Source organism: Mycobacterium colombiense (assembly GCF_001665835.1).
GTDB lineage: Bacteria > Actinomycetota > Actinomycetes > Mycobacteriales > Mycobacteriaceae > Mycobacterium > Mycobacterium colombiense_A.
The window spans coordinates 115344-157093 of the sequence record NZ_LZSX01000063.1; the positions used below are offsets into that span (position 1 = coordinate 115344).

The following is a 41750-nucleotide window of genomic DNA, read 5'->3' on the forward strand; positions in this document are numbered from 1 at the left end:
CGGGGCGTGAAAGAGCCACGGCCGGCGAACAATTCGGCCTGCTCGGCGGCGAACTCGCGCACCGAGCTGTAGACCATGCGCGCGTTGCCGGCGGCGTCCTGGCGACGCGGGTCACCGAAGTGCGGCAGCCACTTCACCCAGTCCCATTCGTCCAGGTTCGAACTGACCACGATCATGCGCATGTGGTCGGGCCCGTGCGAGAACGCCAGCTGGCAGATGATCGCCCGCATCAGTCCCACCGCCTGCTCGCGATCTCCGGCCAGCGAGTACCAGGGCTCGACCAGCACCGAGATCATCTTGGGCAGGTTGTAGACGACGCTTTGGTAGCGCCCGAATTCCTGAAGCGCCTTACCGGTCACCGGCTCCAGCTCGATGTCGGTCGGCATGTTCTGGGGCTCACCCCAGGTCACCTCGGGGCGCGTCATACCGACGCCGACGCGGACCACGCCGAAGTTCAGGTCTTTGCCGTCGGGCTTGCGTTCCCACATCCGCGATGACCCGACCGCGGCGGCCAGCGTGGTGGGCGCCGGGTGGAACCACCGGTAGTTGGCGTCCATGCTGTCGGCCGACTCGTGGGCGGTCTCGCGCAGCATGTCCAGCATCAGCATGAACTGGGCACGCATCGAGTCCAGCTTGGGCCGGCTCATCTGCTGCTGGCCGCCGAACCGGCCGCCGAACATCATCATCGCGACCCCACCGATCATGAAGATCGGGAAGATCGAGCCGGCGCCGCCGAACACGTGCGAACCGCTGGCGAAGGTCATGGCGACCATACCGATCAGCAGGCCGACCACCACGACGCCGACCACGATCAGCCACCAGGGCTTGCCCTCCGGCGGCGGGATGCTCAACGGCGTCGGCAGGACGATGTTCTCCGGCTTGATTACCGGAGGCTTCTCCGGCGTAGGCCGCGCAAATCCACGTTTCACTTCGGTACCGCCAACTCTCCTGGTGACATATCCATCGGTAGCGTGTCGTGCTCCACCAGCGCATCCGCTCGCGACAACGTCGGCCCCTGCGGCAGCAGTCGCAGCGCCACCCACGGCGCCAGACCCGGTTTCGTCTTGAGGCCCAACGCTTCTCGTACCTCGCGGGTGTCGTCGACTCCGAATCGGGCACCCGCATCCGTGAGCCACCACAACGATTCGGTCGTCTTGGCTCCGGGGTCGTTTCCGGTGACGGCCACGAAGTTCGCGTAGTCGGGCCCGAAGAAGACCTGATCGGCTTCGCGGCCGGTGGTGTCGGCCTTGACCAGCGAAACCACCCTGCCGGCGTCCTTCTGCTCGACCGGAATCGTCGCGCCGGAGATGACCTGGACGCGAGCCCGGTTCTCACCCGAGGTCTTCTGCCACCACCAGCAGGTCGCCGGGTTCTCGCGAATGTCCATCACGTTCAGCGGCGCGTCCGGGTAGGACGACAGATCCAGCTTGTTGACCACCGGCATCTTCGCCAGCGCGGACGGCTCCACGGTCACCGGCTTGGTGTTGCCCGGCCCGGCGTTCTGCAGGATCTGGGCCACCAACGGCGGCAGCGTCTGCACGCCGTCGGCCAACACCAGCGAATACTGTTGCGGCCCACTGATTTGCGGGGTGACGATCACCGTGCCGATCGGGCCCGGCGCGTTCGGGAACGACGCCCCGGCACCGGCATTCTGGATCTGCGGCACGGTCAGTTCGGGGCCCACCGGCAACGCGTCATACAGGGCGCGGCTCATCGGCTTGGCCATGCTGACCTCCTCCGGGGTGAGACCCAACGGCAGCAGCACCGATCGGTTCGACCCGTCGATGCGGGAGCGACGTCCGTCCCGGATCACCCAGGCGTCCCCGCCGTAGTTCAGCACCACCGCGTCCGACCCCGTCAGTACCCGCCGGTGGTTGCCCAGATCGGGGTTGCCGTCGATCACCGTCACCGTCACACCGGACGGTGCGCCGGCCCCGGTCGAGTTCGCCACGGTGTCGCAGACCAACCAGGACGACGCGGCCGGGCTGGTCGGGTGGAAGCTGGACGGTGCGCCCGGGATGCCCACCATCGGACCGCGCGGCAGGCTGGCGATCTGGTTGGACTTGACCAGGTGCGGGTTGTCCGGGCGGCCGGTGATGAGGCGGGCCGACGCCAGGTTCAGCGCCGGGTACAACTTCTCGCCGACGCGGACGTACAGGGCACCCGAGTCGCGGTCGGCGATGATCGGCGACTCGTTGATCTGGCCGGCCGGGCTGATGAAGGAGTAGAGCAGCGCGCCGAGGCAGATCACCAGCGCGGCGGAGATCGATGCCACCACGGCCAGGTTCTGACGCCGTCCCGGCTCGACCTCCATGCGCACTCGCCACCGGGTCAGTGCCATCGCGGTCCGGCGCGCAAGGAACTGGTAGCCGGTCACCTGGGTCCGGGTCGACAACCCGAGGCCGTACCCCGACCCGCGCTGCCCGCGACTCTCTTCCGCCACTTAATTCACCATCCGGTCTACTGATGCGCCTGGATATTGTCCCGCTGAACTGATCCCAGCGCGAATTACATGACAACCGTAAGGCACCTGCGCGAACCTCGCCACGCGGCGCCGAAGCCATTCACTTCTACATCTCTTTATGCACCCGAAGCCGGCCACGTTCCCCGCGCCGGAGCCGCCGGCGAGGACGGCGGCGATACGCGCCATTGAGCTGGCAGTTTCGTCTCCCCCACGGATGAACCGACCGCATCCTTCTCGTCTCCTCGGAGCATCGTAGTGGGCGCGCGGCCTTTCGTCCTGTCGAGCGCACCACGCCGTTCCCGGAAGAAGTCGTAAATGAATGGCGGGCCACCACGCAGCAAAGAATCAGCCAACTCGCACCGGGTCCGAGTCGCAGGGCCGCGAATCCGGACAGCAAGATGGCGGTATGACTGAACTCGCGCCGTCGCTGATCGAACTCTCCCGGAGGTACGGCATCGCGACGGAGTACGAGGACTGGGCCGGCCGGCGGGTGCGGGTTTCCGACACCACACTGAAGGCCGTGCTGGGGGCCCTCGGCGTCGCGGCCGACAACGAGCAGGATCGCAACGTCGCGCTGACCGCGAAGCTGCGGGCGCACTGGGCGCGCCGGCTGCCGGCGACCATCGTCGGGCGTACCGGCGAGCCGATCCGGTTCTGGGCACATGTCACCCACGGCGATCCCGCCGAGGTGTGGTTGCAGCTCGAAGACGGCACGGTGCGCGGCGGTGTCGAACAGGTCGACAACTTCACCCCGCCGTTCGACCTGGACGGCCGCTGGGTGGGCGAGGCCAGCTTTCTGCTGCCCTCCAATTTGCCGCTGGGCTATCACCGCGTGCACCTGCGTTCCGGTGACTCCGAGACCAGCACCGCGCTGATCGTCACGCCGGACTGGCTCGGGCTGCCGGAGCGGCTCGGCGCCCGTCGCGCGTGGGGCATGGCCGTGCAGCTCTACAGCGTGCGGTCGCAGCAGTCGTGGGGCATCGGCGACCTGACCGATCTGACCGACCTGGCGGTGTGGTCGGCATCGCGCCACGGCGCCGACTACCTCCTGGTCAATCCCCTGCACGCGGCGGCCCCGACCAAGCCGATGGAGCCGTCGCCGTACCTGCCGACATCGCGGCGCTTCGTCAACCCGATTTATCTTCACGTCGAGGCAATCCCCGAATTCGCCGACCTGACCAAGCGCAGCCGGGTCCGCCGGCTGCGCTCCGAGGTGCAGCAGCGCGCCGCCCGCGTCGACGCCATCGACCGCGACAGCTCGTGGGCGGCCAAGCGCGCAGCTCTCAAGCTGCTGCACCAGGAACCGCGGTCGGCGGGACGGGAGCTGTCCTACACCGCATTCCGCGACCGGGAGGGCCGCGCACTGGACGACTTCGCCACCTGGTGCGCGCTGGCCGAGAAGTACGGAGCCGACTGGCACTCCTGGCCCGAGGCGCTACAACACCCGGCCGCGGCCGGGGTTGCGGACTTCGTCAAAAAGCATTCGGACACAGTCGATTTCCATCGCTGGCTGCAGTGGCAACTCGACGAGCAGCTGGCCGCGGCGCAGTCACAGGCGATCCGGGCCGGCATGTCGTTGGGCGTCATGCATGACCTGGCCGTCGGCGTGCACCCCGATGGCGCCGACGCTTGGGCGCTGCAGGACGTGATGGCGCTGGGCGTCACCGCGGGCGCGCCGCCGGACGAGTTCAATCAGCTCGGCCAGGACTGGTCCCAACCGCCGTGGCGGCCAGACCGATTGGACGAGCACGAATATCGGCCGTTTCGCGCGCTGATCCGCGCGGTGCTGCGGCATGCCGGCGGCGTGCGCATCGACCACATCATCGGGTTGTTCCGGCTCTGGTGGATCCCGCGGGGCACCTCGCCAACCGAGGGCACCTACGTGCGGTACGACCACGAAGCCATGATCGGCATCGTCGCGCTGGAAGCGCACCGCGCCGGCGCGGTCGTCGTCGGCGAGGACCTCGGCACGGTCGAGCCGTGGGTGCGCGACTACCTCTTGCTGCGGGGCCTGCTGGGCACCTCGATCCTCTGGTTCGAGCTGGACCGCGACGGTAACGGCGGCCCGCTGCCGGCCGAGCGCTGGCGCGAGTACTGCCTGTCCTCGGTCACCACGCACGACCTGCCGCCGACCGCCGGCTATCTGGCGGCTGACCATGTGCGGCTGCGCGATTCGCTGGGGCTGCTGACCCGCCCCGTCGAAGAGGAGCTGGAATCCGACCGGACGGAGCTGGCGGCGTGGATGGCCGAGCTGCGCCGGGTCGGGTTGCTCGAGGACGGCGAGGAGGCCCCCGAGCAGGTCGTCGTGGCGCTGTACCGCTACCTGGGCAGGACGCCGTCGCGGCTGCTGGGCGTGGCGCTCACCGACGCCGTCGGTGACCGCCGCACCCAGAATCAGCCCGGCACCACCGACGAGTACCCCAACTGGCGGGTGCCGCTGACGGGCCCGGACGGGAGCGCGGTGATGCTCGAGGACGTGTTCGCCGATCCGCGCACCGCCGCGCTCGCCGAAGCCGTGCGCACCGCGATCGCGCCCGTCGCCGCCGAAAGCGCGACCCGCTAGTCGCCCCGTCGGGTGCCTTGTTAGCTTCAACAGCCATGAAGGTCTCAGTGGTGGCCCCGGTCGCCGATGGTGTCACCGCGGACCCCGACTGGATGGTGGCCTTCGCGCGCCACCTCGAAGCCTGCGGGTTCGAATCGATCGTCGTCGTCGAGCACACCGTGTTGCTCACCCGCTACGACAGCGTCTACCCCTACGACGATTCGGGACGCGTCGGGCTGGCGCCGGACTGCCCCATCCCGGATCCACTTGACCTGCTTGCGTTTCTGGCCGGCCAGACCAACCGCCTGGGCCTGGCCACCGGCGTGCTGGTGCTGCCCAACCACCACCCGGTGGTGCTGGCCAAGCGGGCCGCCACCGTCGACGCCCTGTCCGGCGGCAGGCTGCGCCTGTGTGTGGGTGTGGGCTGGCTGAAGGAGGAACTGGCCGCCTGCGATGTGGATTTCGACAACCGGGGCCGACGCGCCGACGAGCAGCTGGCTGTCATGCGTGAGCTGTGGGCTCAGCGGTCCGGCGGGGCCTCCTTCGCGGGCGAATTCTTCAACTTCGAGAATGTCATGTGCTACCCGAAACCCGTTGCGGGGGAACGACTCCCGATTCACATCGGTGGGCACAGCCGGGCCGCCGCGCGCCGCGCCGGACGCCTCGGCGACGGGTTCCAGCCGCTCGGGGTGACCGGGCCGCGTCTCGCGTCGCTGATCGCGCTCATGCGCGACGAGGCGGAGTCGGCGGGCCGAGATCCGGCGGTACTGGAAGTGTCGCTGGGCCACGCCGTCACCAAGATCGATGCCGAGCGCGCGGCCGCCCTCGCCGATCAGGGCGCCGACCGTCTGGTGCTGGCCATGCCGCCGACCACCGATATCGAGCAGGCCAAGGACCTGTTGTCGGCGTGTGCGCAACGGCTGTCCCTGAAATCATGACGCTGTCAGCCGACCAGCGCGCGGCGCTGAGCGATCTGGTGCACCGCTACGCCGCCCACGTCGATGACCGTGAATTCAGTGCTGCTGCAAGCCTTTTCACCGCCGACGCCGAACTGGTGGTGCCGGCACCGCCGGCCGATCTGTTGCCGATCCATTCGCATCGCGGCCGCGACGCCGTCACGGCCGCCGTGGCGGTTGTCGCAGCCGTCGCCCGCACCGAGCACGCGATCATCGGCGAGGTGTACGACGCGGCCGCGCAATCCGGCGCCGCGCGCGGGCGGATCGCGTGCGTCGCGCACCACTGGAACGAACGCGACGCCGAGCTGGTGGACGTGGCGTGGCACCTGCGCTACGACGACGATTACGTGCTGACCGACGCGGGCTGGCGGATCAGCCGCCGGGCTTTGACGGTCCACGCCATCGAGACCCGCCCGGTGCGCCGGCTGCTGCCGCACGGCCCCGCCTAGCGTGTTGGCAGCAGATTATGCGCACACTCACAGCAAAACTCATCGGTTCGTATCTGCGGCACAAATCGACGTTTTCTTTGGGTAGGTGCGGCTAACGTCGTTGGGTCTCGGCGGGATTTTGCGCACTCGGCGCGCGTACCGCCCACCGAACCCCGTGCAGGCGCCGCGAGGCGGGCCGTCGATCCCGATTGACTCCAATTAATCCAGGTTCATTCGTGTAATTTCGGCCGCGTGACGAACACCGTTGATTCCGCGGGGACCGGTGGAGGGCGAGCAGCACAGCCCGGCTCGGTATCGACGCTGGCAGTGGGCACGCCGCTGACGTCCAATCCGGACTACCGCAACGAGATTCACACTGCCGAAGACATCATCGATGTGGACCACTACGGTGGCGGCTTCGACCTCACCAGGCGGGCCACCGCCCCGAAGCTGCGCATCGGCCGCGACCGATGGTTCAACCTGCTGTGGCTGATCCCTATCGGGTTTGCCGTGCTGATCGCCGGGATCGCGGTTGGCAAAGGCCTGCACAACATGCCGGCGGTGCAGTCGTTCATCCAGCGCTACCCCGGGTCGGACAGCGCCGGCGTACCCCCCGGCCTGCCGGCGTGGATCGGCTGGACGCATTTTTTCAACCTCTTCATGATGATGTTCATCATCAGGACGGGGATCCAGATTCTCTGCGACCATCCCCGGCTTTACTTCAGCCGCAACGCGACCCCGGGTAAGGACGAGTGGCTGCGGGTGGGGCCGCCGGTCCCGGACGACGAGCTGTGGACCGCCAACGCCGACACCGTCGCTCTGCCACCGCAATTGGGGCTGCCCGGCTTCCGGCACTCCATCGGCCTGGCCCGCTGGTGGCATCTGGGCATCGACGTGTTGTGGCTCGTCAACGGGGCCGTCTTCTACGTGCTGTTGTTCGCCACCGGTCAGTGGCGCCACATCGTGCCGCTGAGCTGGGACGTCTTCCCGAACGCGGCGTCGGTGGCCATTCAGTACCTGTCGCTGGACTGGCCGACCGACAACGGCTGGGTCGCCTACAACGGCCTGCAGCTGCTGTCCTACTTCACCACCGTCTTCATCGCCGCCCCGGCCGCGCTGATCACCGGTCTGGGCATGTCGCCCGCGCTGTCCCAGCGGGTGCACTGGCTCAGCAAGCGGCTCAGCATCCAGCACGCCCGGTCGCTGCACTTCGTGGTGCTGGTCTACTTCCTGTTCTTCATCCTGGTGCACGTCACCATGGTTCTGACGACCGAGGCGCTGCGAAACCTCAACCACATGTTCGCCTCCCGCGACGACAACAGCTGGATCGGTTTCGGCATCTTCGCCGCGGCCATGGTACTGACCGCGATCGCATGGGTTTGGGCCACTCCCTTCACCATTCGCCATCCCCGCGTGGTGCAGCGGGTCGGCTATGCCCTGGTGGGTCCCTTCCAGCGGATGCTCGAGCAGCTGGACCCCAAGCCCGGCGCCTTCACCGACAAGGACATCTCGCCCCACCACTGGCGCAACGGCCGCCTGCCGGAGACCGTCGAGTACAAAGAGCTGGAGCGCGACGACTTCAAGGACTGGCGGCTGCGGGTCTACGGTCTGGTCGAGCACCCGATGGAATTTTCGCTCGAGGACCTGATGGCGCTGCCCTACCACGAGCAGATCAGCCAGCACTTCTGCATCCAGGCGTGGTCGGGCGTCGCCAAATGGGGTGGCGTGCAGATGAAAACGATCATGGACATCGTCAAGCCGCTGCCCGAGGCGAAATGGGCGGTCTTCTATTCGATGGGGCTGGGTGCCACGGGCGGCATCTACTACAACGCCCACCACATCGGCCAGATGGACCACCATATGACGATGCTGGCCTACAACATGAACGACCAGCAGCTCCCCTACATGCACGGCAGACCGCTGCGGCTGCGCAACGAATTGCAGCACGGCTTCAAACTGGTGAAGTGGATCAAAGGCATCGAGTTCGTCGCCGACTACCACGACATCGGCAGCGGTTACGGCGGGTACAGCGAAGACCACAAGTACTTCGGGCGTCACCAAACACTCTGAGCCGCGGACGCGCGTCACCTCCGGCAAGTCGTTTGTCCGAACGGCCATACGGGTAGCACCAACACATCGGCCGAAACGGATGTGACAGCAGAGGAGACGCCATGAGGCACAATCCTGTCGGCGACCAGCGGACCACTGACCGGTATGCGCGCGGATCGGCGCCTGCCGCGGCGCAAAAACCCGGGCTCGTGGTGGTCGCGGCGGCCGCGCTGGCGTTCGTGGTGTGCGTGACGAATTTCGCGCTGGGTGAGGCCGGCGCCGGTGTTGCCGCCGCCATCATCTCGATGCTCGCGTTCGGGGCCGGCCTGTCCTGGCTTGCGATGGACCGCAGGCGAATTCGCGATGCCGAGCGGCAGTGGGTGATCAGGCACCCGGCGGCCCGGTAGACCGACTACCGCAGGGCCGCGAGGTTGTTCACGGACTTTTGCACGTCGGAGCGCAGCACCCGGGCGACCAATCCCCCGACCGGCCCGCTGAGCAAACCGCCACCGAGATCGGCGGTGAGGTGGAACGTCGACCCGGGGTGATCGTCGGTGACGCTCATCGCCACCGTGAGGCGGATGCCGCCGCGTCCGCGACCCCGCAGCTCAATCGCTTTCGGCTCGTCGTACCGGGTGACTTCCCAGTGGATGACGTTGCGGAAGCCCTTGACCTTGACGCACGACGAGACACAGGTGCCCTTCTCGATCGTGTCGGGCACCGGCCCCCGCCACCCGGCGAAAATCGTCATCCACTCGTCGAATCGATCCAGGTCGGACGCCAGCTTCCAAGCCGCCTCCGGCTCTACCTGCGACGACACCGAGACATCTACGCGAGCCAACGTCTTCCTCCCCTGGTCAATCAGAAACGCCGTCGCCGCACGTGCCGGCGACAAACACACAACCGTGGCTGAGTACCCCGACACCGTCACGCGTATTCGTCGGCCCGGACGCTCAGGGCCAGGCCTGGTCCAGCTGGTGAGCCACGTCGATGATCTGCGCCGCCTGCGACTGGGGCGCGTCGATCTCGGTGGCGACGTAATGCGCGATGAACCGCCGGATCTCACCGTCGACGCCGGCCAGGATCCGCAGCACCTCGCCGCGGATCGACTTCGACGAGACGTTGACGGTGATGTCGGAGGGCCGCGGCTTGGCGACGTCGACGATCAACAACAGCGGCTCGGCCGCGCGCGCGGTCGCGCGCAATTGGATGTCCCCGGAGACCACAAATCGCTGCTTATCAAGCCACAGGTCGACCAGCAGGTCGATCGACAGGGGAATGTGGATGACGAAGGTGATGCTGTCGCCGAGCCGGCGAGTGACCCGCGGGTCCTGAATCTTGACATTGGCGCTGACTTTGGCGATCCCGCCCGGCCCCTGCGCTATCGGCTCCATGGCGAACTCGCTGCCGGCGATGTCGGCGAACGCGGCAGCGACTCGCTCGGGGGTGACGGCGACCTCGAAGAACCTGCGGCCAAACTCTTCGTAGGTGACATAATCGTGATTCGTCATAGGCTTATACCGTCTCATGTCACCTGCCGGAACAGTCGCTGATCTGCTCGCGTCGCAGGATTTCCGCGACAGATCCTCCTCTCGTTTCCTCCTCTCGTTGAACCAGCAAACCCGATCGGTGCCCGGTGGCCGATCTGCGTCGATCCGACAGGTTTTGTGAAGCGCGCCACAGGCGGGGCGCTTCGATTCGATGTGTCGGGCGGTAGCCTGCAAGGCTTGATCGTGGAGGTGTTCGGAGTCTCATGCCCCAGGAAGTAACGGAGCAGCGCACGGGCCTGGCCCAGGTGTCGGGGGTGCTCATCTGGCTTGGCGGCGGACACCGGCGCGAACTGGGTGAGCGTCACGAACGGTCCGCCCACGCCGTCGCCGGCGCGGTCGCCTTGCTGGGCGCGGTGCTGGCCTGGCTTGTCGCGACCCTGGCGATCTGCGGGTCGGCCCGCTGGCCGCTGCCGGCCGTCGTCCCGTTCACCCTCGTCTTCGGCCTGCTGGTCGGCGCCATCACGCGCGGCACGATCCCGGGGCCGGACCGCAGCCACCCCGGCCTGGTCGGACGCGCCGCGGTGGCGGCCGCGGTGGGCGTCGTCGTCGGTGAGCTCGCGGCACTGGTCATTCTGTCCAGCTCCATCGACCATCGGCTCGACGAACGGGCGTTGGGCAACTCCGAATCCGCCCCCGCCGTCGCGCAGGCATCGGCGTCGCTACAGCAGACCAGGGATGCCCGCTCCGCACTCGACGCCGCCGTCGCGCAGGCCCGGGACCGCCAGGACAAGGCCTTGGTCATCGCCCGCTGCGAGTACCACCCGACTCCGGGCTGCCCGCAGACCCGGATCACCGGGGATCCCGGGGCTGGCCCCGAAACACATACGGCCAACGGCCTTCTCGCCGATGCCCAGCACGAACTCGACACCGCGCTGGCGGCCCGGGACAGCCGCGCACCGGACCTGGATGCCACGATTTCGCGACAGGAGGCGGCCCTGCGCGACGCGCGGGACGCCGTCGTGGCGGATGCGGGCCGGGGCCTGGGCGCGCGCTGGGTCGCGATGAATGACCTCACCTTCGCCGAGGCCGGCGCAATGAGCCTGCGGGTGCTGACGGTCGCGCTGTGCGTGCTGCTCTACCTGACGCCCCTGATCCTGGGGTTGTGGCGGGGCGAGACAACCCACGATCGCCGCGCCACCTCGCGCGCCGAGCGCGAACGCGCCGAACTCGACGCGGACACCGCCGTCGCGGTCAAGCGGGCCGAGGTGCGCCGCGAGGCCGAAATCCTCTGGGCCGAGCACCAACTCACGCAGGCACGGCTTGCCATCGAGGCGCAGACCGAGATCGACCGCGAGCAGCAACGCCGCCGGGTTTCCGAAGCCCTGGATGCTCCGGCGCACACGCCGTCGCAGCGGGCCTTCGAGCCGGCCGACGACGACGTGTACCTGCCGATCGCCGCCGAGGCCGAGGCGGCCAGCCGGGCGCTCACCCAACTGCCCGCGCCGGAGCCGGCCACCGACCTGGGTAGTGCCGAGACGCCGGACGTTCCGGAGAACCTGCCCGCTCCCCTGCCGCCCGGCGGCGAGATCGAGGCCCACGAGGAACGGAATGCCCCGTTGATCCCGTCGATTCCGGATGCCACCAAGGCCGCGGCCCGCTGGATTCGCCCGCTGGTGCCGCCATTCGTGGCCAAGGTGATCGACACCACCACCCAGCCACTGCGTTCCGCGCGCCAGGTGTTCGAAGGCGTCCTCGAAGAGACCGAAGAGATCACGTTCACGCTCAAGCGCAGCCGCAAGGTGACGGTCAACTCCGAGGCCTCGGACACCGAGCTGTCCGACCGGCCCGCGAGAACCGAAACTCCCTCGGCACGAACGGAGTTCGTCGCCTCGTCGCGGCAAGAACCCGGCAGCCGAGCGCACCGGCGGGTAACCGGTCGCCATTCTCAGTCGTCCTTGCCACAACGGGCCACAGACGACGCGGACCGCTTGTCGGTGGAGTCCGCGGAAGACGGCCCTCGGCGTGCGCTGACGAAGCGGGACGGGCCGCCCGAATTGGGTCCGCCGGACGGTCCGCGCCAGCTGCCGCCGGCCTAACTGCCCAAACCCTCGCGGCCGCGTTCGTAGAAATTTCGCACCCGCGCCCGATTGCCGCAGTCGGCCGTGCTGCACCACCGCCTGTTCTGGCGGCGGCTGGAATCGAGGAACAGCCAGCCGCATTCATCGTCGGCACAGCGCTTGATGCGCGAGCGTGGAACGGCGGTAAGCAGGTTCACAGCTTCGATGGCCAGCCGGTGTAGCGGCGACTGCAACAGCAGTGCTGAGTCCTGCCACTCGACGACATCCACACCGACGGCAAGACGCTTGACGCGCAGCGCGGACCGGAAAGCGGCGGCCACTGTGTCGGCATCGCGAGTCGATTCGCGCTCTGTCCAGATGCCATGCAGCGCCTCCCTGACGTGCCGCGTCCGACGCAATGTCTGCGCGGCCGCCTCCCTTGCTGACGCGGCGCGCTCGGCAAGGACATTCGCCTCGCGGCTGGACAACACCTCCGCGTGATGCGCCCACGCCACCAAGTCGAGATAGTCCGACAGATAGTCCGTACGACGACGTGGGTCACCCCGCCACGCCACCGTGTTGACCAAGTCGACCGCGGGATGACCCCCGCGCAGCTCGAGATTGGTCGCGTCTGACCGCGCCATGACCATCATCCTAATGGGTAACTGCTCGATTGCCCATTAGACAATCCGGGTACTTGCCGAGTCATGAGGAATCCATCGCGAGAACTTACCGACCGAATCGGATTGGCCTGCGGCGCCCTTTGCGTGTCGGCATCGGCAGTGCTGCTCAAGTTGGCCTCGACGGCACCTGCGACCGCGACAGCCGGGCGTTGCTTGATTGCGTTGCCGGTGGTTGCCGCACTCGCCATCCCGGAATGGCAACGCGGTCAGCGCTTGTCGCGTCGAGCGCTCCTATCAGCTGTCGTCGGCGGCGCCTTGTTCGCCGGTGACATGCTGCTGTGGACCCAGGCGATAACAGAGGTCGGCGCGGGCCTGTCGACGGTTTTAGTGAACACCCAGGTCGCCGTGGTGCCGTTGCTCAGTTGGCTAATCGACCGTGAACCGGTGTCCCGCCGATTCACGCTGGCACTGCCCGCGCTGCTCGTTGGCGTGCTGCTCGCGGGCGGACTACTCGAGCACGGGATAACGGGAACGGATCCCACCCGCGGAACCATTCACGCGGTCGGCGCGGCGCTCTGCTATTCCGGATTCCTCTTTCTCCTGAGACGCGGCGGCCAAGCCGGCCACCCCATGCAGACCTACGGTGTCGTGCTGGTTGCTTCCGCATTTGTGGCGGTCGCGGTCGGACCCTGGTGGCACGGCTTTGACGCGTGGCCGGGCTGGCGCGCGCTCAGATGGTTGACCCTGGTAGCGGTCACCGGTCAATTGCTCGGCTGGCTACTCGTCGCCTTCTGCTCGGCCCGCCTACCCAGCACCGTGAATTCGGCGCTGCTCCTGCTGACGCCCGTGGGCGCAGTGGCGCTCGGGACAGTCATGCTTGGGGAACGCCCATCGACCCTGCAACTGGCCGGGTGCGCTCTAATCCTCGTCGCCGGATACGTTGGGGGCGCAGGGGTTTCCACGCGAATGGCCAACGGACGACGTCGCGGCGCACCCGAGGAAAGCGGTGACCGGAGCGCCCGAGCGTCCGAGGCCCACGAGTAGCGAGTTCAGGCCCGGGCGGTTCATTTCCTGGGCGCCCTTGCGGCCGGCGTCGTCTCCATCCAACCGGCACAAAGATGCGCCCGCGGATGCCACCGGTTGGGGGGCGGCGGTCTCAGCGAAGCAGGTTGATCCCGTAGTCGGGCTCCGGGCCAGACCGAAGCGGCGCGCGGCTCATCCGCCAGCGCCGGACGCCTCGTCCCCGCGTCGGCCAGTGCAACCGGAGCCCGAAAGCGCCACCCTCGGGACGCGCTTTCGGGTCGATGTTGCTGCCGATGTTGTTGTAGTTGGAGGCGGCCGGGTTACCCCTCGAAAGCTCGGCCGCCCCAACGTCTTGGCGCGCGCTCAACTGGTCAGAGCGGCGGATTTGAACAGCTGCCCCCACTCATGGCGGGCCGCGGACTGCGCGTCGACGAAGCTGGGAGTCTTCTCGCCGTCGCCCGCCAGGTGGACGAGTGCCCACGCCATGGCGAATACCGGTACTTTGTGCCGGATTGCTGCGCCGTGCAATTCGTCCAAAGCGGCGTCGGAAGGACACCGGCGAAGACCGATGAGGATGCCCCGCGCGGTGTCGAGGATGCGACCGGAATTCGGGCCGCACGAAGTTTGGGCGGGGACCCAGTCCGTCGTCATGCTATTGATACCTCCTGCTGCGCCCTCACGAAACCACTACTCGGGTAGCGGCAGGAATCCGTGCGTTACGCTTCGTCGCGGCCGCAATCCCCAAAAGGCGCCCTGTGCAATGATTTGCGGATCCGTCGCGTTGTGCCAGTCCATCATTGACATTGATATGCGGCTGTGACCGTTTCGGAATCGGCCGCTCATCAACAAAATTCGCGACGCGTGGTAGCGAAACAGGCTGTGAAACAGCGTGATTAGTTGCTGACCTAGTCCGTCGGGCTTCCTACAGAATCGCCCCGGCCTGCTTCGCCTTGGCGATGTCGTCCCATTCCAAGTCCAGTTCCAGCAGGATCTCTTCGGTGTGTTGCCCGTGCTCCGGGGCACGCGCGGGAGACGGTGGTGTCTCATCGAATTGGACTGGCGCGGCGACGATTCGGTACTTCTCGCCCTGATCGTCGACATTGGTGATCACATACCCATTCGGTTCGACCTGCGGGTCGTTGAGGGTTTCCCGTGGGGTCGCGAGCGCACCCCACACGCCTGGCTCGTCCTCGAGCACCACCTGCCAGTGCGCGAGGTCGTGACTCGCGAATCTGTTCGCCAGCAGCTCGGTGGCCGCTGCCGCATTGGCGATCAAGTTGCTGGATGGGACGAATCGCTCGTCGTCGGCGAGTTCCGCCAGACCCATGCGCTCGCAGAAGCCCACCCAGAATTTGTCGGGCTGTAAGAACACCAGCTGGATCCACCTCTCGTCTTTCGTCTTGTACCGGTTGACGAGCGGATTGATGGCCAGACCCGGCGGTGCGCCCGGGATGCCATCGATGCCGAAGAAGTCGGCCGCACAAATCGACGGCGCTATCGACCACATCGCCTGCGCCAGCAGCGAAGAGTCGACAATCGCCGGTTCGCCGGTGCGTTCCCGGTGAAACAGCGCGGCGCACACCCCGCCGGCCAGCGTCGCGCCGCCCTGGAGGTCACCGAAGCCGGGCCCCTGGACCGCGGGCGTCTCGCTGCCGAATGGGGTGAGCGTGTAGGCGACGCCGCCGCGCGCCAGATACGTCGCCGCATCGAATCCGCCGCGATCGCGGTCGGGACCGCGGACCCCCAGCCCGGTGCCGCGCGCGATGATGATCTTCGGGTTGAACGCGCGGATGTCGTCGACGGTCAGCCGGGCCCGCTCGAGTGCGCCGGGCAGCCAATTGGTCATGAACACATCGGCACTGGCCAGCAGACGGCCGAACAACTCGCGCCCCGTTTCCGACTTGATGTCGATGGCGATGCTGCGCTTGCCGCGGTTGCCCAGCTCGAGGATGAAGTCGGCATCCGGGCGAGCCGCCTGCCGGGTGAACCCGCCGACGACCAGCGCGCGGCCGGGGTCGCCCGTGACGACGCCCTCCACCTTGATGACGTCGGCGCCCCAGTCCGACAGGGCGGCACCGGCGGAGGGCACGTAGGTCCACGACGCCAACTCGACAACCCGCACACCTCGAAGGACTCCGCCGTGCACGTCAGACATCGCCAACCCCCTCGTCACCGCCATTCCTTGCTATTTTAGATATTCTAGCTAGTCTTGGGCGTAGTGATAGCCCATCTGCAGGTCAGCGCAGTTTTTCGTGGAAGTGATGCGATGGAGCCGACCGAAGGTCGCATTCCGACGCCCGCCGCGGTGACCGTGTGCCGCGATGCGGCGCGGACGGGCGAAAAGTCGATTCAATCCCGCCGCAATATCAGTCGTGACAACGAATCCCGTTGGGCCCCAATGCGGGTCGTGATGTAGACACGCGGACGAAGGACGGGCGATGGGCAGAGTGACGGGCAAGGTGGCCGTGATCAGTGGCGCCGCGCGCGGTCAGGGCCGCTCACATGCGCGGATGCTGGCCGCCGAGGGTGCCGACATCATTGCCGTGGACCTCTGCACGGACATCGACACCAATGAGTATCCCCTGGCCCGCCCCGAGGACCTGGACGAAACGGCACGGCTGGTGGAGAAGGAGGGCCGGCACGTCCACACCGCGATCGCCGACGTCCGCGACCGCATCGCCCTGTCCGCGGCCATCGACGAGGGCGTCGCCGAATTCGGGCACCTCGACGTCGTGGTCGCCAACGCCGGCATCTGCCCTCTGACGGCGGGCCTGCCACCGAAGGCTTTCGCCGACGCGGTGGACGTGGACCTGGTGGGCGTGCTCAATCTCGTCCACGCCAGCCTCAAACACCTGCAGTCCGGCGCATCGATCGTCGTCATCGGTTCCAACGCGGCCTTCATGTCGTCGATGAACACCACCGGCATCGACGGGGGCCCCGGCGGGGCCGGCTATGCCTTCGCGAAATTGGCTGCTGCGCACTATGTCAACGACTTCGCCCTGGCGCTCGCCCCGTTCTCCATCCGGATGAACGCGGTGCATCCCACGAACGTCAACACCGACATGTTGCACAGCCCGCCGATGTACCGCGCCTTCCGGCCCGACCTGAAGGAACCGACCCGCGAGGATGCCGAACCCATCTTCCCGTTCGTCCAGGCGATGCCGATCCCCTACGTCGAACCCGAGGACATCAGCGAGGCGGTGCTGTTCCTCGCCTCCGACGCCGCCCGCTATATCACCGGCCAGCAGCTCCGCGTGGACGGCGGCGGTTTCCTCAAAGTCAAGCCATGGTCGGGCGCATGACCGCGATGGCACCAAACAGACCGCGCCGCAACGGGGATACGCGATGACCGACGACCGCTCCGTCCAACGGCGCCTCTACGCGCTCATGGTGCTGATGAAGGCGGCCGACGACCGGCTGTCCAAGGGCATCGGCACCGGGGAGTTCATGTGCGTGTACTGGCCGTCGCGCGGCCAGGAGGCGATCGCAGCCGCGATGGGTGTCGCGCTGCGGCCCGACGATCAGCTGGTGACCACCTACCGCGGGCTGCACGACCTCATCGGCAAGGGGGTGCCGCTCGAGGAGATCTATGGCGAAATGATGGGCCGCACCGTCGGGGCGAGCCGGGGCAAGGGCGGCACCATGCACATCGCCAAACCCGAAGTCGGCGTGATGCTTTCGACCGGCATTGTCGGCGCCGGGCCGCCGGTGGCCGTGGGACTGGCGATGGCCGCCAAGCGCAAGGGGCTCGATCGGGTCACCGTGGTGAGCTTCGGTGACGGTGCCACCAACACCGGTTCCTTTCACGAGGCCGCCAACATGGCCGCGCTCTGGTATCTGCCGATGGTGTTCGTCTGCCAGAACAACCTGTACGCGGAGATGACGCCAACCGGTGACACCATGAAGCTCGAGCGGGTGGCCGATCGGGCCGCCGGATACGGGATGCCGGGTGTGCGCGTCGACGGCAACGACCCGCTGGCGGTGAGAGCCGCGCTCGAGGAGGCGCTGCGGCACGCACGCGACGGCGCAGGCCCAACCTTCATCGAGTGCGTGACATTCCGCTTCCGCGGCCACTACTTCGGCGACCGGATGCCCTACATACCCGCCGAAGAACTCGAGGCGGCGATGGCCGCCGACCCGGTGCCGCGCTTCCGCCGGCACCTCGTGGACACCGGCGTGTGCGGCGAGGACGAACTCGCGCAGATCGACGAGGAGGCGGTGGCCACGGTGGAATCCGCGCTGCAGACCGTGATGAACGCGGATCCAGCGACGGCGGACGAGCTCGACCGGGACGTGTATGCGACCCCGATCGGGTTCCCGGTCTGAGGATTTGGCGATGGACGACGAAGAGATGACGATGCGCGAGGCGCTGAACCTCGCGCTGGATCAGGCGCTCGCGGCCGACGATCGGGTGTTCCTGCTCGGCGAGGACATCGCCGATCCCGGCGCATCCGGGCCGACCGCGGGGCTCTCGACCAAGTACGGCCACGAACGCGTCCTGGACACCCCTATTTCGGAGGCCGCGATCCTGGGTGCGGCCATCGGGGCCGCCATCGACGGTCTGCTGCCCGTGGCCGAGATCATGATCATGGATTTCATCGGCATCGCCGCCGATCAGCTGATCAACAACGCCGCCAAACTGCGGTTCATGACGGCCGGACGAACATCCGCGCCGATCACCGTTCGCACCCAGGTGTACGCCGGCCTGGCCACCGGTGCGACGCATTCGCAGAGCCTGGAAGCGTGGTTCATGCACATCCCCGGGATGAAGGTGATCGTGCCGTCCACCCCGCGCGACGGCAAGGGGCTGCTGACGTCGGCGATCTTCGACCCCGATCCCTGCCTGTTCATCGAGACCATCCGGTTGCAGAGCAAGAAGGGTCCAGTCCCCGTCGAACCCGGCTTCTCAATCCCGCTGGGCCAGGCCGAGATCAAGCGGCCCGGCACCGACGTCAGCCTGATCGGCTACGGACGCTGCGTGCACGACGCGCTCGCCGCCGCGGCCACGCTGGCCGAACAGGGTCTCAGCGCCGAGGTCGTCGACCTGCGCACCCTGGTGCCTCTCGATGTCGAGACCATCGTCGAATCCGTCCGGCGCACTCGCCGGGCCGTCATCGTGCACGATGCGGTCCAATTCGGCGGTCCGGGAGCCGAAATCGCCGCAACGCTGTCAACCGAACTGTTCGGCGAACTCGCCGCCCCCATTGAGCGGGTCGCCGCGCGGTTCGTGCCGAACCCGGCCGCGGCGGCGCTCGAGGCACAGGTGTATCCGTCGCCGGCGCGCATCGTGGCAGCGGCCCAGCGCACCTGTGAGAAGGCGAAGGTGCATGGCTGACTTCATCATTCGCATCCCACGCGTCTCGGTGGCGGTTTCCGAGGCCGAACTCACCGGCCTGTTGGTCGGGGCGGGTGAGCACGTCGAAGCGGGCACGCCCATCTACGTGATCGCCACCGAAAAAGTGGAACAGGAGATCGAAGCGGGAGCATCCGGCACCGTGCGCTGGACGGGCCAGGTCGGGACCACCTACGACATCGGCGCCGAAATAGGCGTCATCACGACGAAGAAAGGGTAAGCCCTATGGATCTCAACGAGACCCGCGAGAGAATCATCTTCGAAAAAGAGGGCCCGATCGCCCGCATCACCCTGAACTGGCCGGAGAAGGCCAACGCTCAAGACCAGAAGCTGGCCGAAGAGGTCGACGCCGCGCTGCTGGACGCCGACCGCGACTACGACATCAAGGTGCTGGTCCTCAAGGCCAACGGCAAGGGCTTCTGCTCCGGGCACGCGATCGGCAACAACGCCGTCGATTATCCGTCGTTCGTGGAGAACGCCATGGTGACGGGCCACCCATGGAAGGCGCAGTCGGACCTCTTCGTCAAGCCCACCCTGAACCTGTGGGAATTCTCCAAGCCCACCATCGCGCAGGTGCACGGCTACTGCGTGGGCGGTGGCACGCACATGGGCCTGACCACCGACATCGTCATCGCGTCGGAGGACGCCTACTTCTCCTACCCGCCGCTGCAGGGGTTCGGCATGCCATCGGGCGAATGTTCCATCGAGCCTTGGGTGTTCATGAACTGGCGCCGCGCCGCCTACTACCTGTTCACCGCGGAGGTGATAGACGCCAAGAAGGCGTTGGAGGTCGGCCTCGTCAACGAGGTCGTCCCGCGAGACAAGCTCGACGACCGCGTCGACGCGATCGCCCGCCACATCGCCCAGGCACCATTGACGACACTGATGCTCACCAAGGCCAACCTGAAGCGCGCCTGGGAGCTGATGGGCATGCGGGTGCACTGGCAGAGCTCCAACGATCTCGTCGCGCTCGCCTCGATCAGCAAGGACGTGCAGCAGCTGATTCAGACCGTGTTCAAGGACAAGGTGCTGCCGTCAGAGCACGCCCGCCGCCAGGCCGCGGCCGCCGCCCACACCGACGGCGCCGCAGCAACATAGGCCCACCGGTGAACATCGCCGATCACGCGATCACAGCCCCACAGTCGCCGGCACTGGTGACCGACGGCGGCGCGATCTCGTTCGGCGAACTGCATGCCCGCAGCCAGCGGGTGGCCGCTGCGCTGCACGAGGTGGGGCTGCGCCGCGGCGACGGTGTGGCCCTGGTCCTGCCGAACCGGCCGGAGTTCTTCGAAATAACCTGGGGCGCTCAGCTTTCCGGCCTCTACTACACCGCGGTGAACACCCATTTCCTGCCCGACGAGGTCGGCTACGTCATCGACGATTCGGACGCCAAGGCGGTCTTCGTCGATGCCTCGATGTCCGAATTGGCCGCGCACATCCGCGAGGCCAACGCCGCGGTGATCGCCCACATCGCGGTCGGCGGACCCTTGCCGGGCTGGCGATGCTACGAGGACGCGTTGGCGGCGGCGGGCGACGCCCCACCGGCATCGGACGGGTCGGAGATGCTCTATTCGTCCGGCACCACCGGACGGCCCAAGGCGGTGCGGCGGCCGCTTCCCGTCGACGGCAACGGATCCTGGGCGCAGTCGGTGCTCGAGCTGGCGCTCATCCACAAGTACGGGATGGGCCCGTCGAGTGTGTATCTGTCGCCCGCGCCGCTGTATCACGCGGCAGGGGTGAACTACACCATGGCGGCCAACCGGGTGGGCGCCGCGTCGATCCTCATGCGCAAGTTCGACGCCGAAACGGTGTTGCGTCTGATCGAGACCCACCGGGTGACCCACGCGCAGTTCGTGCCGACGATGTTCGTGCGCATGCTCAAGTTGCCCGCGGCGGTCCGGGAACGCTATGACGTGTCGAGCCTGCGGTGCGTCATTCACGCGGCGGCGCCGTGCCCGGTCGATGTCAAACACCGGATGATGGAGTGGTTCGGGCCCATCATTCACGAATACTACGGTGGCACCGAGGGATTCGCGGGGACCACGATCGGGCCGCAGGATTGGCTCGCGCATCCCGGTTCGGTCGGGATTCCGATGGCCCCGGTGCACGTGGTCGGCGAGGACGGGCAGGAACTGCCCGTCGGCGAATCCGGCGAGCTCTATTTCGAAGGCGGGCCCGACTTCGAATACTTCAAGGATCCCGCCAAGACCGCATCGGTATACAACGACCGTGGATGGCGATCGCTCGGCGATATGGGCTATGTCGACCGGCACGGGTTCCTGTATCTCACCGACCGGTCCACGTTCATGATCGTCTCCGGCGGGGTCAACATCTACCCGCAAGAGGCGGAGAATCTGCTTGTCATGCACCCGAAGCTGGTCGACGCGGCGGTATTCGGCGTCCCCAACGACGAATTCGGCGAAGAGGTCAAGGCCGTCGTGCAGCCGGCCGACGGCGTGGTCCCCGGACCCGAGCTCGCGGCCGAACTCGTCGAATACTGCCGTGCCCACCTGGCCGGGTACAAGTGCCCGCGCACCGTCGAATTCGACACCCTGCCCCGCGACCCGAACGGGAAGCTCTACAAGAGACGCATCCGCGACCGTTACTGGCAGGGGCGGGTATCGCGGATCTTGTGATGTGACACAAGGGATGACGAGATGGCTATAGGAATGGGCAACGAGATCTCCAACACCTCGCGCCGGCCGGGGGCGAATTGGACGCCGCTACCGGTGCCATGGGCGGTCCAGACCGCCGATCGAATCCCCAAGCAGCGCTACTACGACCCGGACTTCTACGCACTGGAAGCGGAGATGTTCTGGCCGCGGGTATGGCAGATGGCGTGCCGGCTCGAGGAGATCCCCAAGCCCGGCGATTTCGTCGAATACGAAATCCTCGACGAGTCGATCATCGTGGTCCGGGTGGACGGCGACACCGTGCGCGCCTACCACAACGCCTGCCGCCATCGCGGCGTGAAGCTGGTGGAGGGCAACGGGAATCGGCGCACCTTCGTATGCCCATTCCACGGCTGGTGCTGGGGCATCGACGGCCGCAACACGTTTGTCCTGCAGCCCGAGGCGTTCGCCGCAGAGAACATGGCCGACGACGACCTGCGGCTGGTGTCCGTGCGCTGCGAGCTCTGGGGTGGTTGCGCGTGGATCAACCTCGACGACGACGCACCGGCTTTGCGTGACTGGATGGAGCCGTTCGCGACGATCTACGACGCGTGGCAGGTGGAATCGCTGCGCGTGGAGTGGTGGCACTCGTGCCTGCTGCCGGTGAACTGGAAACTGGCGACCGCGGCGTTCATGGAGGGCTACCACGTCCCGCAGACCCACCCGCAGCTGCTGCCGTCCGCGCAGACCGGCGAGCCTTCCGCGGCAGTGCATCCCGTCGTCGCGAGCAGCCTGTATTTCATGCGCACGCTCGGTGACGGCATGGGTGGCATGACGCACGAAAACGACATCCGCATCGCCGAGGGCCTGCAGAACATCGAGTTGCCGGCCGACGCCGCCGCGGCCATGGCGGCGTGGCGCTGCGCGCTCAACGACGCCGTCGTCAACTGGCACCGCGCCCGCGGCAGCGGCATGCCCGATCTCAACGACCTGGTCCGCCGCGGGATCACCGACGCGATCGGATTCGCCTTCCCGCACCACTTCATCCTGCCGACCTACAGCAGCGCATCGTCGTATCGCATCCGTCCGCTGGGACCCGAGGAGACGCTGTTCGAGATCTGGTCCCTCACCCGGTTCCCGGCGGACGCCTCGGCGGGCAAACCCACGCCGCCCGAACCGATGGCGCCCGACGATCCGCGCTGGCCGCCCATCCCCGCCCAGGACTTCTCCAACCTGCCCAGGCAGCAGAAGGGGTTGCACTCCAAGGGCTTTGAATTCATGCGCCTGTCCGACCAGATCGAGGGCCTGATCTCGAATTTCGAACGGGTCATCGACGGTTTTCTGGCCGGCCTGCCGTACGCCACCCTGCTGCCCGCCATCCAGAAGACCAACACCACCATCGATGTACCGATCGCCGATCTCGGCTTCGGCTCGGAGACGCCATGACTACTCGGTGGGACCACTCCGCGGACCTGGTCATCGCGGGCAGCGGCGGGGGCGGCATGGTCGCCGCCCTGGCCGCGCTGGACTGCGGGCTCGCACCCCTGATCATCGAAAAGCAGCCGCTGGTGGGCGGCTCGACGGGGCTGTCGGGCGGCATCGTCTGGCTGCCGAACAACCCGCTGATGCGGGCCGATGGCATCGCGGACTCGCACGAGGACGGCCTGGCCTATCTGGCCGACGTGGTCGGCGACATCGGCGCGCCCTCCTCCCCCGAGCGACGCGAGATGTTTCTCACCGCCGGCTTCGAAATGATCAACTTCCTCACCCGCAAAGGTGTCCAACTGATCCGGTGTGCGGGCTGGAGCGACTACTACCCGAACCACAAGGGCGGCAATGCGTCCGGCCGCGCCGTCGAGGGCATTCCGTTCGATGCCGCGAGGCTCGGCACGTGGCGCGACAAGGTGCAGCCGCCGCTGGCCAAGAACTATGGATATGTGGTGCTGACCAACGAACTACGGTCCGTCCAGTATTTCAATCGCGCGCCGCGCGCCTTCGCCGTCGCATCGCGGGTATTTCTGCGCACCGCGCTGGCGCGGGCCCGGGGACGCCGGCTCCTTACCAACGGAGCGTCGCTCATCGCTCAAATGCTCAAGGCGCTGATCGATCTCAGCGACTCGAATCCCCCGCTATGGACCGATGCCGCGATGGCCGACCTGATCGTCGACGACGGCCGGGTGGTGGGCGTGCGTGTCGTGCGCGACGGGCGGCCGGTCAACGTCGAGGCCCGTAAGGGAGTCCTGTTGGCCGCCGGTGGTTTCGGCCACAACAAGGAGATGCGCCGCCGCTACAGCGGTAACCAGCCCAACGAAGGGAAGTGGTCGATCGCCAACGCCGGCGACACCGGCGAGGTGCTCGAGGCGGCGATGCGACTGGGCGCCAAGACCGACCTGCTGGACGAGGCATGGTGGCTGCCTTCGGTTTTCATCGCCAACGGTGGTGCCGTCGCCGCGTCGCTGGGGTCCGGACGTCAGCGCCCCGGCGCCATCTACGTCGACTCCACCGGGAGGCGGTTCTGCAACGAGTCCAACTCCTACGTCGAGGTCGGCAAGGCGATGTATGCGAACAAGGCCGTGCCGTGCTGGATGATCTTCGACGAGGGATACGTGCGCCGATACGTCACCAGCGCGAATCCCCTGAAGCGCAATCAGCCGCTGCCTCCCGAGCTGATCGAGTCCGGCGCGGTCAAGCGCGCCGCGACGATTTCCGACCTGGCCCGCGAGATCGACCTTCCCGCCGATGAATTGGCAGCCACGATCCGGCGGTTCAACCACTTCGCGGCCAGGGGGCTGGATCCCGACTTCGGCCGGGGACAGTCGGCCTACAACGACTGCCTCGGCGACCCCGGGTACCGGCCGAACGCCGCCATCGGTCCGCTGGACACCGCCCCCTACTACGCGACTCGGGTGCTCCCCGCCGACGTCGGAACGTGCGGCGGCGTGATCACCAACGAGCACGCCCAGGTTCTCGACGAACACGATCGGGTGATCGAGGGCTTGTACGCGACCGGCAACACCACCGCGACCGTGATGGGCCGGACGTATCCGGGCGCCGGTGCGAGCATCGCCAGCTCGATGGTGTTCGGATACGTCGCCGCCCGCCACGCGGCGGGACGCAAGCTCGCCGGCGAGATGAGCCGCTAAGCGGGCATGCTCGGCGCCCATCGTGAAACTAACTTCACGATGGCGGGGAATCGTTCTCGTCACGGTCGACGAATTCGCGCGGCTTCATGCCCGACTGCTTCAGCTCGGCCCGCCGCGCCTGCACATCGGTCGCGGCGCCGACCATATTCGTCAAGATGTGACTAACCTGCAGATGCACTCGCATGCCCATCAATTCCCACGCGCGCTTCACGTTGTTTTTGACCGCCATCAGTGTGGTCAACGGGATTTGGGCGATCTTGCGCGCCATCTCCTCCACGGTGTCCTCGAGCTCGTCGCGCGGCACCACCTTGTTGAGCAGGCCCCACTCGAGGGCCTGCTGTGCGGACAGGGTCGGCGCCAGCAGCAGCCAGTCCATGGTGCGGTGCCAATTCATCAACAGCCACGGCTCGATCATCGTGTGGCCCCCGGGCTCGCCGAGGCTCTGGGCAAGCGGCATTTGGAAATACGCGTCGTCGGAGGCGACGCAGAAGTCGGTCAGCAGGCCGAGATAGATCCCGCCGCCCACGCAGTAACCATGGATTTGCGAGATGGTCGGCTTGGGGAATTCCCACAGATACAGCGTCGGCCACAAAAAGAGATCGGCGGTGCCCTTGTACAGATCCTCGAAGGTGTCCCCGAAATCCGGATATGGGTTCTCGTCCGGGCCCCAGCGCGCCACATGGCCGCCGCAGAATCCCTTGCCGTTCGCCTTGAGAATGACGACCTTGATGTCCTTGTCGCGATCGGCCTCGTGCAGGCAGCTATCGACCTCGCCGACCAGGACCGCGTCCTTGGTGTTGGCCTTGTCCACCCGGTTCAGAATGATCCGCGCAATCGGCGGTTCGCGTTCATAAATGACCGCTTCCAGGACGCGCCGCTCCATCCCGGTGACGTTACCGGAGACTGCCATACCGGAGTTCGCTTTGCGGTTGCGCAATGTTCGCGGGAGGAGTGAAGTATATGGAGGCGCTGGACCGGTCCCCGTGATGAATGGAGCTGTGATGACGACTCCGTCGGACCGAGCGGCACAGCTCGACCTGGTGGCCCGGCTGAAATCCTCGTATCCCGAACTTCCGGACGCTCCCACGCCGGATCTCATTGACCACGAACGCTTCAACGCCTACGTCAAGACTCCCCACGACGTGGGCGGCGAGCCGGACGCTCCCATCGAATACGAGAACAAGCAGTACGAGATCTGGGAGCACAACACCTACGTCATGTGTGAGGTGCTCGGCTGGCGTGGGATCTGGTTGTCCGAGGAACGGCGCCGGATGGGCAACGTCGATCTGGGCCGCACCATCTATCTCGGCCTGCCCTACTACGGGCGGTGGCTGCTGGCGGTCGCACGCGTCCTCGCCGAAAAGCACCACATCGGCCTGAGCGAATTGGCCGAACGCATGGCCGAGGTCAGGACCCGCTATGCGGCGGGCCTGCGCGGAAAACCTTTGGAGGCCACGCCGAAGTCGGAAGGCGACCCCGCCTCCGTCACCCGCAACCGGCACCACCGCCACGCCGTCGGCAAAGGCGACCCGCAGGTGTTCGCCGGACAGGCCGGGGTGCCCAAGTTCAAGGTCGGCGACAAGGTCGTGGTGCGGGATCTGCCCGTGCTGCTCTACACCCGCACCCAGGAGTACGTGCGCGGCGCGACGGGCAGGATCGCGGTCGTATCCTACGAAAGCCCCGCCGCCGAAGACGAAACCTGGGACGGGCCAGACCAACAACCCGAATGGTTCTACATCGTTCGGTTCAACCTCTCCCAGTTGTGGCATGGCTACACCGGACCAGGCAACGACACGCTGCAGACCGAGATCCCCGAGCGGTGGCTCGAGTCGGCCGAATAGCGTCGGAAAGGACTTCAGTATGAGCGTCCGCGAGCACGCCCACGAGCACGACCACGAGCGCACCGTCGCGCCCATGGTGGACGAGATCACCGATTTCGAAGTCCTCGAGATCGCGCTTCGCGAATTGTGCATCGAGAAGGGCATCTTCACCGCCGAGGATCATCGCCGCTTCACCGAATTCGCCGAACAGATCGGCCCCACTCCCGCGGCGCGCCTGGTGGCCAGGGCGTGGCTCGATCCGGACTTCAAGGAGTTGGTGCGCTCGGATGCGCTCGCCGCCAGCAAGGAGGTCGGCGTCGACTGGCTGGAACCGACCGGATTCGGAACGCCCAGCGACTTCACCGCCCTACACGTGCTGGAAGACACCCCGACGCTGCATCATGTGATCGTCTGCACGCTGTGCTCGTGCTACCCGCGCCCGATTCTGGGGAATTCGCCGGAGTGGTATCGCACGCCCAACTATCGCCGTCGCATCGTGCGCTGGCCGCGTCAGGTGCTCGCGGAATTCGGACTGATCCTTCCCGAAGACGTCGAGATCCGGGTGGAGGATTCCAACCAGAAGCATCGGTTCATGGTGATGCCCATCCGTCCGGAAGGAACGCAGGGTTGGACCGAGGACCAACTCGTCGAAATCATCACGCGCGATTGCCTGATCGGCGTTGCGCTGCCCAAGCCGGGGGTGACGACCAACGTCATCACCCAGACGCGTCCGGCCGTCCACCCCGTCGACGACTGATACGAGCGAAGAGATGAGCACCGCGCACACCCCGCACCCAGCTGGGGACGCCGTCGTCGCGCCGCTGGCGAAAATCGTTGAACGTAACCAGGTCTGGAGCCGCATGGCGGCCAACTACGGGGTAGAGAATCCCACGCCGCCATGGAAAAGCAGCCTGGATGGCATGTGTGACGCTCTTGACCAAAGCAGTTGCAGCCCAGAGGTACTCAGCTTCGTCGACCGGCGCAACGAAGAGGACGCGTTATCTGCAACCCTGTATTCCGACCTGCCGTACCCGGAGAAGCGTCTGGTTGCGCTGGCGCACTCGCTGGTGGTGCGCGGCGTTATCGACGAGACCGCGCTTGCGGAGCGGCTGGCTGCGGTGCGGGCCAGGCTGGAAGCCTGATCAAACCAAGCGACGGACATCACAGGCCGCTTCCGCGTCGGTGTGCACCGGGTACGCTATGCTGACAGCAACGTTGGCCTCAAAGCCTGACGCCAACTACGTCGTGGAACGCTTCTTCATCCCACTGGTGCTGCCCCGAAATTCGGGCTCAGCCACCACGATCAGATGATCCGTGCACCCGCACTAGCTTGTCTCGCGGCGATCGATTTTGCCCTCCGGCAATCTCGCCAACTTGTGCTGGGAACCGCGCGCGACAAACACGTTGCCGGCCCGGCATGACCGATGCCCGAAAGGCACCGAAAAGTGACTACCGACAAAACCTTTGCCGATCTCGGCGTGCGCAGACAAATCGTCGATGCGCTCGCACAGCACGGCATCACACATCCATTTCCGATCCAGGTCGAGACCCTTCCCGACACCCTCGCCGGCAAAGACGTGCTGGGCCGCGGAAAAACCGGCAGCGGAAAGACCCTTGCCTTCTCGATCCCACTAGTCAGCCGGCTTTCCAAGCGGACCAGGCGTGCATCGCAGCCATCGGGCTTGGTACTGGCACCCACCCGCGAGCTGGCGAGCCAGATCACTGCGACGCTGGAGCCATTGGCAGCCGCCTGCGGTCTTCGCGTCACCACGATCTTCGGCGGCGTTTCGCAAAGTCGTCAGGTCACCGCCCTCAAGTCCGGTGTCGACATCGTGGTGGCGTGCCCGGGCCGGCTCGAGGACCTGATGAAGCAGCGTCTGATCAGCCTCGAAGCGGTGGAAATCACCGTCATCGACGAGGCGGATCACATGGCCGATCTCGGCTTTCTGCCCGGCGTCACCCGCATCCTGGCGGCCACTCCGAGTGGCGGCCAGCGACTGATGTTTTCGGCGACCCTGGACAACGGCGTCGACAAGCTCGTCAACCGGTTCCTGCGCGACGAGGTGCTGCACTCGGTCGATGGGGCCGACTCGCCGGTGTCCGAGATGACCCATCACGTGTTCCACGTCGCCAACGCGGACGCCAAAAAGGAAGTTGTGCACCGGCTTGCCTCGGGTACCGGGCGCCGAATTCTGTTCATGCGCACCAAGCATCAAGCGCGCAAGCTCGCCAAACAGCTCACCGAGTCGGGTGTTCCGTCCGTCGACTTGCACGGCAACCTGTCGCAGCCCGCCCGGGAGCGCAACCTCGCGATGTTCGCCTCGGGTGGCGCGCGGGTCCTGGTGGCGACCGATATCGCCGCGCGCGGTGTGCATGTCGACGAGGTCGAACTCGTTGTGCACATCGACCCGCCCGCCGAGCACAAGTCCTATCTGCACCGGTCCGGGCGCACGGCGCGGGCAGGAAGCGCCGGTGACGTCGTCACGGTGGTGCTGCCCGAGCAGCGTCGTGACACCCAGGTGTTGATGCGCAAGGCCGGCATCAAGGTCGCCCCTCAGCAGGTGACCGCCGCATCCGAGGCGGTGCAAGCGCTCGTGGGTGAGGTCGCGCCCTACCAGACCCCCGCGCCCGCCCGGGTGCCCTCGCATACCCCTCAGCAGCATCGGGCCGGCTCCGGCGGGCAGCGGCGCCATCGGACCAGCAGGTCGCCGAGGACCAATCCCACACCCACCGAATCGACGATGTCGCACCGCACCGCTGCCCCTAGGCGCCGGCCGGATCGTCGCCGCTCGAGCCGTGCGCAAGGAAGCGCCGGCTAGGCCACGGGTGAGAACGGTTCAGCGCCGGGCCAGCAGCCACGCCTGACCGTCGCGTTCGTCCGAGCCGATCAGGTCCAGGCCGGCGAACGCCGTGGACAGCTCGCCGGCCGCGGCGCGGAAGGGGCCGGGACTCGCCCCCACCTCGCTCAGCGCGGCGATCGCCAGCAGACCACCCGGCGCGAGCCGTTCGATGATCGCCCGGTCGAGGCGAGGGTCCCGGAACTTGCAGCACAGGATGACATCGACCGGCGTCCCCGGCGGCAGACCGCCGTCGAAATCGACGACGTCGAAGCGGCAGCGGTTGCCCACCGCGACCCGCTGAGCCAGCTCCCGCGCGTGGCTGATGGCCACCGGGGAGACGTCGAACCCCACCACCTGCAGCCCGCGTGAGGCCAGCCAGACCGCGCCGGTCCCCTGCCCGCAGGCGAGATCGAGGGCCCTGCCGGCCGTGGGAAACAAATCCGCATGCGCCGCGAAAACGGCGGGCGGCGCAACCGAACTCAACGGCGGCGGCCCCTTCGCCTCGTACCGTTCGTCCCAGCGATGCCGGTCCGCTTCGCCCATAGGCGCCACTCTAGAACGACGTGGGCCGGTGACAGTCAGTCCCGTTTTAGACAGCTGTCTGTAAAAGCCCGGCGAGCAGGCGAGCCGACCGCGATGGATGCTGTTGTTGGCGGCAGCTCCCGTTTCTACACTGGACGAGTGTCTAGAGATGCGTCGTTCCCGGTCGTCGCCGGGAAAGAGGCGAGTGCCGGCGCGGCCCGCCGCTCGGATCGCCGGCCCGGGCAGACCATTCGCAAGGTCCTCGATGCCGGGCTCGCGGAGCTGCGGGAGTCCTCGTACGCGAACCTGACGATGCGCGCGGTGGCGACCCGCGCCGGGGTGTCGCCGGCCAGCGCCTACACCTACTTCCCCTCGAAAAGCGCGCTGGTGGCGGCGGTGTACCTGCGCTTCCTGCGCGACCTACCGCTACACACCGACGTCAACGACACGACGAAGACCCGGGTCAGCGCCACCCTGCGGGACATGGCGGTCGTCGTCGCGGACGAGCCGGAGCTGACCGCCGCCTGCGGCGCCGCCCTGATGGCCGACGATCCGGCGGTCGCGCCGCTTCGGGAACAGATCGGCGAAGAAGTGTCCAAACGGATCGGGGCCGCGCTCGGTCCGGGTTGGCCCCGATCCGTGAAATCCACGCTGCAGATGACCTTTTCCGGCGCGCTGATGACCGCCCGGTTCGTCAGCTTCGCCGAGATCTCCGGACAGCTCGACGAGGCCGTCAATCTCATCTTGGGCGCATCGGTCGCATGAAAATCGCCGTGCCCCAAGGTAATAGGTGCGGCTAGCCTGTGTAGGCGAGCTTTCGTGCCGAGTTGCCGGCCCGGAGGAATTCACCGAAACGCTGCTCACCCAGCTCCGGCGAGGCCTCACCCGCGCCGAAGGCGAGTTTCCCGGACACCAGGACCGCCGTGACCGTCTCGTCGTTGCGGTTCACCATGCGCGACAGCCCGCCGTAGGACTCGACCGGATGCTCGGCGTACCGCTCGAGTGACTCGTCGAGCTTGTCCGGATCGATGACGACGATGTCGGCGCGGTCGCCTTCACGCAGCGTGCCGGCGTCGAGCTCGTACCACGCTCCGAGTTCACCGGTGAGCCGGTGCACGGCGTGCTCCATCGACATGAACGGTGTGCCCCGCTTCTCCGCGTCGCGCACGTGGCGCAGCAGGCGCAGCCCCGAGTTGTAGAACGCCATGTTGCGCAGGTGCGCGCCGGCGTCGGAGAAACCCATCTGCACGCCTGCGCTTTGCGCGAGCTTCTTGAGCAATTCGGGCCGGTGGTTGGAGATCGTGGTGCGCCAGCGCAGCTTCTCGCCGTGCTCGAGCACCAGGTCGAGGAAAGCGTCGACCGGATGCAGGCCGCCTCGGTCCAGACCCACCTGCCCGAAGGACTTACCGACCACCGATTCGTCGGGGCACGCGACGATGTCGGCGTCGAAGAAGTCGCGGTGCCACACCCGGGGGCCGTATTTCTGGTCGTAGTCCTTGCGGAACTGCCGCCGGTAGGCTTCGTCGTGCATCAGCTCGTTGCGGGCGATCTCGTCTTGCAGGTGTAGCGCCGCGGCGCCCGAGCCGAACTCTTCGAAGATCACCAGCGAAATCCCGTCGGCGTAGACCTCGAACGGCACCGGCAGGTGCTGCCAGCGGAAATCCGCGCCCAGCGCATTGACCATCCGCGCGAGCCGGTCCATCAGATAGATGACCGGCGGCAAGGACTTGACGTCGGCGGCCGACAGCAGGCTGGTCTTCAACCGCTTCCGCCCGACCCCGAGCGAGGCGGCCTGCTGGGAAACGACCGACAACGGGTTCTTGATGTCGGGTCCCGATTGCAGGATTTTGTTGCGCCGCCGCAGGATCGCGTTCAAGCGCCGGAGTTCACGCGGCGTCGCATAGGTCGATGGCAGGGTGCGCGACCGGCACACCTCACCGTCGAGTTTGTCGAACAGCAGTTGCTGCGAGGACAGCCCGACGAAGCCTTCGTCGAGAGCCTCTTCGAGCATCGACTCCATCCGCGCGAGTTCGGCCGCCGATGGGCGAATGTCCTTGCGGGTCGCCCGGTCCAGGCCCATCGTCGCGGCGCGCATGTCGGAGTGCCCGATGAACGCCGCTATGTTGGGGCCGAGGTTCAGCTGCTCGAGCGCGGCCACATATTCCTTGGGGCTGTTCCATGACCGGGCTTCGTTGAGCTGCTCGATGACATAGCGCCGCGGGATGGCCTCGACGCGGCCGAAGATGTCGCCCGCGTCGACGTTGTCCAGGTACACGGTGGACAGCGAGCAGGAGCCCAGCATCACCGTCGTGACGCCATGCCGCAGCGATTCGGAAAGTGCGGGCTCACAAAGTGTTTCAATGTCGTAGTGGGTGTGGATGTCGATGATCCCGGGAATCACCCACTGACTCGTCGCATCGATCACCCGGGCTCCGGTCGTGTCGAGTGGTCCCTTGGCGATGGTGACGACCCGGCCGTCACGCACGCCGATGTCCCGCAGAGCCGACGGCCCGCCCGTCCCGTCGAACCAGCGGCCGTTGGTGATCACGGTGTCGTACTGCATCGGTCGGCCTCTCTGTCGCGCCGGAGCGCTCCGGATCCGCAGTGATCATACATAATGCGCATATTGTCCTGCCGCGCTATCGGGGCACGACTCGTCCGTTAGCCAGCAACGATGGCGTCGCGACAGACGTTATGATCCAGCTGTGGAGTTCACCGGCCACGGGTTTGCCGCCCGTTAATCATGCGCAGTCACGGTTGGGCAGGAAACACGCCGGCGTCCGATGCGGAGGCGATCGAGCGCATCCTCGACGCCGCCGACACGATTATCGACGAACGTGGCTCGGCGATGCGGATCGCGGATGTGGCGCGGGCACTGGGGGTGACCCGGCAGACCGTCTACCGATACTTCCCCGGGACGCAGGCCTTGCTGGTGGCGTCCGCGATGCGGTCGGCCGACGGCTTCCTCGACCGCATGGCGGCCCACCTGGAGGGCGTCACCGACCCGGTGGTGGCCATCACCGAGGGAATGGCGTTTGCCGTCGAGGAGCTGGCCGCGGACAACCAGGTCGAGTTCGTGCTCAGCCAACGCCACCGCGGCGCGCAGAAAGTTTCGATCATCTCCGATACGGCCCTGGCCTTCGGTCGTTCGATGCTCCATCGCTACGACATCGACTGGGAGCACTACGGTTTCGATGAAGCCGGCCTGGACGAGCTGAACGAATTCTCGCTGCGGGTTCTCCATTCCTTCCTGACCGACCCGGGACGGCCGCCGCGCAGCGGTGCCGATCTCCGGCGCTACCTCACCCGTTGGATCGGGCCGGCGATCGCCTACCCGCAGATGGTGCGGGCCATGGATGCGCTGGGAGCCGCGGAGCCGCCGCGAACGCGACGTCGCTCGTCGAAAGCCTCCTGACCGGCCGTGCGGGAGCGGCGACCCTGACCATACATATTCGCCGTTGTGTCCGGACGTCGCGCGCGCTGTGCGGGGAGGGTTTGGTGGCCCCCGGAGGCGCGAATCCTCGACGGGCCGACGTTGTCCACCGATCGAAGGAGGCCTCGAAGTGGTGGGTTTGGCACAGGTCGCGCTGAACAGCGCGCCCATCTTCGGTGGCGCGCTGCTCGCGGTTGCGGCCGGGCAGTTCCGGGGCCCTGATTACCGGGAAGCGATCAAGCAGGACATGGATCTGCTCGACCGACTCCCGCCCGAGGACGTCGACAGGCGCGCCGAATTGCGGCGCAGCATCGAAGGTCGCGTCGACGACCTGATCGATGCGGCGGACCGCAGCCGCGTGCTACGCCGGGCCGCGCTGTCCTACCACGGCAACTGGCGAGACGGGGTCCTGCTGCTCTGCGCCGTGCTCTTCACGATCGTCTGGTGGAACGTCAGTCACAGCAGGGACAACTGGCTGCCGATGTTCGTCGTGTTGATCCTGGTGTGCGTGGTGGCCGCCGCCTACGCGTTCCGGGGCGCGCTGCATGCCGCCCGCTCCGTTTTCCGCGCGAAGCGGCGGGGTCACGCCGAGGGTTAGCGGCCGCCCGCCCAAGCGAATCGTCGACTTGGAGGTCTTCGTCACATCCGCCGCGGTGGCCGACCGCTCAGCGCGCGCTCCCGGGCGTCCTGTGGCAAGATCGCGCTGTGAAGGCACATCCCCTGGCAGCGTTGACTTGTGCTGCGCTGTCGCCGATTTGGGCTCTGCTCATCGGTCCGGTCACAGCGGCGTCCGCGCAACCATGCCCCGACGTCGAGGTGGTGTTCGCCCGGGGCACCACCGAGCCACCCGGTGTCGGCCGCATCGGCCAGAACTTCGTCGACACCTTGCGCTCACACGTCGGCGGTAAGTCGGTCGGCGTGTATCCGGTCAACTATCCGGCCACCACCGACTTCCCCACCGCCGCCGACGGCATCAGCGACGCCGGCAGTCACGTCGAACAGATGGCGGCGACTTGCCCCCGCACCAAGATGGTGCTGGGAGGCTACTCGCAGGGCGCCGCGGTGATGGGCTTCGTCACCGAAAGCGCTGTGCCGGACGGCGTGCACCTGGTGCAGGCGCTACAGCCGATGCCGGCCGAAGTGGCCAACCACGTGGCCGCGGTGGCGCTGTTCGGCAAGCCCTCGAGTCAGTTCATGAGCATCATCAACCAGCCGCCGGTCAACATCGGGCCGCTGTATTCGGCAAAAACGCTCGAGTTGTGTGTCCCCGGCGACCCGGTCTGTTCCGGCGCGGGCAACCCCGCCGCGCACCGTCAATACGTCGAGGCCGGGATGGTTGATCAGGCGGCCGATTTCGCCGCCAACCGACTCTCGTAAGGCCGCTCGCGTCGGACGCTAGGGCCTGGCCGTCACTGGGCCGCGCCACCGATCATGTTGTGAACGTCGCTCACCGACCACGGCCCGGCCTGATGGTGGTCACGGTAGCCCAGCAGCCGCGGGGTCTGGCGGTCGAAGCTGCCGACGAAACCGCCTGCCGCAACCAGGATTTGGCTCGTCACATCACGCGACAAATCGCCGGCAAGATAGGCGTAGACCGGTGCGACGAACTCGGGCGGAGCGCTGTCGAGCGATGCCCGCATGGTCATCTCGTCGAGCAGCCCACGGCGGTGCAGATCTTCGATGTGTTGTTCGTACTCGGCTCCGGTCGACAGCCGTGTCCTGGCGCCGGGGCACACCACGTTGGCCCGCACGCCGTAGGGCTTCAGTTCGGCGGCGATGGCCATCGTCAGGCCGTTGACGGCGCCCTTGCCGGCCGGATATCCCGTCCCGCCGTAGTCACCCAGATACGCCACCGAACTGGTGTTGACGATGGCTCCGTGCCCCTGCTCGGCCAGCACCGGGGCGGCCACCCGGCAGGTGTGGAAGACCGTGCCGAGGTGGCCACTGATCAGCCGGTCGAACTCGTCCGGGGTGATCGTCAGGATCGACGAGCCGGGGGGTTCGGCGATGCCGGCGCAATTGATCAGGGTGTCGAGTCGCCCGAACGCGCTTAGGCATTCGTCGACGAGCGAGCGCGCGACGCGCTCGTCGTCAGCGGCCCCGACCACCGCGGTGGCCCGCCCGCCCGACGCCGTGATCGCCGCGACCGTTTCTTCCACGGCGTGTTCGTCACGCCCGTTGACGACCACGCCGGCACCCAGGCTGCCCAGCAGTTCAGCGACCGCTCGTCCGATGCCGCGACTGCCGCCCGACACCACCACACCGCGGCCATCCAGCGCAGCCTCGGTGCCGCTCACCGCCCGCTCCCGCAGGCGCCCCGCCGACCATCACATAATGCGTTGCGCGCGAAGTGCTCTCGTAGTCGAATTGCGTCCAGGCGGCCGATCGGTGTCACAAACACCAGGCGAACAGTACCCAGCCGGATCAGCCATGAGGACGGAAGCCGACATTTCCCGTGGCGCGCTAAACGCTGCCAGCGACTCCTGCCAGCTCGACGTCCGGAGGAGGTGGCGCTGGCGTCCTGCTGCGTAATCACACCGCGGCCGACTTCGGCGCCAACGACGGTCTGCCCGGGAGCTGGGCGGTCGCCCTGGTGGCATTGTTGAATAAATCACCACCACTAACAAGTAGCACCAACTCGGGCCAATTTGTTTGCCGACAGCGCCGGGCGCCTCGTCGGCAGAGTTGCCAAGGCCGACAACGCCGCAGCTCGCCGACGGTGCGTCCGCTCTCAAGGAGGTCATCAGCTCCGCATCGGCGGGCTTGCGGACGCCCCGGTGGTACACCGTGGAAATTGTTCAGAACATATCTGAACCCACTACCCCAAGCGATCGCCGGGCTAGGCGGAGGCGGGTATAGTCTCCAATGAAGTCCGTTATGGACGCGTCGCCGTTTAGCTAAAAGCGGTCCAGTCAGCCGCACGGCTACTGAGCTTGGTATGGCTCCGGCGAACCAGCCCCAGTCACCTCCCCGCTCGTTCGTGCGTCGGATAACGACCCGTCGGCCGGATTGAGATGCAGTGGGAGCGAGATCTGCGCAGAGCTGCGACGTCCCATTGCACACGACTCAGGGAGAGAGTCAGCATGCAAACGTGTTCTTGCGCAACCGTTTACACGATTTTTCGAGTGAACGCGGGGTGCGCCGGCCTATGACCAATGTAATTTCTGCAACGCGTCCCGCTCCACCTCCTACCACCAAGACCGACGATTCATACGACGACGTAGTCGAAATGTTTTTGGTGCTGCGCCAGCTGCCGGCCGAATCGCACGAGTATGCCCACCAGCGCGAACGCATCGTTTCTCGATGCCTGCCGCTGGCGGACCACGTGGCCAGCCACTTCGCCCGCCGCGGCGAGGGCCTCGATGACCTGATTCAGGTCGCGCGGCTGGGGCTGATGAACGCCATCAATCGATTCGACCCCGCGAAGGGGCCCAGCTTCATCGGGTTCGCCGTGCCCACCATGATGGGCGAGGTCCGCCGCTACTTCCGCGACTACAGCTGGGGAATGCGCGTCCCACGGCGATTGCGCGAGCTGCACGTGCAGATCAGCAGGACCACCGCGGATCTGTCCCAGCAGCTCGGGCGCGCGCCCACCGCGGGCGAGCTGTCTCAGGTGCTCGAGGTGCCGCGCGAGGAGATCGTCGAATGCCTCGTCGCGGGCGATGCCTATCGGCTCGACTCCCTGGATGCACCGCTGGGCGCCGACAGCTCGGGATCGCCTCGCTCGGTGGCCGACTCGGTCGGCGACATCGATCCACAGATCGAGCACATCACCAATCGGGAAGCGCTGCGGGTGCTGGTTGCCACCCTCCCGCAGCGTGAACGCGAGGTGCTGCGCATGCGGTTCTTCGAATCCATGACGCAAAGCCAGATCGCGGAGCGGATCGGCGTGTCGCAGATGCAGGTGTCCCGCATCTTGGCAAACACGCTGAGCAGCCTGCGCGATCAACTCGAGTAACACGGTCAGTTCCCCCAGGACGCTGCGCGGCATACCCTGCCGCGCAGCCCTGTACTGTGCGATCCGAAGGACAACCCGACTTTGTCGCCAGGAAGACCTGGAAGGGAGCTGGATGCGATGAGGATGTCACGAACGGTGATCGCGGGTGTCGCAGCGACGACGGCACTGGCGGTGTCGGTGGCCGGATGTGGCGGCAACAAGCCGCAGCCGTCGCCGTCGAAGTCCGGATCGGCCACCTCGGCAACCTCGGTCCCCAGCAGCCCCGGCTCGGCACCGGCGTCATCGGCGCCGGCCGAGCCCAACGAGTACGCCAAGCTGCTCATCGCGCCCAGTGACATCAACGCCCCGGTCCCCTTCACCGCCGCGCCCCCGACCGGCAACCCCAACGGCCAGCCGGGCGTGGCGACCACCTTCAAGGACGACGACGGTAGCCATGCGATAAAGGTGACGATCCAGGTCTACGACGACCCCGATTCCGCCACGAACGCGTTGAACGCCGCGAAGGGGCAACAGGGCGGCGTGATCAAGGATCCGTCCACGCAACCGTCGAACATCGGCAGCGGCGGAACGATGGTGATGGGCAATACCCCGGACCGCAGCAAGGGTGTGGTCATCCTCCTCTTCACCGAGGGCAAGGCGTTTGCCACGCTGGAATTCGACGGCCCGACCGACACGCTGGCCCCGCCGGACTTCGTCAACGACGTCGGCCAGAAGCAGGATGCCGCCATCAAGAAGGGGCTCGGCAGCTAGCGGCTGCGCCACCACCATCGGGGGACGCTATGAACGTCATCAACGGCATGCCCGCGCACGCCCTGCTGCTGCATTTCGTCTTGGTCCTGGTCCCACTGACCGCCCTGCTGGATATCGTCTGCGCGTTCTGGCCCGCCGCACGGCGCGGCCAGCTGATGTGGCTCACGCTGGTGCTGGCCGTGGTCACGATGGTGTTGACGCCCATCACCATCAACGCCGGCGGATGGCTCTACGGCCTGAGGGCGAATCCGAGCCCGATCCTGCGCGAACACGCAGAGCGGGGCAGCCTGATGGCCTACTTCGCCGCCGCCCTGCTGGTGGCCGCCGTCGTGCTGGTCGTCGTGCGGGAGATCGAGGACCGATCCGATAAGACCCGCGTCGCCACCCGGGCGCTCGTCGCGATTCTGGTGCTGGCGGTGGGGATTGCGTCGATGGTCCAGATCTACCGCGTGGGCGATGCCGGTGCGCAGTCGGTCTGGGGCACCGAGATCGCGCGCCTGACGAAGAACCACCCGGGCTGACGAGCCGCTCGCAGCCCCGAAACTCACTGGGCCGGCGTGAGCAGAAACAGCCGAAACCGGCGCGCGCCGGCGTGTTCCTGGGCGAGGCGATAATTCGGCCAGGACGCCAGCGCCTGGGCCCACGCTTCGTCGCGCTCCGCGCCAGCGAGGAGCCGCACCGCCGCCACGGACCGGTGGCCACGACGGCGCACGGTGACCCGTTGCGCCACTTTCAGATTCGCCGACCAGGACGGGTGGCGCACGCGCCCCCAGTTCGATCCGACCAACAGCAGGCCGTCGCGAAAGGGTACGTACTGCACGGTCGCGCTGCGGGCGAGACCGGTCTTGCGGCCCGAGAGGGTGATCCGCACGTTGGGCAGGCCGGCCAGATCCAACGCGCCGAGCCGTCCATTGGTCAGGAACCGAAGCACGGATTCGAGCCCCTCCACGATCTGGTGACCGTTCAGAACCAGCACGCGGTAGGCCATCGGGTGGCGCGCCAGCCGCTGCAGCGGATTCATGAGGATGACTGTATTCGCCGGGCGCCGGACCAGGGCGTCACGGCGATGAAATGCCGCTGACGAACCGAGGTTTCGGTGAGCAGCCCAGCAAGACCCGCCGGGATAAATAAATTGCTTGATTTAACCCGGCGCGAGGTGTTCACTGAGGCGATGACCGCCGAACGGGCCGCTCGCTCCGACAGGTCGACGGGCACCCGAGAGGCGATCCTGTCGGCCGCCGAAGTGCTTTTCGCCGAACGGGGCATGTACGCCGTGTCGAACCGGCAGATCAGCGAAGCGGCCGGCCAGGGCAACAATGCCGCGGCGTGCTACCACTTCGGCACCAGGGTCGACCTGCTCCGCGCGATCGAAAGCAAGCATCGCGAGCCGATCGAGGAGCTGCGCGCCCAGATGCTGGCCGCCATCGGCGATTCGACCGAGCTACGCGACTGGGTCGGCGCCCTGGTGCGCCCGTTGACCGATCACCTGTCCGCGCTGGGCACGCCGACCTGGTACGCCCGATTCGCCGCGCAGGCCATGGCCGATCCGACCTACCGGCATGTGGTCACCAAAGACGCACTGGCGTCGCCGTTGCTGGTCCAGACGCTCGACGGCATCAACCGCTGCCTGCCCGAGCTGCCCAAGCGGGTGCGTTCGGAACGGATGGTGATGGTGCGCAACCTGCTCATGCACACCTGCGCGGAACATGAAGGCGCGCTGGCCGAACACGGACCGCGGTCGCGTTCGGCGTGGCCGGTGGCCGGCGAAGGCCTGATCGACGCGATTGTCGGCCTGTGGCGCGCGCCGGTTCATGTGGGCGCGGCCGGCTACCAGCCGACACAGACGACCGCGCAGGCCGACAACCGAGGAGCACGATGACCGAAGGATCCACCGCCACCGATATCCCGGAGTTTCCGATGACACGGGCGCCAGGCTGCCCGTTCGCCCCGCCTCCGAAGGTATTGGAGCTCAACGCCGACAAGCAGTTGAGCAGGGTCCGGATCTGGGACGACAGCACGCCGTGGCTCATCCACGGCTACGACGCGATACGCGCGCTGTTCACCGATTCCCGCACCAGCGTCGACGACCGGCTGCCCGGCTATCCGCACTGGAACGCGGGCATGCTGGCCACGGTGCACAAGCGCCCTCGTTCGGTGTTCACCTCCGACGCGGAAGAACACACCCGGTTCCGCCGGATGCTGTCTAAACCGTTCACGTTCAAGCGAGTTGAAGCGCTACGGCCGGCGGTACAGAAGATCACCGATGACCACATAGACGCCCTGCTGGCGGGCCCGAAGCCGGGCGATATCGTCAGCACCCTGTCGCTGGCGGTCCCCTCCCTGGTCATCAGCGAACTGCTGGGCGTGCCCTACGAGGACGCGGAATTCTTTCAAACCCAAGCCCAGCGCGGCATGGGCCGCTACGCCACCGAGGAGGACACCGCCCAGGGCGCGGCCTCGTTGGCGAAGTATCTGGCCAACCTGGTTCGCACCAAGATGCAAAGCCCGTCAGAGGATTTGGTATCCGATCTGGCCGAGCGGGTCAACGCCGAAGAGATCAGCGTGCGCGAGGCCGCACAATTGGCCACCGGCGTGCTGATCGCGGGCCATGAGACCACCGCGAACATGATCAGCCTGAGCATCGCGGCGTTGCTCGAACACCAGGATCAACGTGAGCTGCTGCGCGACATCGATGACCCCAAGGTCGTCGCCACCGCGGTCGAAGAGCTGATGCGCTACCTGAGCATCATCCAGACCGGTCAGCGTCGAATCGCCGTCGAGGACATCGAGATTGGCGGCCAGACGATCCGCGCCGGCGACGGGATCATCCTCGACGTCGCCCCGGCCAACTGGGATGACCGCCAATTCCCCAACCCGGGCCGGCTGGACCTGCTCCGCGAGGATGGGCCACACGTCGGGTTCGGCTACGGTCGCCATCAGTGTGTGGGCCAGCAGCTGGCCCGCATGGAACTGCAGATCGTCTTGCCCACGCTGCTGCGCCGCATTCCGACGCTGCGGCTCGCCGTGCCGCTGAATGATCTGCCGTTCAAACATGACGCACTGGCGTACGGCCTCTACGAGCTGCCCGTGACATGGTGAAGCCCGATCTGTCACTGGACGTTCCAGATCTGCGTGGCAGATTCGCCGTAGTGACCGGTGCCAACAGCGGTTTGGGGTTCGGGTTGGCGAAGCGGCTCTCGGTCGCCGGTGCCGACGTCGTGATGGCGATCCGCGACCGGGTCAAGGGCGAGCAAGCGATCGCCGAGGTCCGCCGGGAGGTGCCGGAGGCCAAGCTCAGCATCAGGCAGCTCGACCTGTCGTCGCTGTCCAGCGTCGCCGCGCTGGGCGAGGAGCTGACCGCAGAAGGTCGCCCGATCGACATCCTGATCAACAACGCGGGCGTCATGACTCCGCCGCAACGGCAACAGACCAGCGACGGCTTCGAATTGCAGTTCGGGACAAACCATTTGGGGCATTTCGCGTTGACCGGACGGCTGCTGGGCCTGCTGCGGGCGGCGGATTGCGCGCGCGTGGTGACGGTCAGCAGCCTCGCGGCCACCCAGGGCAGTATCGAGTTCGGCGACGTCAACGCGGAGCAAGGCTACAAAGCCATGCACTCCTACGGGGTCGCCAAATTGGCGCAGCTGATGTTCGCCGTCGAATTGGATCGACGCAGCCGTGCTGGTG

At 66.9% G+C, this 41750-nt stretch carries 41 protein-coding genes (1 of these 41 only partly in view); 29 read left to right on the forward strand and 12 right to left on the reverse strand.

Annotation, left to right across the window (positions count from 1 at the left end; translation table 11 throughout):
- A protein-coding gene (gene eccCa, locus A5760_RS12590) for a type VII secretion protein EccCa (protein WP_064881152.1) crosses the window boundary here: on the reverse strand, window positions 1-929 show its start. It extends 3238 nt beyond the left edge of the window; only the first 929 of its 4167 coding nucleotides appear in the window; it begins with the start codon at window positions 927-929; the stop codon falls past the left edge of the window.
- Window positions 926-2443 (reverse strand): type VII secretion protein EccB, encoded by a 1518-nt coding sequence (gene eccB / locus A5760_RS12595; RefSeq protein WP_064881154.1) that lies wholly within the window; start codon window positions 2441-2443, stop codon window positions 926-928. The genes eccCa and eccB overlap by 4 nt, the downstream gene beginning before the upstream one ends.
- A gap of 427 nt (window positions 2444-2870) precedes the next feature.
- Between eccB and malQ the strand changes: the two genes are divergently transcribed.
- The 5 genes from malQ (at window position 2871) to A5760_RS12620 (ending at window position 8846) form a co-directional block, all read left to right on the forward strand.
- On the forward strand, window positions 2871-5027 hold the full coding sequence (gene malQ / locus A5760_RS12600) for a 4-alpha-glucanotransferase (RefSeq protein WP_064881156.1): 2157 nt from the start codon (window positions 2871-2873) through the stop codon (window positions 5025-5027).
- Window positions 5028-5062: 35 nt separating this feature from the next.
- Window positions 5063-5944, forward strand: a complete 882-nt coding sequence (locus A5760_RS12605) for an LLM class F420-dependent oxidoreductase (protein ID WP_064881157.1) — start codon at window positions 5063-5065, stop codon at window positions 5942-5944.
- Window positions 5941-6411, forward strand: coding sequence for a nuclear transport factor 2 family protein (locus A5760_RS12610; protein WP_064881159.1), 471 nt, complete (start codon window positions 5941-5943; stop codon window positions 6409-6411). Before A5760_RS12605 ends, A5760_RS12610 begins: the two co-directional genes overlap by 4 nt.
- Window positions 6412-6717: 306 nt before the next feature.
- The gene (locus tag A5760_RS12615; protein ID WP_064881161.1) at window positions 6718-8460 is read left to right on the forward strand and encodes a molybdopterin-dependent oxidoreductase; all 1743 of its coding nucleotides are present in this window, start codon (window positions 6718-6720) and stop codon (window positions 8458-8460) included.
- A gap of 101 nt (window positions 8461-8561) precedes the next feature.
- Complete coding sequence (locus tag A5760_RS12620) at window positions 8562-8846, forward strand: hypothetical protein (protein ID WP_064881163.1); 285 nt, start codon at window positions 8562-8564, stop codon at window positions 8844-8846.
- Between the two features lie 5 nt (window positions 8847-8851).
- Here A5760_RS12620 and A5760_RS12625 read toward each other — a convergent pair whose 3' ends face one another.
- Window positions 8852-9280 (reverse strand): SRPBCC family protein, encoded by a 429-nt coding sequence (locus tag A5760_RS12625; protein ID WP_064881165.1) that lies wholly within the window; start codon window positions 9278-9280, stop codon window positions 8852-8854.
- 112 nt (window positions 9281-9392) lie between these two features.
- Window positions 9393-9950, reverse strand: coding sequence for a hypothetical protein (locus A5760_RS12630; RefSeq protein WP_064881166.1), 558 nt, complete (start codon window positions 9948-9950; stop codon window positions 9393-9395).
- A gap of 242 nt (window positions 9951-10192) precedes the next feature.
- On the opposite strand from A5760_RS12630, the gene A5760_RS12635 reads away from it, so the two are divergent.
- Entirely contained in the window at window positions 10193-12025 is a 1833-nt protein-coding gene (locus A5760_RS12635) for a DUF4407 domain-containing protein (protein WP_064881168.1), read from the forward strand.
- On the opposite strand, the gene A5760_RS12640 is transcribed toward A5760_RS12635, so the two are convergent.
- On the reverse strand, window positions 12022-12639 hold the full coding sequence (locus A5760_RS12640) for a CGNR zinc finger domain-containing protein (protein ID WP_082279446.1): 618 nt from the start codon (window positions 12637-12639) through the stop codon (window positions 12022-12024). The two genes, A5760_RS12635 and A5760_RS12640, sit on opposite strands and share 4 nt — an antisense overlap.
- 54 nt (window positions 12640-12693) lie before the next feature.
- On the opposite strand from A5760_RS12640, the gene A5760_RS12645 reads away from it, so the two are divergent.
- Window positions 12694-13653 (forward strand): DMT family transporter, encoded by a 960-nt coding sequence (locus A5760_RS12645; protein WP_082279447.1) that lies wholly within the window; start codon window positions 12694-12696, stop codon window positions 13651-13653.
- Window positions 13654-13995: 342 nt separating this feature from the next.
- On the opposite strand, the gene A5760_RS12650 is transcribed toward A5760_RS12645, so the two are convergent.
- Window positions 13996-14283: an ANTAR domain-containing protein gene (locus A5760_RS12650; RefSeq protein WP_064881172.1), complete on the reverse strand. Its 288-nt coding sequence runs from the start codon at window positions 14281-14283 to the stop codon at window positions 13996-13998.
- A 271-nt stretch (window positions 14284-14554) separates the two neighbouring features.
- On the reverse strand, window positions 14555-15787 hold the full coding sequence (locus tag A5760_RS12655; RefSeq protein WP_064881174.1) for a CaiB/BaiF CoA transferase family protein: 1233 nt from the start codon (window positions 15785-15787) through the stop codon (window positions 14555-14557).
- Window positions 15788-16070: 283 nt separating this feature from the next.
- Between A5760_RS12655 and A5760_RS12660 the strand changes: the two genes are divergently transcribed.
- The 8 genes from A5760_RS12660 to A5760_RS12695 are packed head-to-tail and all read left to right on the forward strand — an operon-like array spanning window position 16071 to window position 24740.
- Window positions 16071-16934, forward strand: a complete 864-nt coding sequence (locus A5760_RS12660) for a mycofactocin-coupled SDR family oxidoreductase (protein ID WP_064881176.1) — start codon at window positions 16071-16073, stop codon at window positions 16932-16934.
- A gap of 43 nt (window positions 16935-16977) precedes the next feature.
- Window positions 16978-17958 (forward strand): thiamine pyrophosphate-dependent dehydrogenase E1 component subunit alpha, encoded by a 981-nt coding sequence (locus A5760_RS12665; protein ID WP_064881178.1) that lies wholly within the window; start codon window positions 16978-16980, stop codon window positions 17956-17958.
- A 10-nt stretch (window positions 17959-17968) separates the two neighbouring features.
- Complete coding sequence (locus A5760_RS12670; protein WP_064881180.1) at window positions 17969-18967, forward strand: alpha-ketoacid dehydrogenase subunit beta; 999 nt, start codon at window positions 17969-17971, stop codon at window positions 18965-18967.
- Window positions 18960-19205 carry a biotin/lipoyl-containing protein gene (locus tag A5760_RS12675; RefSeq protein ID WP_064881182.1) on the forward strand — a complete coding sequence of 82 codons (246 nt, stop codon included), beginning with the start codon at window positions 18960-18962 and terminating at the stop codon, window positions 19203-19205. The genes A5760_RS12670 and A5760_RS12675 overlap by 8 nt, the downstream gene beginning before the upstream one ends.
- 5 nt (window positions 19206-19210) lie before the next feature.
- Window positions 19211-20083, forward strand: a complete 873-nt coding sequence (locus A5760_RS12680) for an enoyl-CoA hydratase-related protein (RefSeq protein ID WP_064881183.1) — start codon at window positions 19211-19213, stop codon at window positions 20081-20083.
- An 8-nt stretch (window positions 20084-20091) separates the two neighbouring features.
- Window positions 20092-21621: an acyl-CoA synthetase gene (locus A5760_RS12685; protein WP_064881185.1), complete on the forward strand. Its 1530-nt coding sequence runs from the start codon at window positions 20092-20094 to the stop codon at window positions 21619-21621.
- 33 nt (window positions 21622-21654) lie between these two features.
- Window positions 21655-23043 carry an aromatic ring-hydroxylating oxygenase subunit alpha gene (locus A5760_RS12690; RefSeq protein ID WP_064881187.1) on the forward strand — a complete coding sequence of 463 codons (1389 nt, stop codon included), beginning with the start codon at window positions 21655-21657 and terminating at the stop codon, window positions 23041-23043.
- Complete coding sequence (locus A5760_RS12695; RefSeq protein ID WP_064881189.1) at window positions 23040-24740, forward strand: FAD-binding protein; 1701 nt, start codon at window positions 23040-23042, stop codon at window positions 24738-24740. The genes A5760_RS12690 and A5760_RS12695 overlap by 4 nt, the downstream gene beginning before the upstream one ends.
- Before the next feature lie 34 nt (window positions 24741-24774).
- On the opposite strand, the gene A5760_RS12700 is transcribed toward A5760_RS12695, so the two are convergent.
- Entirely contained in the window at window positions 24775-25623 is an 849-nt protein-coding gene (locus A5760_RS12700) for an enoyl-CoA hydratase-related protein (protein WP_064881235.1), read from the reverse strand.
- Between the two features lie 118 nt (window positions 25624-25741).
- Between A5760_RS12700 and A5760_RS12705 the strand changes: the two genes are divergently transcribed.
- The 4 genes from A5760_RS12705 (at window position 25742) to A5760_RS12720 (ending at window position 29379) form a co-directional block, all read left to right on the forward strand.
- Window positions 25742-26581 (forward strand): SH3-like domain-containing protein, encoded by an 840-nt coding sequence (locus A5760_RS12705; RefSeq protein ID WP_064881191.1) that lies wholly within the window; start codon window positions 25742-25744, stop codon window positions 26579-26581.
- Window positions 26582-26600: 19 nt separating this feature from the next.
- Complete coding sequence (scnC, locus tag A5760_RS12710; protein ID WP_064881193.1) at window positions 26601-27317, forward strand: thiocyanate hydrolase subunit gamma; 717 nt, start codon at window positions 26601-26603, stop codon at window positions 27315-27317.
- Between the two features lie 13 nt (window positions 27318-27330).
- Window positions 27331-27702 carry a hypothetical protein gene (locus A5760_RS12715; protein WP_064881195.1) on the forward strand — a complete coding sequence of 124 codons (372 nt, stop codon included), beginning with the start codon at window positions 27331-27333 and terminating at the stop codon, window positions 27700-27702.
- A gap of 303 nt (window positions 27703-28005) precedes the next feature.
- Window positions 28006-29379: a DEAD/DEAH box helicase gene (locus A5760_RS12720; protein WP_064881197.1), complete on the forward strand. Its 1374-nt coding sequence runs from the start codon at window positions 28006-28008 to the stop codon at window positions 29377-29379.
- An 18-nt stretch (window positions 29380-29397) separates the two neighbouring features.
- On the opposite strand, the gene A5760_RS12725 is transcribed toward A5760_RS12720, so the two are convergent.
- The gene (locus tag A5760_RS12725; RefSeq protein WP_064881199.1) at window positions 29398-29943 is read right to left on the reverse strand and encodes a class I SAM-dependent methyltransferase; all 546 of its coding nucleotides are present in this window, start codon (window positions 29941-29943) and stop codon (window positions 29398-29400) included.
- 138 nt (window positions 29944-30081) lie between these two features.
- On the opposite strand from A5760_RS12725, the gene A5760_RS12730 reads away from it, so the two are divergent.
- On the forward strand, window positions 30082-30687 hold the full coding sequence (locus A5760_RS12730) for a TetR/AcrR family transcriptional regulator (RefSeq protein ID WP_064881201.1): 606 nt from the start codon (window positions 30082-30084) through the stop codon (window positions 30685-30687).
- Window positions 30688-30718: 31 nt separating this feature from the next.
- Here A5760_RS12730 and A5760_RS12735 read toward each other — a convergent pair whose 3' ends face one another.
- Window positions 30719-32485 carry an N-acyl-D-amino-acid deacylase family protein gene (locus A5760_RS12735; protein WP_064881203.1) on the reverse strand — a complete coding sequence of 589 codons (1767 nt, stop codon included), beginning with the start codon at window positions 32483-32485 and terminating at the stop codon, window positions 30719-30721.
- Window positions 32486-32665: 180 nt separating this feature from the next.
- Between A5760_RS12735 and A5760_RS12740 the strand changes: the two genes are divergently transcribed.
- The 3 genes from A5760_RS12740 to A5760_RS12750 all read left to right on the forward strand — a co-directional run bounded on the left by A5760_RS12740 (window position 32666) and on the right by A5760_RS12750 (window position 34732).
- The gene (locus A5760_RS12740) at window positions 32666-33337 is read left to right on the forward strand and encodes a TetR/AcrR family transcriptional regulator (RefSeq protein ID WP_064881205.1); all 672 of its coding nucleotides are present in this window, start codon (window positions 32666-32668) and stop codon (window positions 33335-33337) included.
- 148 nt (window positions 33338-33485) lie between these two features.
- Window positions 33486-33953: a hypothetical protein gene (locus tag A5760_RS12745; protein WP_064881208.1), complete on the forward strand. Its 468-nt coding sequence runs from the start codon at window positions 33486-33488 to the stop codon at window positions 33951-33953.
- A 107-nt stretch (window positions 33954-34060) separates the two neighbouring features.
- Entirely contained in the window at window positions 34061-34732 is a 672-nt protein-coding gene (locus A5760_RS12750) for a cutinase family protein (protein ID WP_419538241.1), read from the forward strand.
- A 32-nt stretch (window positions 34733-34764) separates the two neighbouring features.
- Here the strand turns inward: A5760_RS12750 and A5760_RS12755 are convergent, their stop codons facing one another.
- On the reverse strand, window positions 34765-35652 hold the full coding sequence (locus tag A5760_RS12755; RefSeq protein ID WP_155764312.1) for an SDR family NAD(P)-dependent oxidoreductase: 888 nt from the start codon (window positions 35650-35652) through the stop codon (window positions 34765-34767).
- Between the two features lie 851 nt (window positions 35653-36503).
- On the opposite strand from A5760_RS12755, the gene A5760_RS12760 reads away from it, so the two are divergent.
- The 3 genes from A5760_RS12760 (at window position 36504) to A5760_RS12770 (ending at window position 38584) form a co-directional block, all read left to right on the forward strand.
- Window positions 36504-37313, forward strand: a complete 810-nt coding sequence (locus tag A5760_RS12760) for a SigB/SigF/SigG family RNA polymerase sigma factor (RefSeq protein WP_064881212.1) — start codon at window positions 36504-36506, stop codon at window positions 37311-37313.
- Window positions 37314-37430: 117 nt separating this feature from the next.
- Window positions 37431-38063 (forward strand): hypothetical protein, encoded by a 633-nt coding sequence (locus A5760_RS12765; protein WP_064881214.1) that lies wholly within the window; start codon window positions 37431-37433, stop codon window positions 38061-38063.
- Window positions 38064-38092: 29 nt separating this feature from the next.
- Window positions 38093-38584 (forward strand): DUF2231 domain-containing protein, encoded by a 492-nt coding sequence (locus tag A5760_RS12770; RefSeq protein WP_064881216.1) that lies wholly within the window; start codon window positions 38093-38095, stop codon window positions 38582-38584.
- A gap of 23 nt (window positions 38585-38607) precedes the next feature.
- On the opposite strand, the gene A5760_RS12775 is transcribed toward A5760_RS12770, so the two are convergent.
- Window positions 38608-39084, reverse strand: a complete 477-nt coding sequence (locus tag A5760_RS12775; protein WP_064881218.1) for a nitroreductase family deazaflavin-dependent oxidoreductase — start codon at window positions 39082-39084, stop codon at window positions 38608-38610.
- 135 nt (window positions 39085-39219) lie between these two features.
- On the opposite strand from A5760_RS12775, the gene A5760_RS12780 reads away from it, so the two are divergent.
- The 3 genes from A5760_RS12780 to A5760_RS12790 all read left to right on the forward strand — a co-directional run.
- Window positions 39220-39942, forward strand: coding sequence for a TetR family transcriptional regulator (locus tag A5760_RS12780; RefSeq protein WP_064881220.1), 723 nt, complete (start codon window positions 39220-39222; stop codon window positions 39940-39942).
- Window positions 39939-41162, forward strand: a complete 1224-nt coding sequence (locus A5760_RS12785) for a cytochrome P450 (protein ID WP_064881222.1) — start codon at window positions 39939-39941, stop codon at window positions 41160-41162. Before A5760_RS12780 ends, A5760_RS12785 begins: the two co-directional genes overlap by 4 nt.
- Window positions 41156-41750, forward strand: a 595-nt coding sequence (locus A5760_RS12790) for an SDR family oxidoreductase (RefSeq protein ID WP_155764313.1), incomplete at its 3' end; no start/stop codon positions are given. The genes A5760_RS12785 and A5760_RS12790, both read left to right, overlap by 7 nt.

What these genes read in the sequence shown, in the direction of transcription:
- malQ (WP_064881156.1), top strand. Translation starts at nt 2,871, where the DNA reads ATGACTGAACTCGCGCCGTCGCTGATCGAACTCTCCCGGAGGTACGGC.
- A5760_RS12605 (WP_064881157.1), top strand. Translation starts at nt 5,063, where the DNA reads ATGAAGGTCTCAGTGGTGGCCCCGGTCGCCGATGGTGTCACCGCGGAC.
- A5760_RS12610 (WP_064881159.1), top strand. Translation starts at nt 5,941, where the DNA reads ATGACGCTGTCAGCCGACCAGCGCGCGGCGCTGAGCGATCTGGTGCAC.
- A5760_RS12620 (WP_064881163.1), top strand. Translation starts at nt 8,562, where the DNA reads ATGAGGCACAATCCTGTCGGCGACCAGCGGACCACTGACCGGTATGCG.
- A5760_RS12630 (WP_064881166.1), bottom strand. Translation starts at nt 9,950, where the DNA reads ATGACGAATCACGATTATGTCACCTACGAAGAGTTTGGCCGCAGGTTC.
- A5760_RS12635 (WP_064881168.1), top strand. Translation starts at nt 10,193, where the DNA reads ATGCCCCAGGAAGTAACGGAGCAGCGCACGGGCCTGGCCCAGGTGTCG.
- A5760_RS12640 (WP_082279446.1), bottom strand. Translation starts at nt 12,639, where the DNA reads ATGATGGTCATGGCGCGGTCAGACGCGACCAATCTCGAGCTGCGCGGG.
- A5760_RS12645 (WP_082279447.1), top strand. Translation starts at nt 12,694, where the DNA reads ATGAGGAATCCATCGCGAGAACTTACCGACCGAATCGGATTGGCCTGC.
- A5760_RS12650 (WP_064881172.1), bottom strand. Translation starts at nt 14,283, where the DNA reads ATGACGACGGACTGGGTCCCCGCCCAAACTTCGTGCGGCCCGAATTCC.
- A5760_RS12655 (WP_064881174.1), bottom strand. Translation starts at nt 15,787, where the DNA reads ATGTCTGACGTGCACGGCGGAGTCCTTCGAGGTGTGCGGGTTGTCGAG.
- A5760_RS12660 (WP_064881176.1), top strand. Translation starts at nt 16,071, where the DNA reads ATGGGCAGAGTGACGGGCAAGGTGGCCGTGATCAGTGGCGCCGCGCGC.
- A5760_RS12665 (WP_064881178.1), top strand. Translation starts at nt 16,978, where the DNA reads ATGACCGACGACCGCTCCGTCCAACGGCGCCTCTACGCGCTCATGGTG.
- A5760_RS12670 (WP_064881180.1), top strand. Translation starts at nt 17,969, where the DNA reads ATGGACGACGAAGAGATGACGATGCGCGAGGCGCTGAACCTCGCGCTG.
- A5760_RS12675 (WP_064881182.1), top strand. Translation starts at nt 18,960, where the DNA reads ATGGCTGACTTCATCATTCGCATCCCACGCGTCTCGGTGGCGGTTTCC.
- A5760_RS12680 (WP_064881183.1), top strand. Translation starts at nt 19,211, where the DNA reads ATGGATCTCAACGAGACCCGCGAGAGAATCATCTTCGAAAAAGAGGGC.
- A5760_RS12690 (WP_064881187.1), top strand. Translation starts at nt 21,655, where the DNA reads ATGGGCAACGAGATCTCCAACACCTCGCGCCGGCCGGGGGCGAATTGG.
- A5760_RS12695 (WP_064881189.1), top strand. Translation starts at nt 23,040, where the DNA reads ATGACTACTCGGTGGGACCACTCCGCGGACCTGGTCATCGCGGGCAGC.
- A5760_RS12700 (WP_064881235.1), bottom strand. Translation starts at nt 25,623, where the DNA reads ATGGAGCGGCGCGTCCTGGAAGCGGTCATTTATGAACGCGAACCGCCG.
- A5760_RS12705 (WP_064881191.1), top strand. Translation starts at nt 25,742, where the DNA reads ATGACGACTCCGTCGGACCGAGCGGCACAGCTCGACCTGGTGGCCCGG.
- scnC (WP_064881193.1), top strand. Translation starts at nt 26,601, where the DNA reads ATGAGCGTCCGCGAGCACGCCCACGAGCACGACCACGAGCGCACCGTC.
- A5760_RS12715 (WP_064881195.1), top strand. Translation starts at nt 27,331, where the DNA reads ATGAGCACCGCGCACACCCCGCACCCAGCTGGGGACGCCGTCGTCGCG.
- A5760_RS12725 (WP_064881199.1), bottom strand. Translation starts at nt 29,943, where the DNA reads ATGGGCGAAGCGGACCGGCATCGCTGGGACGAACGGTACGAGGCGAAG.
- A5760_RS12735 (WP_064881203.1), bottom strand. Translation starts at nt 32,485, where the DNA reads ATGCAGTACGACACCGTGATCACCAACGGCCGCTGGTTCGACGGGACG.
- A5760_RS12740 (WP_064881205.1), top strand. Translation starts at nt 32,666, where the DNA reads ATGCGCAGTCACGGTTGGGCAGGAAACACGCCGGCGTCCGATGCGGAG.
- A5760_RS12760 (WP_064881212.1), top strand. Translation starts at nt 36,504, where the DNA reads ATGACCAATGTAATTTCTGCAACGCGTCCCGCTCCACCTCCTACCACC.
- A5760_RS12765 (WP_064881214.1), top strand. Translation starts at nt 37,431, where the DNA reads ATGAGGATGTCACGAACGGTGATCGCGGGTGTCGCAGCGACGACGGCA.
- A5760_RS12770 (WP_064881216.1), top strand. Translation starts at nt 38,093, where the DNA reads ATGAACGTCATCAACGGCATGCCCGCGCACGCCCTGCTGCTGCATTTC.
- A5760_RS12775 (WP_064881218.1), bottom strand. Translation starts at nt 39,084, where the DNA reads ATGAATCCGCTGCAGCGGCTGGCGCGCCACCCGATGGCCTACCGCGTG.
- A5760_RS12785 (WP_064881222.1), top strand. Translation starts at nt 39,939, where the DNA reads ATGACCGAAGGATCCACCGCCACCGATATCCCGGAGTTTCCGATGACA.